General features: G+C 62.8%; 49 protein-coding genes and 1 tRNA gene. 37 read left to right on the top strand and 13 right to left on the bottom strand.

Annotated features, from left to right (window positions below; translation table 11 throughout):
* The 9 genes from VFB18_RS03010 to VFB18_RS02970 all read left to right on the top strand — a co-directional run.
* On the top strand, positions 1-1,069 hold a 1,069-nt coding region (locus VFB18_RS03010), incomplete at its 5' end, for an NAD(P)/FAD-dependent oxidoreductase (protein WP_324970901.1).
* Positions 1,070-1,213: 144 nt separating this feature from the next.
* Positions 1,214-2,026, top strand: a complete 813-nt coding sequence (fabI, locus tag VFB18_RS03005; RefSeq protein WP_324970900.1) for an enoyl-ACP reductase FabI — start codon at positions 1,214-1,216, stop codon at positions 2,024-2,026.
* A 17-nt stretch (positions 2,027-2,043) separates the two neighbouring features.
* The gene (locus VFB18_RS03000) at positions 2,044-2,256 is read left to right on the top strand and encodes a YHS domain-containing protein (RefSeq protein WP_324970899.1); all 213 of its coding nucleotides are present in this window, start codon (positions 2,044-2,046) and stop codon (positions 2,254-2,256) included.
* A gap of 392 nt (positions 2,257-2,648) precedes the next feature.
* On the top strand, positions 2,649-2,894 hold the full coding sequence (locus VFB18_RS02995) for a hypothetical protein (RefSeq protein WP_324970898.1): 246 nt from the start codon (positions 2,649-2,651) through the stop codon (positions 2,892-2,894).
* Positions 2,895-3,119: 225 nt separating this feature from the next.
* The gene (locus VFB18_RS02990; protein ID WP_324970897.1) at positions 3,120-3,746 is read left to right on the top strand and encodes a phospholipase D-like domain-containing protein; all 627 of its coding nucleotides are present in this window, start codon (positions 3,120-3,122) and stop codon (positions 3,744-3,746) included.
* Positions 3,747-3,762: 16 nt separating this feature from the next.
* Positions 3,763-4,215 (top strand): phospholipase D-like domain-containing protein, encoded by a 453-nt coding sequence (locus tag VFB18_RS02985; RefSeq protein ID WP_324970896.1) that lies wholly within the window; start codon positions 3,763-3,765, stop codon positions 4,213-4,215.
* A 472-nt stretch (positions 4,216-4,687) separates the two neighbouring features.
* On the top strand, positions 4,688-5,941 hold the full coding sequence (locus VFB18_RS02980; RefSeq protein WP_324970894.1) for a cyclopropane-fatty-acyl-phospholipid synthase family protein: 1,254 nt from the start codon (positions 4,688-4,690) through the stop codon (positions 5,939-5,941).
* A gap of 287 nt (positions 5,942-6,228) precedes the next feature.
* Complete coding sequence (locus VFB18_RS02975) at positions 6,229-6,495, top strand: hypothetical protein (protein WP_324970893.1); 267 nt, start codon at positions 6,229-6,231, stop codon at positions 6,493-6,495.
* A gap of 496 nt (positions 6,496-6,991) precedes the next feature.
* Positions 6,992-7,636 (top strand): isoprenylcysteine carboxylmethyltransferase family protein, encoded by a 645-nt coding sequence (locus VFB18_RS02970; RefSeq protein ID WP_324970892.1) that lies wholly within the window; start codon positions 6,992-6,994, stop codon positions 7,634-7,636.
* A gap of 1,099 nt (positions 7,637-8,735) precedes the next feature.
* Here the strand turns inward: VFB18_RS02970 and VFB18_RS02960 are convergent.
* Together VFB18_RS02960 and VFB18_RS02955 are read right to left on the bottom strand one after the other, a co-directional pair.
* Positions 8,736-9,428 (bottom strand): DsbA family oxidoreductase, encoded by a 693-nt coding sequence (locus tag VFB18_RS02960; RefSeq protein ID WP_324970891.1) that lies wholly within the window; start codon positions 9,426-9,428, stop codon positions 8,736-8,738.
* 209 nt (positions 9,429-9,637) lie between these two features.
* Positions 9,638-10,039: a hypothetical protein gene (locus VFB18_RS02955; RefSeq protein WP_324970889.1), complete on the bottom strand. Its 402-nt coding sequence runs from the start codon at positions 10,037-10,039 to the stop codon at positions 9,638-9,640.
* A 72-nt stretch (positions 10,040-10,111) separates the two neighbouring features.
* On the opposite strand from VFB18_RS02955, the gene VFB18_RS02950 reads away from it, so the two are divergent.
* Complete coding sequence (locus tag VFB18_RS02950; protein ID WP_324970887.1) at positions 10,112-10,528, top strand: hypothetical protein; 417 nt, start codon at positions 10,112-10,114, stop codon at positions 10,526-10,528.
* Positions 10,529-10,596: 68 nt separating this feature from the next.
* On the top strand, positions 10,597-11,025 hold the full coding sequence (locus tag VFB18_RS02945; RefSeq protein WP_324970885.1) for a ParB/Srx family N-terminal domain-containing protein: 429 nt from the start codon (positions 10,597-10,599) through the stop codon (positions 11,023-11,025).
* A 44-nt stretch (positions 11,026-11,069) separates the two neighbouring features.
* Here the strand turns inward: VFB18_RS02945 and gltA are convergent, their stop codons facing one another.
* Positions 11,070-12,359, bottom strand: a complete 1,290-nt coding sequence (gene gltA, locus VFB18_RS02940) for a citrate synthase (RefSeq protein ID WP_414675634.1) — start codon at positions 12,357-12,359, stop codon at positions 11,070-11,072.
* Positions 12,360-12,915: 556 nt separating this feature from the next.
* Between gltA and VFB18_RS02935 the strand changes: the two genes are divergently transcribed.
* The 5 genes from VFB18_RS02935 to VFB18_RS02915 all read left to right on the top strand — a co-directional run bounded on the left by VFB18_RS02935 (position 12,916) and on the right by VFB18_RS02915 (position 17,574).
* Positions 12,916-13,353 carry a hypothetical protein gene (locus VFB18_RS02935; RefSeq protein WP_324970883.1) on the top strand — a complete coding sequence of 146 codons (438 nt, stop codon included), beginning with the start codon at positions 12,916-12,918 and terminating at the stop codon, positions 13,351-13,353.
* 162 nt (positions 13,354-13,515) lie between these two features.
* Positions 13,516-14,568 carry an IS110 family transposase gene (locus VFB18_RS02930; protein WP_324970882.1) on the top strand — a complete coding sequence of 351 codons (1,053 nt, stop codon included), beginning with the start codon at positions 13,516-13,518 and terminating at the stop codon, positions 14,566-14,568.
* A gap of 392 nt (positions 14,569-14,960) precedes the next feature.
* Positions 14,961-15,341, top strand: coding sequence for a DUF3489 domain-containing protein (locus VFB18_RS02925; protein ID WP_324970881.1), 381 nt, complete (start codon positions 14,961-14,963; stop codon positions 15,339-15,341).
* A gap of 66 nt (positions 15,342-15,407) precedes the next feature.
* Entirely contained in the window at positions 15,408-15,842 is a 435-nt protein-coding gene (locus VFB18_RS02920; protein WP_324970880.1) for a DUF2924 domain-containing protein, read from the top strand.
* A complete protein-coding gene (locus VFB18_RS02915; RefSeq protein ID WP_324970879.1) occupies positions 15,835-17,574 on the top strand; it encodes a recombinase family protein in 1,740 nt (579 codons plus the stop codon). The genes VFB18_RS02920 and VFB18_RS02915 overlap by 8 nt, the downstream gene beginning before the upstream one ends.
* A gap of 260 nt (positions 17,575-17,834) precedes the next feature.
* Here VFB18_RS02915 and VFB18_RS02910 read toward each other — a convergent pair.
* Positions 17,835-17,924: transfer RNA gene (locus VFB18_RS02910), tRNA-Ser, on the bottom strand.
* Between the two features lie 241 nt (positions 17,925-18,165).
* On the opposite strand from VFB18_RS02910, the gene VFB18_RS02905 reads away from it, so the two are divergent.
* Positions 18,166-19,203 (top strand): DUF4424 family protein, encoded by a 1,038-nt coding sequence (locus VFB18_RS02905; RefSeq protein ID WP_324970878.1) that lies wholly within the window; start codon positions 18,166-18,168, stop codon positions 19,201-19,203.
* A gap of 18 nt (positions 19,204-19,221) precedes the next feature.
* Here the strand turns inward: VFB18_RS02905 and VFB18_RS02900 are convergent, their stop codons facing one another.
* Complete coding sequence (locus VFB18_RS02900) at positions 19,222-20,256, bottom strand: fatty acid desaturase family protein (RefSeq protein ID WP_324970877.1); 1,035 nt, start codon at positions 20,254-20,256, stop codon at positions 19,222-19,224.
* Positions 20,257-20,476: 220 nt separating this feature from the next.
* Here VFB18_RS02900 and rplU point away from each other — a divergent pair, with 220 nt between their 5' ends.
* From rplU to VFB18_RS02870, 6 genes are all read left to right on the top strand, one after another.
* Positions 20,477-20,968 (top strand): 50S ribosomal protein L21, encoded by a 492-nt coding sequence (rplU, locus tag VFB18_RS02895; RefSeq protein WP_324970876.1) that lies wholly within the window; start codon positions 20,477-20,479, stop codon positions 20,966-20,968.
* Positions 20,969-20,979: 11 nt separating this feature from the next.
* Positions 20,980-21,234 carry a 50S ribosomal protein L27 gene (rpmA, locus tag VFB18_RS02890; RefSeq protein WP_324970875.1) on the top strand — a complete coding sequence of 85 codons (255 nt, stop codon included), beginning with the start codon at positions 20,980-20,982 and terminating at the stop codon, positions 21,232-21,234.
* A gap of 139 nt (positions 21,235-21,373) precedes the next feature.
* Positions 21,374-21,904: a GNAT family N-acetyltransferase gene (locus VFB18_RS02885; protein WP_324970874.1), complete on the top strand. Its 531-nt coding sequence runs from the start codon at positions 21,374-21,376 to the stop codon at positions 21,902-21,904.
* Between the two features lie 56 nt (positions 21,905-21,960).
* Positions 21,961-23,013: a GTPase ObgE gene (obgE, locus tag VFB18_RS02880; protein WP_324970873.1), complete on the top strand. Its 1,053-nt coding sequence runs from the start codon at positions 21,961-21,963 to the stop codon at positions 23,011-23,013.
* Complete coding sequence (gene proB, locus VFB18_RS02875) at positions 23,010-24,134, top strand: glutamate 5-kinase (RefSeq protein WP_324970872.1); 1,125 nt, start codon at positions 23,010-23,012, stop codon at positions 24,132-24,134. Before obgE ends, proB begins: the two co-directional genes overlap by 4 nt.
* Before the next feature lie 11 nt (positions 24,135-24,145).
* Positions 24,146-25,426 (top strand): glutamate-5-semialdehyde dehydrogenase, encoded by a 1,281-nt coding sequence (locus VFB18_RS02870; RefSeq protein WP_324970871.1) that lies wholly within the window; start codon positions 24,146-24,148, stop codon positions 25,424-25,426.
* A gap of 31 nt (positions 25,427-25,457) precedes the next feature.
* Here the strand turns inward: VFB18_RS02870 and VFB18_RS02865 are convergent, their stop codons facing one another.
* Positions 25,458-25,964 (bottom strand): hypothetical protein, encoded by a 507-nt coding sequence (locus VFB18_RS02865; protein ID WP_324970870.1) that lies wholly within the window; start codon positions 25,962-25,964, stop codon positions 25,458-25,460.
* Between VFB18_RS02865 and VFB18_RS02860 the strand changes: the two genes are divergently transcribed.
* The 7 genes from VFB18_RS02860 to VFB18_RS02830 all read left to right on the top strand — a co-directional run bounded on the left by VFB18_RS02860 (position 25,963) and on the right by VFB18_RS02830 (position 32,441).
* Positions 25,963-26,565 (top strand): nicotinate-nucleotide adenylyltransferase, encoded by a 603-nt coding sequence (locus VFB18_RS02860; RefSeq protein WP_324970869.1) that lies wholly within the window; start codon positions 25,963-25,965, stop codon positions 26,563-26,565. The genes VFB18_RS02865 and VFB18_RS02860 overlap by 2 nt on opposite strands.
* Positions 26,566-26,714: 149 nt before the next feature.
* A complete protein-coding gene (gene rsfS, locus VFB18_RS02855; protein WP_324970867.1) occupies positions 26,715-27,125 on the top strand; it encodes a ribosome silencing factor in 411 nt (136 codons plus the stop codon).
* A gap of 48 nt (positions 27,126-27,173) precedes the next feature.
* On the top strand, positions 27,174-27,656 hold the full coding sequence (gene rlmH / locus VFB18_RS02850; RefSeq protein ID WP_324970866.1) for a 23S rRNA (pseudouridine(1915)-N(3))-methyltransferase RlmH: 483 nt from the start codon (positions 27,174-27,176) through the stop codon (positions 27,654-27,656).
* A gap of 178 nt (positions 27,657-27,834) precedes the next feature.
* Positions 27,835-29,124 carry a murein hydrolase activator EnvC family protein gene (locus VFB18_RS02845; protein WP_324970865.1) on the top strand — a complete coding sequence of 430 codons (1,290 nt, stop codon included), beginning with the start codon at positions 27,835-27,837 and terminating at the stop codon, positions 29,122-29,124.
* Positions 29,124-30,473, top strand: a complete 1,350-nt coding sequence (locus VFB18_RS02840; protein WP_324970863.1) for a S41 family peptidase — start codon at positions 29,124-29,126, stop codon at positions 30,471-30,473. Before VFB18_RS02845 ends, VFB18_RS02840 begins: the two co-directional genes overlap by 1 nt.
* Before the next feature lie 69 nt (positions 30,474-30,542).
* Positions 30,543-31,931, top strand: a complete 1,389-nt coding sequence (locus tag VFB18_RS02835) for a divergent polysaccharide deacetylase family protein (RefSeq protein ID WP_324970861.1) — start codon at positions 30,543-30,545, stop codon at positions 31,929-31,931.
* A 6-nt stretch (positions 31,932-31,937) separates the two neighbouring features.
* A complete protein-coding gene (locus VFB18_RS02830) occupies positions 31,938-32,441 on the top strand; it encodes an RNA pyrophosphohydrolase (RefSeq protein WP_324970859.1) in 504 nt (167 codons plus the stop codon).
* 5 nt (positions 32,442-32,446) lie between these two features.
* Here the strand turns inward: VFB18_RS02830 and VFB18_RS02825 are convergent, their stop codons facing one another.
* From VFB18_RS02825 to VFB18_RS02800, 6 genes are all read right to left on the bottom strand, one after another.
* Positions 32,447-34,804 (bottom strand): efflux RND transporter permease subunit, encoded by a 2,358-nt coding sequence (locus VFB18_RS02825; RefSeq protein ID WP_324970857.1) that lies wholly within the window; start codon positions 34,802-34,804, stop codon positions 32,447-32,449.
* A gap of 156 nt (positions 34,805-34,960) precedes the next feature.
* Positions 34,961-35,368 carry a F0F1 ATP synthase subunit epsilon gene (locus tag VFB18_RS02820; protein ID WP_324970855.1) on the bottom strand — a complete coding sequence of 136 codons (408 nt, stop codon included), beginning with the start codon at positions 35,366-35,368 and terminating at the stop codon, positions 34,961-34,963.
* On the bottom strand, positions 35,368-36,858 hold the full coding sequence (gene atpD / locus VFB18_RS02815; RefSeq protein ID WP_324970853.1) for a F0F1 ATP synthase subunit beta: 1,491 nt from the start codon (positions 36,856-36,858) through the stop codon (positions 35,368-35,370). Before atpD ends, VFB18_RS02820 begins: the two co-directional genes overlap by 1 nt.
* 30 nt (positions 36,859-36,888) lie before the next feature.
* The gene (locus tag VFB18_RS02810) at positions 36,889-37,776 is read right to left on the bottom strand and encodes a F0F1 ATP synthase subunit gamma (protein ID WP_324970851.1); all 888 of its coding nucleotides are present in this window, start codon (positions 37,774-37,776) and stop codon (positions 36,889-36,891) included.
* Between the two features lie 10 nt (positions 37,777-37,786).
* Complete coding sequence (gene atpA, locus VFB18_RS02805) at positions 37,787-39,316, bottom strand: F0F1 ATP synthase subunit alpha (protein ID WP_324970849.1); 1,530 nt, start codon at positions 39,314-39,316, stop codon at positions 37,787-37,789.
* A complete protein-coding gene (locus VFB18_RS02800) occupies positions 39,316-39,879 on the bottom strand; it encodes a F0F1 ATP synthase subunit delta (RefSeq protein WP_324970847.1) in 564 nt (187 codons plus the stop codon). The genes atpA and VFB18_RS02800 overlap by 1 nt, the downstream gene beginning before the upstream one ends.
* Before the next feature lie 263 nt (positions 39,880-40,142).
* Between VFB18_RS02800 and VFB18_RS02795 the strand changes: the two genes are divergently transcribed.
* The 3 genes from VFB18_RS02795 to VFB18_RS02785 all read left to right on the top strand — a co-directional run bounded on the left by VFB18_RS02795 (position 40,143) and on the right by VFB18_RS02785 (position 42,273).
* Entirely contained in the window at positions 40,143-40,601 is a 459-nt protein-coding gene (locus VFB18_RS02795; protein WP_324970846.1) for a DUF4231 domain-containing protein, read from the top strand.
* Between the two features lie 227 nt (positions 40,602-40,828).
* A complete protein-coding gene (locus tag VFB18_RS02790; RefSeq protein WP_324970845.1) occupies positions 40,829-41,452 on the top strand; it encodes a PadR family transcriptional regulator in 624 nt (207 codons plus the stop codon).
* Positions 41,453-42,111: 659 nt separating this feature from the next.
* The gene (locus tag VFB18_RS02785; RefSeq protein WP_324970844.1) at positions 42,112-42,273 is read left to right on the top strand and encodes a hypothetical protein; all 162 of its coding nucleotides are present in this window, start codon (positions 42,112-42,114) and stop codon (positions 42,271-42,273) included.
* 197 nt (positions 42,274-42,470) lie between these two features.
* Here VFB18_RS02785 and VFB18_RS02780 read toward each other — a convergent pair whose 3' ends face one another.
* Complete coding sequence (locus tag VFB18_RS02780) at positions 42,471-44,690, bottom strand: primosomal protein N' (RefSeq protein ID WP_324970842.1); 2,220 nt, start codon at positions 44,688-44,690, stop codon at positions 42,471-42,473.
* Positions 44,691-44,773: 83 nt separating this feature from the next.
* Here VFB18_RS02780 and VFB18_RS02775 point away from each other — a divergent pair, with 83 nt between their 5' ends.
* The 4 genes from VFB18_RS02775 to VFB18_RS02760 form a co-directional block, all read left to right on the top strand.
* A complete protein-coding gene (locus VFB18_RS02775; protein WP_324970840.1) occupies positions 44,774-45,730 on the top strand; it encodes a tyrosine recombinase XerC in 957 nt (318 codons plus the stop codon).
* Between the two features lie 204 nt (positions 45,731-45,934).
* Positions 45,935-46,624 carry a TetR/AcrR family transcriptional regulator gene (locus VFB18_RS02770; RefSeq protein ID WP_324970839.1) on the top strand — a complete coding sequence of 230 codons (690 nt, stop codon included), beginning with the start codon at positions 45,935-45,937 and terminating at the stop codon, positions 46,622-46,624.
* Positions 46,621-47,613, top strand: coding sequence for an HlyD family secretion protein (locus VFB18_RS02765; protein ID WP_324970837.1), 993 nt, complete (start codon positions 46,621-46,623; stop codon positions 47,611-47,613). Before VFB18_RS02770 ends, VFB18_RS02765 begins: the two co-directional genes overlap by 4 nt.
* Positions 47,610-48,119, top strand: a 510-nt coding sequence (locus VFB18_RS02760) for an ABC transporter ATP-binding protein (RefSeq protein WP_324970835.1), incomplete at its 3' end; no start/stop codon positions are given. The genes VFB18_RS02765 and VFB18_RS02760, both read left to right, overlap by 4 nt.

Below are 48,119 nucleotides of genomic sequence, written 5' to 3'. Positions count from 1 at the left end.
TGTTGGAACGATGAAGGCCGGCATGAGCACGCTTGAGAGCCGAATCGGCGTCTTACGCAGAAAGGACGAGCCTGTCACTGTCGTCGGTGCGGGACCCGCCGGCCTCGCCTGTGCCATCGCACTTGCCCGTGCCGGCTGGCGTGTCGTCGTTCGCGAGTGGCACCGATATGTCGGCATGCGCTTCCATGGCGACTTCCAAGGGATCGAGAACTGGAGTGACGAACGGGACGTGCTCGATGAGCTGCGTGCCGGGGGCATTGAAATCAACTTCGCGTATCGTCCCGTCTCGGAGGTCACCGCCTTTGATAACCACCGCGCCCGTTACCGCATACAAGGTAGCCGTCCGCTTTACTATCTGGTGCGTCGTGGACGAGGCGAAGATACCGCAGACGAAGCGCTTCTCCGGCAGGCAATCGCCGCCGGTGCTGAAGTCCGATTCGATGATCGAGTCGATGCGATTGGCGACGATGCGGTGCTTGCGACGGGACCGCGCCGGGCCGATGCCATAGCCGTTGGATACCTCTTCAACACGGACCTGCCGGATGGCAATTGGGTCGTGTTCGATAATCGGCTGGCACCGCTCGGCTATGGCTATCTGCTCATTCATGGCGGTCGGGGAACTATTGCCAGCTGCATGTTCACTGGGTTCAAGAAACAGGCGGAACATATCGCCCGGACGGTTGCCTTTTTCCGTGACCGCGTTGGCCTGGAGATGCGGAACCCCCAGTCCTTCGGTGGCTTTGCGAACTTCCGGCTTCCCCGCACCGCCTTGCAAGGCGGCCATCCGGTTGTCGGCGAGCAGGCCGGATTTCAAGACGCGTTGGCTGGGTTTGGCATGCGCTACGCCCTGCGTTCCGGCCGGCTCGCGGCAGAAAGCATTATCCACGGCATCGACTATACGAGTTTATGGCGACGAGACCTGCTGCCGCTCCTGCGGACTGGCACCGTGAACCGGTTCGTCTTAAACCTCATGGGGGAGCGCGGCCGGAGGTACGTGATTGGAAAGCTAAGCCAAGGCGATGCAAGTTCGATGTTGCGCAGGCTCTACCAACCTTCAATGCTCGGTTGACTTATCTTTCCGCTCGCGTGCTTTAACTACCGCGCATCGCTGCGCGACCGTAGCTGCGACCACGCCGACTGTCACTGCATCTGGTGCCAATGCCAGCAAGAGATCAAGGCCGGTACCCGGGCCTGACCGGAAGAGGATCTTAAGATGAACGAACTCGCACCAATGACCGCGCTGAAGGAGCTGCTCGATCTGACTGGTCGCAAAGGCTTGGTCATAGGGATCGCCAACGAGCATAGCCTCGCCTGGGCGGCAGCAGAGCACTTCCATAATGCCGGCGCCGAGCTTGCGATCACTTATCTCAATGACAAGGCTAGGCCCTATGTCGAGCCGCTCGCGCAACAAGTTGCAGCGCCCATTTTTATGCCATGCAACGTGTCTGTGCCGGGCCAGCTCGATGCCGTTTTCGAGACCATCAAGAAGCAATGGGGACGCCTCGACTTCCTGTTCCACGCCATCGCCTGGGCGCGCAAGGAAGACCTGCACGGGCGACTGACCGACTGTTCAGCCGAGGGCTTTGCCGAATCGATGCTGATTTCCTGCCATTCTTTTGTTCGCATGGCGAAGCTCGCCGAGCCGCTCATGGACAAAGGGGGAAGCTTGATGACGCTCACCTATTACGGGGCAGAGAAGGTTGTCGACCATTACAATGTCATGGGACCAGTGAAGGCAGCGCTCGAGGCGACGGTGCGCTACCTCGCCCATGAACTGGGACCCAAGGACATTCGCGTGAACGCGATTTCGGCCGGCGCCGTCAAGACCCGCGCCGCATCGGGAATTGAGCACTTCGACGAGCTCTTGAATGAGACTATGCGCTCGGCACCGCTCCGGCGGACCATAGACGCCTGCGAGGTGGGTCGCGCCGCGCTCCTCCTCGCTAGCGACTACACGACCGCGATCACCGGGGAAGTTCTTTACGTCGACGCTGGTTTCCACATCGAAGGCATGGTGTTTCACTGAGGCGCCAGGAGAGAGCCATGAAAGTAATTGACCCCGTATGTGGGGCGCAGGTCGATGCCGAGAAGGCTGCGGCCCGGGAGGATAATGGCGACCAAACGTACTTCTTCTGTTCAGCCCAGTGTCAACGGCTCTTCAAGGCAAGCCCGGAACGCTATATCGGGCGGGGGCAGCAGTCGGGAGTCGCCTTCGGATCTGCATCTGAATCTGATCAGGGCAACCGTGATGCCTAGAGGCGTCGGCTTGAGCCTTAAGGATTTTGAGCTGATGGCAGCAGTATTGCCGTAACTTTTTCAAAGCTAGCGACAATGCGAGACAGCGAACTTCCCTAAGTAGGCCTCTTGTCGGAACCACTCGGAGCCTGGCCTTCCGAGTGTAAAGTACATGCCCGAAGCGCGAGCACATACGGTACGAGCGGCCGAGCGCGGTTTCCATCCGGCCTTCGTCCTCGCCTGGTTTTTCTGTCTGGTCTTCTTTTCATTGACCTATGTGCTGCGCTCAGCGCCAGGCGTCATGATCCCTGAGCTGTCTGCTGCATTCGGACTCACGGCACTTGGTGTCAGCTCGCTGGTGGGACTCTACTACTACACACTTGCCGGCTTCTCCGTCGTCGCTGGCGCTTCGCTTGATCGCTATGGGGCGACTCGGCGTTTTCACTGTAGCCATTGGCAGCGCCTTCCTGGCTCCGGTGTTCGGCCTCGCCCTAAAGCGGTTTTCCGGCGTAGAACCGCTCACGCTACAGACGTTTCATCAGGCCGACCTCATCTGGGGCGGCGCCATCGTGCTGTCGCTTATCTTAACGTTCTTTTTGCGCGAGACCGGTGCAGCGGCACGGCGAGCGCCGCTCGCAGCGCCGGCGCACTGGTCTTAGCCAAATGCGGGTGTTCCGACATGACATACGCGCCCAGGCCTAGGCACGCTTCCCTGATGCGCGCTCGTCCAATCGGGATGGGATCCGAGACAGCCTCGCTGGAAGCGTAGCGGAACCGTGATGAACCGACATAGTCGGCCGAGCCCTTCTGACGGCAAGTGCAATGCCGGACCGGGCACTGCATGGTCGCAGCCGGACATGGTAGGTGGACTTGCATGGTTTTGCGTGCCATCGCTCCGCGAAGGGCGCGGCGCGTTCAAGCTTTTTACCGAGGGGGACGAGATTTACGACGCCATGATTGGCGCCATCGAGAGTGCCGAGCATGACATCGGAATGGAATCGTATATCTTCCCAGCCGACGAGGTGGGGCAGCGCTTTGCCGCCGCGCTTGCAGCCAAGGCCCGAACCGGCGTCCATGTCCGCTTGCACCTGGACGCGTTCGGCTCCGATTTTCCAGCGTTTGGCGACATTCGCCACGACTTGGAACTCGCCGGCGTTAAGTTCAAGTGGTTCCGCCCCTTTCGCTGGCTTCACCCACTGGAATACATTCAGCGAAACCACCGTAAGTTGCTCGTTGTGGATGGCCGGGAGGCCTTTCTCGGCGGCTTCAACATACGCCGATTGAACTCGCGTAAGCTTTCAGGGGAGGGGCGCCAGCGCGACACTCATGTCCGAGTTCCTGGAGAACTCGCGCGCGTGGCCGCTATTCTATTTGACCGGCTTTGGAACGATGCGACACCCGTTCGGCCCGAAACCATCCCGGACACGCCATCTGGACTCGAAGCGCTTCGTGCCGAGCCACTCGCGCCGCTGTCAGCAGCGCCTCGCGTGCCTGCATGCCGGCTTGATTGAAAGGGCGCAACGCTACTTGTTTTTTACATCGCCCTATTTCGCACCTGGAACGCTCATCGAAATGGCGCTTTGCAATGCGGCAACGCGCGGCGTCGAGGTGCGTCTGCTGGTTCCCCACATAGGTGATCCGCGAGTCGCAGGCTGGGCGACTCGAGCCGCCTATGAACCCCTCTTGGTGGCGGGCGCGCGGGTCTACGAATACCGGTCGCGCAAGCTGCACGCCAAGGCAGCCGTGATCGATGGCGAATGGGCCATGATTGGGTCGGCGAACGTTGACCACTTAAGCCTATTCGTCAACCAGGAGCTGGTCCTGATCGCGCGCGACCGGAGCCTGGCGGAGGCGCTGCGCATCCAACATGAACAGGATCTTCAGAATGCGGAGCTGGTGACCCTGTCGCAATGGCGGCTTCGTGGTTGGGGTGAGCGCAGCCTTGAAATGCTTGGTAAGGGGGCGCGCTGGCTGCTTTGAAGAAGCTGGACATTGCATTCGCACAGCGGGGTTTGTGGTGTCACGTCCGGCCGAGTCGCACGCTCTCGCTCGTGCGCACGTGACGGGCACCCTGCTAGGTAGGCATGCTATGGCGTGTCCGGACATGAAACAGACATACCAGGCGCCTGCTTCGAGCGGGACCGGCGATCCATAATCATCCGCGCTAAAGCTCGATCATCTTCAGCTCGCGTCCGCCCGCCGCCAAGGTGCTGTTCATGAGCTTCCATCGCACCTTGCGTCGCCGAGGCCTACATCGTAGCCCGACAGGTCTGACAGTAAGCGTCGCGCAGATATTGACCTATGTTAAGTTTCGAATCGTAGAATAGTGGTATTTGCGTGTCGATTGTAAGCCGCATCCGGATACTTCAGTCTTCCAGCAATGCTCCCAAAAACGTTGGCGACCTCGACGACAGGAGCTCGACTGCGGGGACGACTTATGAAGCGAGTCAATATGCTGCCGGTGCTCCACGCATTTCTCGAAAGGATCGTGCGCAAGGGCATGCTGGAGGTCGAGACAGGCTCAGCGTCGCGTTTTACGGTTGGCGATGGCTCGGGAAAGCGGATCGCCGTGTGGTTGGCGGACTCGGCGGCCGCGCGGCAGTTGGTACTTTGTCCGCAACTCGCATTGGGCGAGCTATACATGGACGGTCGGCTAGTGGTCACCCAAGGTTCGATCTATGACTTGATCGTTCTTTTTGCTTGTAATCTTTGGTCCCGGTCGACATCAGAAATCGTGCGAGCGTACAACGGTCTTCGTATCGCGCTGCGCCCACTGCATCAGCGCAACACAGCGCGACGGGCAAAATGCAATGTGGCCCACCACTATGACCTCGACGGTCGGCTCTACCGGCTGTTTCTCGACTCAGACATGCAGTACTCCTGTGCCTATTTCGAGCATCTGGGCCAGCGCCTCGAAGAGGCACAGCTCGCTAAGAAGCGCCATATTGCCGCGAAGCTGCTGATCGAGCCAGGCGATCGCATTCTTGATATCGGCAGCGGTTGGGGTGGGCTTGCGCTCTATCTGGCCGAGTGTTGCGGCGCTCGGGTTACCGGCATCACCCTATCAAAGGCGCAGCTCGAATACGCGCGCAGCAGGGCGAAAGAAAGCGGGTTGGCGCCCGCTGTAGATTTCCGAGCTCTTGATTATCGCGCGATCGGGGGCACCTTTGATCGGATCGTGTCGGTTGGGATGTTCGAGCATGTAGGCGTTGGTTATTTTGACGCGTTTTTTACAAAGATTGCCGAGCTGCTCGCCGATGACGGCATCATGCTCCTCCATTCCATTGGCCGCTCCGATGGGCCGAGCGCAACCAATTCCTGGATCGCGAAATACATCTTTCCCGGCGGTTTCGTTCCGGCACTTTCCGAGGTCTTGCCGGCCGTCGAGCGCGCAGGGCTCATTGTCACCGACATCGAAATCCTTCGCCTGCATTATGCCGAGACGCTCAAGGCTTGGCGCGAACGGTTCCTTGTCAGACGCCATGAGGCCAAGGCGGTTTACGACGAGCGCTTCTGCCGCATGTGGGAGTTCTATCTCGCGATTGCGGAGTGCGGATTCCGGCACGGCGGGCTGATGGTCTTCCAGATGCAGCTCGCCAAGCGTCTGGAGACGGTGCCTCTCACGCGCGACTACATCACAGCTCGCGAAGCGCAACTGAGAACGATGGACATGCGCCAAGTGGGGGCGAGTATCGCTGCTGAATGACCGCGTCCCCTCTGTGTTGATCCTTGTCAAAGACTGAGTCCTCGAAATGTCGGACTTGTTCGTTCAACTAGACGTCACTCGACGCGGGAGGTGGGTGATTTGTTCGGCCATGGCGGCCACGGTGACCATGGCGGACATGGGGCCAGGGTGGGTGCGGCGGCGGTAGTGAAGACGAGGATAGGTCCAGCCGCTGACCTTCCGAAGCGCGCGAAGGCGGAACTTTGGCGGGGCACCGGCATTAGCGGCCATGACCAAGGGCGTCAGAAGTAAACCTAGGGAGAAGCGAGGTGTTCAAATCATTAGTGTTGGCAGTCGCAAGCATAGTAGTATTCATGCTTGCTCCGGCCTTTGCCGAGCAGCAACACCACGAGCAGATGGTATGCTCCAGCGTCGGCATGCAGGAAGCAATGGCCGATGTGGAGGCCATGCAAGAAGGCGAGAAAAAGACGCAAGCAATGAGTCATCTGAAGATGGCCGAGGAGGCAATGGCTAAGCACGACATGGAAGGCTGCATGAATCACATGCAAGCTGCCAAGGACGCAATGAAGCAATAGCTCCAAGGACCGCGCGCGAAGCTGAGCTACCTTGAACTGGCTAGCTTGCAAGGTTTTACGTCAGGTTGGACATACCGCGACTGTGACGGGCCATACCGATCGCCCTGATCCGTTAGAATAAGTCTGGTCAACTCAGCGGGGTCGTCTTGAGTTCATCGTAGTGGCGATGGTCGCTGGCGGCCGACTGCCCCGGCTGCTTGTCTTTGCCTTGAGCCATTCGAAGCAATCCTCCCCGAAGGACCCTCCTGCGGCGAGTATCGCTGCTCAGGGACCGCGTCCCGCCAATGCAGTCGGCCCGAAAGAGCTTCGACTCGTCCTTCCCGCTCTCCGCCAATTCCAAAATGCTCAGGAGTAGTACACGATGACGAGGACGACCGGACGCGACGGTATCGGTCTCATGCTTCGTGTGCGAAGGAGGGTATAAAACGACGGCTTTAGGGGAAGCAGCTGAACCGTCTTTCGTCAGCCACCAAGCCACCCTCAAGGAGACGAGGTTATGCATACGGGATTTTTTTGGGGAGCGACACTCATCTCGATCGTCATAGTTTCATGGTTTTTCTATCGCTATGTGGTTCCCGAGAGCTGGCGAGACTGGACGCGGGCGGGAATCGTGCAGGCGTTCATCATCTCCTTTTACGCCGAGATGTATGGATTTCCCGTCACGATCTATTTGCTGGCACGCCTATTCGGCCTTGATGTCACGGGCGGCTTTTGGGACAGCAACCTTTGGATCTACCTGACGGGTACACCTGCGGCGATGCTGGTCTCGATGGCCATCGGCTACACAGTCGCCTTCTTCGGGGTGATCCTGCTTATGGCCGGTTGGCGTGAAGTCTATCGGGCGCACAAACAAGGACGGCTTGCTACGGGGGGTCCATATGCCTTGTGCCGCCATCCGCAATATTTCGGCATCTTCTTGGCGCTGATTGGCGAGGGGGTGATACATTGGCCAACTCTGTTGTCATTGACGTCTGTTCCGATAATCATCCTCGCCTACGTCTTCCTGGCGAAATCGGAGGAGCGACAGATGTTGAAGGAATTTGGCGACCAGTATCGCGAGTACCAGGCTCGAACACCCATGTTCGTGCCACGCTGGCGTGATTTTAAACGGTTTTTTGCCGAGTATCGTTTGGCGGCGTAACACAGCAGACGCTGTTGAAAGGAGGCGAACATGGATCAACGTTCGTGGCTTTGGATCGCCCTAATCGCCTTTCTCATTTTTTGCTGTATTGTGATGCTGTTTAGGGGCCGGGGCCAGGACCGTTCGTCTGCCGCGCCAAAGGAGCAAGACAGGAAGTCCCGCAAGTCGCAAAGGACTTAAGTTAAGCATGCGCCAAGTTGTCGTTCGGCGCTAAGTATTCTCGATCGTATCCCCTGAGCGATGTAAACAAGTAAACAAGGGCGAGGCCGGCGTGATCTCCGGCAGGGACCGGGTCGATTAAGCTGCTGGCACGGCCGGCAGCTTGACGATGTGATCATCGCTCAAGGGCGCGATGGTTTCCAGGCTCATGTACCTGCCGCGCTAAACCGCCCATTCGTAGTTCTATTCGAGGCGCGCAAAAGCGCGCCTATCTTCTCGCCGACAACAAGCTTGCCGAGAAAGCCTGTCCACTCCGAACGTTCCATCCCACCTGGATTCGCATCGTAAGGCAGAATCATCGCATCATTGGGAGCGATGTTTGCGATCCTGTCCGCGCTCGGCACGTTCGTCGCCGACCTTCTTAAGTCGCGGTGCCGTCTTGAGGCCGAGAGTTTGCTTCTCCGCCATCAGCTAACCATCGTTTTGCGGCGGGCACCGCCGCGTCCTCGACTGTTTGGCAGTGATCGCGCGCTGCTCATAATGGATGACGCGGATTTGGCCGAGCCTGCTTGGTGCGGTGCAGGTGGTTCAGCCGGAGACCGTTCTGCGATGGCATCGCGCTGGGTTCAAAATGTTTTGGCGGTGGAGATCGCGTCATAGGGCAGGGCGGCCGAGGATTGATCGTGGCCTGCGAGATCTGATCCGGCGGATGAGTTAAGGGAAAACCCACTTTGGGGCGCATCCCGGATTGATGGCGAGCTGCTGATGCTTGGTTTTGAAGTGGCCCAGTCAACGGTCTCGAAATATATGGCGCGACCGTCGAAGCCGCCATCGCAAACTTGGAAGACGTTTCTGCGGAACCACGCTGAGGCGATCGCCGCCATAGCCGTTGGCGAAATTCTCAAAATTTCTCAAATCCCATATTGCAAACGGACCGTGCTCAGCACCAGCTGGCTTGGTCACCACCGGGCGCCCGCAATAATTCTTGAATGTTTGCTTCGATGATCCGGAAGCCAACATCCCCGTAGAGCTTCTGGCGTCCCTCGTTCAATACGAAGCTTGGGCTGCCTTCGATGCGCATCTTGTCGGCATCTTGGTAGTCCGCAGCCAGTCTGGCGAATGCGGTTCCGTCGTGAATACTTTTTTCAATCGCGTTTATATCAACGCCGAGAGCTTCAGCCAGTTCGCATTGAACATCCCAACGGGCGATGTCGCGGCAATCTCGGAAAAACCCGCAACGGAATGCCCACATCACCCTATCGAAGACTGATGTCGCTGATCCGCTTTGGCCTTCTCTCCCGCGTTCTTGCTGCCAGCGCTGGACCGCCCTCATAAACAAATGCGCGCTTGCCGACGTTGGCGGGCGCGTTTTCAGCCAGATTTCCGGATGGACTTCGATATGCGGAAACTGTCGCGCGACTGTTCGCAAATGTGAATTGAACCCGGCATATTCACCCTTGTCTCGCCAGGTCGAAGCGATCTTGCGGGTCGTATCGCCAAAGACAGAGCAGAACCGATAGTCCAATCGAACCGTATCGCCGAATTTCTCTTTGACCGCATCGACACGAGCCTGCGCGGCATATGCCCAAATGCACAATACGTCCGAGAAATAGGAAACCTGGACGACGGCCATCTGATCGGCTCCCTCTAGCCGACATCCCTCCAATGGCCTGGGTCCCCAAAGTAGCCAATAGCCATATTCGGCAATCTTTGATGCACACCACTACCACTCGCCGGCCGTGTTTTCCGGGTTTGAGACTTACGTGTTCCCGGGCACCTATACTACGTCACAGTTTTAAGACATCCACCACAAAATGGTGGATGTCTCTATCTTTCCTCAGCTTACTTCATCATGCCCATGGCTTTTTCCATTTGCATCATGCACCCCTTCTCATCCTTCTTCGCCATCATGTCCTTGGCTATGTCCATCTCCTTCATGACCTCTGCCTTCTTGGTGGGGTCTGTCATCTTCATCATAGAATCATGCATTGCCTTCATGCTTGCCTCGGAGCAGTTCATGCCCGTCATGGCATCCGGGGTTTGCGCAAGGGCGGGGACAGCACCGAGCAACGTGGCGGAGAGAGCTGCACAAGCGAACGATTGGATCATTTTCAATGGTAGTTCCTCCTGAGGGGTTATTCCTGATCGATCGATCAGAACCAAATGAAACGCCACAGTCACAATTGAGTTCCACAGGGAGACGTCGTAATTTAAATCCTCGCCAGCAGCAAAGAATGACGACAAGACTTCGCGTGTTGGGGAGGCAACATGGACCGCTTTGGGTCCATTAGTTGACCTAGTGGAGGCATCGTCGAGGTGTCCGGTTGGTGCCGCACATGCGACATTTGGATCGGTCGCTACGGTTTAGTCGGGCTGAGCGAGTCCGAGGGCACGCGTCTTCAGGCCGTCGATATCATTCCGGCTGCCTTACCTTGGAAACTGACTGAACTTCAAAAAAGATTCGTCTATTGGGCGATCAAATTCATTGGCGCTGAAGCGGACTGCTACCGATACGGTCCGCCGGGACCCGATCTAGACTGGCTCGATTATGGTGCTCTGCGCGCCTTGAGAGTTCCAAAGCTCGAGGCAATTGCTCACTATGTCGCCTCCAACGAACCCGACTTGAAGGTCTCCCGTCAAACCCTGGCCAATGCGCTCGCGGTGTGTGGCATGAGGCTTCCATCCAGAAGGCCGCGGGTTAACCAAACCATCTTTGCGCCGCAATTGCCTTAGCCAACGATCTTTTCACATTCAGAATTTTCGAGCGTACTTGGTGTGGGTGTGGCTCCGAGGAGCTACCCATGCCGACGTATCGACTTGAGGACGCTTCGGTCGACCGACTGAAAGAGAATCCTCAAAACCCTAAAATTCATTCGACGAAGCAAATTCGGCGACTCGCAAAAAGCATGAGCCGAGTCGCGCTCAATCCCATCGCTGTCGACGAGACCTATATGGTGCTCGCCGGCCATGCCCGCCTTAAGGCTGCAAAGCTGAACGGCATGAGCGTCGTGCCAGTGGTCATCATCTCGGGGCTCAGCGAAGCCCAAAAGCGAGCCTTCCTGATCGCAGACAACAAGGTCGCTGAGGGTTCAGGATGGGACCGCAAGATGCTCGCGGCCCAAATCGAGGAACTGACGCCCTCTCCTAACGGAAATCGGCCTCGACTTCGTCGACATCGGCTTCGAGGCCGTCGAGATCGATGGCCTCTTGTTCGAACTCGTCGATGCTGAGTCTGACCCGACGGATCAGCCTCCTGCAGTTGCATCAAAGCCGGTCAGCCAACCGGGCGATCGTCGAGCATCGCGCGAGGAGCCAAGCCGGTTATCGAGCTTCCATCGGCAGGTAGGGTGCGCTGGATCGGACCGATGTAAAGCTGGCGCGGCCTACCGATGCGCTGGGAGGTATCGTCGATCATCTCCTTCCAGTGCGCGATCCAACCCGCCGTGCGGGCGATCGCGTACAGCACGGTTATCATCTCGGTCGGGAAGCCGAGCGCCCTCAGTGTGATGGCCGAATAGAAATCAACATGGGGAGAGAGTTTCTTCTCGACAAAGTAGTTATCGGAGAGTGCGATACGCTCGAGCTCAAGCGCCACCTTAAATAGCGCGTCGTCGCGGTGGTGATGACCCACAGTTTCCAGCACCTCGTGGCAGACCTTCTGCATAATCCTCGCTCTTGGGTCAAAGTCCTTGTAAACGCGATAGCCAAAACCCACGAGCCGGAATGGATCATCCTCATCCTTGGCGCGCCTGATGTATTCCGGGATGCGATCGACCGAGCCGATCTCCTTCAACATCAGCAGCACGGCTTCATTGGCGCCGCCGTGCACAGGTCCCCACAAACAGGCGATGCCGGCTGAGATGCAAGCATAGGGGTTGGCTCCCGACGATCCTGCAAGGCGGACGGTGGCGGTCGATGCACTCTGCTCGTGATCCGCATGAAGGATAAAGAACTTCCTCATGGCACTGGCGAAGGCGGGGTCAACCTCATATTCGATGCCCGGCACGGCAAAGCACATCTGCAGAAAATTTGCCGCGTATTTCAGCTCGTTCCTGGGGTACATGAATGGCTGGCCGATGGAATATTTGTAAGCCATCGCGGCAAGCGTCGGCATTTTGGTGATGAGGTGGATACTCGCCCTCTCGCGCTGCGCCGGATCTTTGATATCGATCGCGTCGTGATAGAAGGCCGAGAGGGCACCCACCACCCCGACCATGACCGCCATAGGATGCGCGTCGCGGCGAAATCCGGAATAGAACCGGATCATTTGCTCATGCACCATAGAGTGCTTGACGATGCCGTTTTCAAACGCCTCGTATTGTTGGGGAGTCGGCAGCTCGCCGTAGAGCAAGAGATAACAGGTCTCGAGAAAGGTGCTGTGCTCGGCGATTTGTTCGATCGGATAACCTCGATAGAGTACGATCCCCTTGTCGAAGTCGATGAATGTGATTTTCGACTCGCAACTTGCCGTAGAGGTGAAGCCGGGGTCGTAGGTGAAGTGACCTGTGTCCTGATAAAGGGTGGTGATGTCCACCACGTCCGGTCCTAACGTGCCCTTTCGCATGGGCAAGTCGTACCTAATGCCTGCAATCGAAACACATGCTTCCCCCGCACCCTTGTCGGTAAGGCCTTTAGTAGGGGCATGCTTGGCTATGGTCATTTACCAGGACCTTTGGAAGGAGAATATCCACTCGGCCGCGGGTAGGCGAGTAGGCGACAAGTCGCGCCAGAGACCCTGGGTTCGCCTCTGATGCCGACGAAGAGCAGCTATCGGCATCCCTTTCTCGGAGCCTGTTCCCCCCGACGAGTTTCTCCAATCTTAGCCGACAATCTACTCGCGATTCGGCTCTCCCCACGCATCGCCGGTTATCGGCTGCATCTTGACCTTGTGAATGACGATATCTGACCGGGCATCCGCGGCGCTCTGCAATGCAGCGGCCGCCGGTGCATGGTCCTACGCCGTGCCCGCCGGGCGTAATTGCGCTGAGACTGCGCTCGGGTCACTGGCGTAAAATGGGGGTCAGAATTGGGTACTACTGACGAAAGAGCTTTAGAGTGTAGGTGACGTGGTCGCACAAAATCATCCTGTAACGGACGGCTAGAAGAGGGAGACTGAAGCCATGCAGATTCCGATCTCGCTTCGAGGCGCTTTGATCGTATTAGTCGCCCTGTTTGGTGTTGGTCTCCATAGCGCGAAAGCCGATACCGGCAGCATTACGCTTACGATCTACAAGGGCGGCTGGATCATCGGCGGCTCGGCCGGCGGAGGGACGCTCTTCTTCCGCGGCCGCAGCTATCGGCTGGGGGTCGGCGGAATAGATTACGGTTTGGTATTCGGCGGATCGAAGACGGTGCTGCACGGTCGGGTGAGTAATATCCAACGCGCATCAGACGTTGCCGGCGTCTACGCCGCGGCTGGCGCAGGGCTCGCGCTCGGGCGTGGCGTCCGCGCGATAGTTCTCACCAACCAGAACGGCGCTATTCTGGAGCTCTCGGGCCAGCAGATCGGGCTGATGGCTAACGCCGACCTCAGCGGGCTGGCAATCACGATGCGATGATGGTGGCGCGCCACCTTACCGGACCGCCAAATTGGCGAGCGGGCGTCTCAAAGGCTTGACCGAGCTCGCAGAAACAACATGGCGTTATTGCGGGAGGTGACGAATCGCCTGAGGCGGTGAGACCATCGACCGTTTCCGAACGACATACCATGGAGGGGGGTCATGAAGCTTTATGCCGGGCTGGACGTGTCGCAGGCGACGACTGCAATTTGTATCATCCGCGAGAACGGAGAACGTGTATGGGAGGGCTCAGCGATGACCGAGCCTCCGTCGATTGCAGAAGTTTTGAGGCAGTATGCACCGCAGCTCGAACGCGCTGTCCTGGAGAGTGGTCAGCTGTCCACCTGGCTCACTCGAGAACTACGTGGTCTTGGTCTTCCGGTCATTTGCGTCGATGCGCGCCAAGCGCACAAAGCGTTGTCGGCACGCCTGAACAAGTCCGACAGTGCGGATGCCGAGAGCCTCGCACAATTGGCACGGACTGGCTGGTTCCGAGAGGTCCACGTCAAGAGCCCGGAAGCGGATCGGCTCCGCATGCTGCTGGCAGCACGTAGACGGCTGATCAGCTGCCGCAAGGACATCGAGGCGCAACTTCGCGGCACGCTCAAGACATTCGGCATAAAGCTCGGCAGCGTCACTGCTGGGGGTAATCGCGTGTCATTCAGGGAGAAGGTGCGTGCTGCTCTCTCTACAGACGAGATGCTTTGGGTCATCGTGAAGCCCCTGCTTGCCGTCCATGAAGGACTCTGTCGGCAGAGCTCAAAACTTGACCGCACGGTCGGTGCGTTGGCCCGACGAAGCCCGATCGCCAAACGTTTCATGACGGTTTCGGGCGTCGGCATTGTAACCGCGCTGACCTTCATGGCTGTCATTGACACGCCGGCGAGGTTTCGACGATCGAGCAATGCTGCCGCCTATATCGGACTGACGCCTAGGCGCTATCAATCTGGGCAGGTGGACTACTCCGGTCGCATCTCGCGATCGGGTAATTCCGAGTTGCGCGCTTGTCTCTACGAGGCTGGTTGTGCGGTCTTGAACCGCACACATAAGTTCTCGTCGCTCAAGAGCTGGGGGCTCAGACTTGCGGCGCGGAAGGGATTCCGAAAGGCTGCCGTTGCGGTGGCCAGGAAGATCGCCGTGATCATGCATCGCATTTGGTCTGACGGCACTGTGTTCCAATGGACATCGCTGAAGGGAGACGTCGCCGTCGCCTAACAGGGTGGTGCTCAAGAGAAACTCCGCCACGTAAACGGCGGAGCGGTTGTCCCGCCGGGACGGTGGCCGGGTGATCTCGCGAAGTCCAGCGAGACTTTCATGATCTCGAATTTCGACTGTCAGACACCCTGCCTCCAACGCCATGATGAGGTGGCCTAGCGCCAACCTCGGAAAGAACTGTGACCCCGGCGGCGGCTGCAAAAAGAAAACTCTTGCGCATGGGCCCGCAATAAAAGAACTGGACTTCTCTTACGAAGAGAGCGTCCATGCTGACGTCGTTGGTGGCCTAGAAGGCATAGTGCCAACGGCCAGAGCACCTCGCCTCAATGGCGGGGCTTTGGGTGGTGGGAGCACAGCGCATGAGGCGCCGTTGCTCAGATGGAGGACCACCCATGGCCAAATCGTATCCTGTTGATGAGACGAGACGTGCAGATGCGGTCGAGCGCACCACGCACCAGCGCCGATCAAATGCGAAGAAGAGAGGCAAAAGACCGAAGGCGCCGAAACGGCAAACGCGCCGGAAGGGTGGCGTGGGCCCTCGCAGCAGAACCAAACCGACGGCCGGTAAACAGACGAAACAACAGACCTGCCTCGACCTGCTCAACCGACAAGAAGGTGCGACGATAGAAGAGCTGCAAGTGGCGACCGGCTGGCAGCAGCACAGTGTGCGCGGGTTTCTGGCCGGTGCCGTCAAAAAGAAGCTCGGACTCAGGCTCCTATCGGAGAAGCCCGACGCGGGACCCCGCCGTTATCGCGTTTCCGACACGGTCTAGCGGCCAATGGCGGAAGCTCATTTGCCGGAAGGCAAAGCGACGGCCGGCACAGGTGGCGACTTAGAGGTGTCGCGAAGGCTTGAGGCTCTTCGGGACCTCGGTCCTGACGAACTGCGCCAAGAGTGGCGGCGGCTCTATCGGAGCCAGCCGCCACGGCTCAGCCGAGACTTGCTCGTTCGCGCCATCGCCTACCGTATTCAGGAGCTTCGCTATGGAGGGCTCAGCAAAGCGACCAGCCGCAAACTCGCCGCGCTCGTGCAGGCGCGGCGGTCCGACGGCGAGATAACGCCAGAGGTCGCCCAGAGGATCAGAGCGGGTGCGCGCTTGGTGCGTGAATGGAACGGCCGCACGCATAGCATCACGGTGGAGGAGGACGGCTTCACCTACGCTGGACGGACCTACCGGTCGCTGAGTGCGATCGCACGTGACATCACTGGTGCCCGCTGGTCCGGCCCGCGCTTCTTCGGACTAGTCTCGAAAGGGGGCGCTTCGGATGCCTAGGCAACCTGCGGTCGGCGCAAAGAAGAGCCGCCGGAGGCTGCGTTGTGCCATCTATACGCGCAAGTCAACTGAGGAGGGCCTCGAGCAAGATTTCAACTCACTCGATGCGCAGCGCGAAGCCTGCGAGGCCTTTATCTCAAGTCAAAAGCACGAAGGCTGGGTGGCCGTGCCGGCCCTCTATGACGATGGCGGCTATTCCGGTGGAACGCTGGAGCGGCCGGCTCTGCGGTGCCTATTGGCTGATATCCGCGGGTCAAAAGTCGACGTTGTGGTCGTCTACAAAATCGATCGCCTCACTCGCTCACTGCTCGATTTTGCCAAGATCGTCGAGGTGTTCGATGCCCATGGCGTCTCTTTCGTCTCGGTGACGCAGGCGTTCAACACTGCCACCTCGATGGGCCGCCTGACCTTGAACGTGTTGCTGTCGTTTGCCCAGTTCGAGCGGGAGGTCACGGGCGAGCGGATTCGTGACAAGATCGCCGCCTCGAAGAAGAAGGGGATGTGGATGGGCGGCTATCCCCCGCTCGGCTATGACATCAAGGACCGGAAGCTGATCGTCAACGAGGCCGAAGCCGAGACCGTCCGCTACATCTTCCGCCGCTACCAGGACTTGAGCTCGGTGCGACTGCTCAAGGAGCACCTCGATCAAGCAGGCATCGTCAGCAAGCGCCGCACAGCGCGTGACGGCCGGCCTTATGGAGCCAAACCGATCACGCGGGGAGCCCTCTACCACATGCTGCAGAACCGCATCTATCGCGGCGACATCGTGCATAAGACCCAGGCCTACCCAGGCGGGCACGCGCCGATCATCGATGAAGATCTTTGGCAGACGGTGCAGACGACCTTAGCGGCAAATCGAGTCGAGCGCGGTGCGGGCAAGGGCAAAAACCACGTAAGCCTGCTCGCCGGTCTTATTTACGATGCTCACGGTGAACTGATGACGCCAAGTCATGCGGTGAAGAAAGGCATCCGCTATCGCTACTACGTCTCCAAATCGTTGCTGACTGGAGGCGTTAAGGCGGAGAGGACGGGTCAGCGCCTTCCGGCCTCTCATATCGAGGCTCTGGTCACGGGCCGAATCCATGCGTGGCTTGCAGATCCGGTCGCTGTGCTGAGCGCAGTCCAGTGCCATGGGCCCTATGCCGTCGTCCAGAGGAGACTTCTGGACGAGGCAGCGGGGCTCGCCACCACCTGGCAGGAGCTCGATGCGGAGCGGCTGCGTGCGATCATCCGTGCCGTGGTCACACGAGTTCAAGTTCACCCCGACCGGGTCGACGTGACACTCGATCAAATGGGCGTTGCCTTCTGGCTGAATGCCAAGGATCAGCAGCAATCTACTCACGCCGGCGGCGATGATCGCGAACGGTATTTGATAGTCTTGACAATCCCTGCGCGTCTGAAGCGTGCCGGGATTGAGATGAAACTGGTGGTCGAGGATGGATCGGAGCCGGCTAGCGTCGATCCCGTCCTGGTCCGTCTTCTGCTCCGGGCCCACGCCATCCGCGCCCGTCTGCTTGAGGAGCCCAGCCTACCCTTGAAAGAGATCGCCGCAGGGGAGGGGATCAGCAGTTCATACGTGACGCGGCTTTTAAGGCTCGCCTTCCTCGCTCCAGACATCGTCACGGCGATCTTAAACGGACGGCATCCTCCACAGCTCACCGCAAACCGGCTGATGGACGATACCCGCCTGCCTCTCGATTGGTCCGCGCAGCGCGAGTTATTCCGCGCTTAAGCGTATTGAAAGCCCTTCGTGATCACGTGTCTCCGTTTAGCGTCTCGCTCGCTTGCCAAGAATTGCGGCCTCGCCCGAGAGACAGTGGTACTGCCGACGCGCGCCATAAGAGACGCAGCCGTCAGAGACGCTCGATTGGCGCACCAAAAGTGTCTCTGGCTACCGCGCCTGACGAGAGCCGCGCGCAAGCCTCGGAAAACCCCAGACAATTTGCGCCGAGCCAAGAGAAAAAACACATGCTATATCAATGGCTTAAGTGCTGGCGGAGAGGGTGGGATTCGAACCCACGGTACGGTTACCCGTACAACGGTTTTCGAGACCGTCCCGTTCGACCACTCCGGCACCTCTCCGTGTCCGCAAGGGCGTGGTCTGGCCCGCGTTTCTAAATGGGTTTCGGTCCAAGCGAAATGGGAAATGGGCCATGGCGCGGTGGAATTTCAAGTGCGCTCCCGCCATTGAGGCTCGAGGAATCCGCGAGTTGGAGCCCTTGACCCGCGTCAAGGCCATCTTGCCGCTCTTGCGGCTAGATCGGAGCGCTCTTGAGAGGGCTTGCCGTTCACCCCGCATCGGGCCGGGACATGGAGAATTGGTATGTGGCACCCACGACGCACATTGTGCGCGGCAGGCTGCGCTGGGCTTCTCGGCGTCCTCGTGACGGCTTCGGCAAGCGCCAACGACTCGAGCGCGAGCCTCGACGCGGACGGGCTCCACTTCACCTACAATCCCAATATCGAGATCGATTCGGAGGCCCTCTGGCTCAGTCTCGATTGGGTCGGCGTCGGCTATCGCTTTCATAACACGAGCGAACACGACATCTCGACGCTCGTCGCCTTCCCGCTTCCCATCATGTATATCGGCGAGGACGGCAACTATATCCTTCCGGACAATCGCGATCCGATCAATTTCATCGATTTCCAGGTGACCGCCGACGGCAAGCGCGTGGAGCCGCAGGTGGAGGTCAGAGCAACTCGCTTCGGCATCGACGTCAGCGAGATCCTGAAGAAGCATGGCATTCCGCTCACCATGCTCGGCGCGAACGACGACGCCAGCGCCGCGCTCTACGACAAGCTGAACGATCTTCCCGACGATGCAAAGCAAGAGCTCGAGCGTTATGGGGTCATTGACTGGACGACGAGCTCCGGCGCCGGCGACAAGCCGCTCGCGACCACGCATTGGCAGACATCGATCGCCTTCTATTGGTTTCAGACCTTCCCAGCGCAAGGCACGATCGAGGTCAGACACCGCTACCATCCGGTGCCGCGCCACTTCTTCTTCAGCGAGGAGGATCTCGACTCGGCCGAGATGCAGAAGACATATTGCTTCGACCGTGCCTTCGCCGACGCCGCCCGGGCCATGCTCAAGCGCGCCGAAAAAGGGCACGAGGAGGACTATTCGCCGATCCTCAAGGGCAAAGAGCTCAGATACGTGCTCACCACGGCGGAGAACTGGCTCGGTCCGATCAAGAAATTCAGTCTGAGAGTCGAGAAGCCGTCGGCCGATGCGCTGGTATCGCTGTGTGCCGAGGGGATCAAACGCACCAGCCCGACCTCTTTCGAGCTGACCGCCGAGGATTACAGTCCCTCGGAAGACCTCAATGTCCTCTTTCTGGAGCCGATGGAGGGGAACTGACGGCCCCGGTAGACCCTCCTACGGACTGACGCATTCGCGCAATGAGGTGAGCACCGAGTACCTGACGACCGCCCCCCTGCGAAAGCCTTCGCGCGCCATCAAGTGCCGGTGAAGCTCGGGCAGGCGATAGAAGGGCACGCTCGGATACCAATGGTGCTCGAGGTGGTAGCCGACATTCCGTGGCAGAATGAAAAGCGATTCGACAAAGGTCGGGACGGTCGTGCGGGTAATGGCATACTCGGCCTCCTCGCTCTCCACGGCGCTGTGCTCGCAGATGATGCGGATGTATTGGACCGCGATGTGCCAGGTGCAGAACGGCACGAGCCAAAAGAGCAAGAAGCTGGTCCAAGCCTCGAACAAAGTCAGAGCGCCGAGGATCAAGGAATAGAAGGCAATTCTCGCAGCGACCATCCAGTGCGGTGAGGGAATGAGCGAGCTGCCCAAGAGCCCTCTCACGATCCAGAACATTCCCGTCAAAAAGAACGCCCGCCGCAACAGCAGGAACGCGAGCCCCGCCCACGTTTTGGGAAAGCGCCAGCCAGAATCGAGCTCGCCCATGGCGTCGTGCGTGTACCAGATGTGGCGGTTCCCGTCGCCGGGAAGGTTCGTATACTGATGATGGGTCGAGTGGAACTTGCGGAACCCTTCGACCGAGGCGAAGGTCGGCCACATCAGGAAGACGTTGGCAAAGAGCTCGTTTTGCCAGCGGGTCGGCAGGTAGCGATAGTGCGAGGCGTCATGCCCGAGGATCAGCAGGGCATGCTGGCGCGAGCCGATCACCACGACGGCGAGCAGATAGAGGACTGGGTGCCAGAACAAGGAGCAAAGAACGATTGCCGCGATGATGGTGGCCCATTCTTCTGCGGTCGCCGCGACCGCTCTCCCAGGCTCAAGCGCCGACAATTCCTTGATGGTTGCGGCCGGCAGCCGCTCGGGAATATCCCTCGTGGTGTTATGGGGGTGCTGAACGATCGGGTTCTTCGAGATGTCCGCCGTCGGGATCTCCGAGCGGAGATAGGCGACAGCCTTGGCGATCTGTCCGAAGGGAGGCAAGGGGGGTCGTCCTCTGGTCGTCCGGGGAAGCTGCCCTAACCGATTTTTCTGTTCTTTATGGGGCAATTAACGGGATCGGCACGTGAGGCCGGAAAAGCGCGACGGCAATTGACTTATCGGCCTTGGTCTCTATATTGCGCCGCTCATTAGCCCTTTTTACAGGCTTGGCCGCGCATTCGTGTGCGGGCCTTTCAGCCCATAGAGTTGGACGGATACTCCCATGTTCGCGGTCATTCGCACGGGCGGCAAGCAATATCGCGTGGCGCCGAACGACATCATCGAGATCGAGAAGATCGCCGGCAAACCGGGCGACATCGTCGAGCTCGCCGAGGTGATCCTGCTCGGCGGCGAGGGCAGCCACAAGACAGGCAGCCCGACCATCGCCGGAGCCCTCGTCGCCGCCGAGGTGCTGGAGCAGAAGCGGGCCGACAAGATCACCGTGTTCAAGAAGAAGCGGCGCGCCAACTACCGCCGCAAGAAGGGCCATCGCCAGGAGCTGACCGCGCTCAGGATCACCGAGATCCTGACCGACGGCAAGAAGCCGTCGAAGCAGGCGGCTGCCCCTGCGCCCAAGAAGGCCGAGAAGAAGGCTGCTGCTGACGTCGAAGCGAAACCGGCAGAGAAGAAAGCCGCGGCCAAGCCTGCGCGGAAGCCCGCGGCTAAGGCCGAGAAGAAGGGCACCAAGAGGCCGGCTGCCAAGCCGAAGAAGTAAGGACGTAAGACATGGCACATAAGAAAGCAGGCGGCTCATCGCGCAACGGCCGCGATTCGGCGGGCCGGCGACTGGGCGTCAAGAAAGCGGGCGGCCAGAGCGTTCTCGCCGGGAACATCCTCGTTCGCCAGCGGGGTACCAAGTGGCACCCAGGCGACGGCGTCGGCATGGGCAAGGACCATACGCTGTTCGCCCTCCGCGAGGGCGAGGTGAGCTACGCGACCAAGCAGAAGGGCCGCGTCTACGTCTCGGTGAAGCCGCACTAACGGCGCCAGCACTCTGGTCATGCCCCGGCCGAAGTGCCGGGCCTCCACGATTTGCCACATGCACGGGCTTCACATCGTGGATGGTGCCGGGCCACGCCCGGCCATGACGGCGTTCGTATTAATCGTGTAGCTTCACGCCATGACGATCAGGACGCCGAGGCTCCTCTTGCGGGCGGTCGAACATGGAGATGCCGAGCGGATCGCCCTCCTTGCCGGCGACTACGATGTCGCCAGCATGACGGGGACCATTCCTCACCCCTATAGCGAACAGCAGGCCGCCGAATGGATCGCGAGCGCTCTCGCCGGCGAAGAAGGCGTGGTGTTCGCCATCACGACTGCCGGGGCCTTGATCGGCTGCACCGGCTATCGCGCCTTCGGGGGCGATCACGCCGAGCTCGGCTACTGGATCGGCAAGCCCTATTGGGGCAGGGGCTATGCGAGCGAGGCGGTGCGCGCGCTCATTATCCATGCCTTCGAGAAGGACGGCTTCGATTATCTCACCGTCGGTCACTTCACCGACAATCTGGCCTCGGCGCGGGTCATCGCCAAGTTCGGCTTCGTTCCGGAGGGGAGGGAGGCCCGCGACTGCGCGGCGCGCGGGGCCAGGGCCTATTGTCTCACCTACCGGCTAGATCGCGCGGCGGCTCTGGCCGGCTTCCTCAGGAGCTAGGCTTAGCCGCCATCTCTCCTAGTGTCTTGGAAAGACACTGGTGCTAATCCCTCGCCATGCAGTTTCTCGATCAGGCCAAGGTCTATGTCCGCTCAGGCGACGGCGGCAACGGATGCGTCAGCTTCCGGCGGGAGAAGTTCGTCGAGTTCGGCGGCCCCGACGGCGGCGACGGCGGCAAGGGCGGCGACGTGATCGTCGAGTGCGTGGCGAACCTCAACACGCTGCTCGATTATCGTTATCAGCAGCATTTCAAGGCGAAGAAGGGCGGTCACGGCAAGGGGCAGAACCGGTCGGGCGCCAGGGGCGACGACGTGGTTCTGAAAGTGCCGCCGGGCACCCAGATCCTCGATGAAGACAACGAGACCTTGATCGCCGATCTGACCAAGCCCGGGGAGCGCATCGTTCTTGCCCGCGGCGGCAATGGCGGCTTCGGCAACACGCACTTCAAATCCTCGACCAATCAGGCGCCGCGGCGCGCCAATCCCGGCCAACAGGGCGAGGAGATGACCGTCTGGCTGAGGCTCAAGCTGATCGCCGATGCCGGCATCATCGGCCTGCCCAATGCCGGCAAGTCGACCTTCCTCGCCGCGGTGAGCGCAGCCAAGCCCAAGATCGCCGACTATCCCTTCACCACGCTCCATCCCAATCTCGGTGTCGTGCGCATCGATGGCTTCGACTTCGTGCTTGCAGACATTCCGGGGCTGATCGAAGGCGCGCACGAGGGCGCGGGCATCGGCGACAGGTTCCTCGGCCATGTCGAGCGCTGCGCCGTTCTGCTCCACCTCGTCGACGCAACGCTGGACGATCCAGCCGCGGCTTACAAGGTCATCCGTGGAGAGATCGAAGCCTATGGCGCGGGCCTCGAGGACAAGCCGGAAATCGTCGCCTTGTCCAAGGCCGATGCCGTGCCGGCAGACGAGATCAAGAAGAAGGCGCGGGCGCTCAAAAAGGCCGCGGGCGCCGCTCCTCTCGTCGTCTCGGCCGCGAGCGGAGCGGGCGTGACCGAGGTGCTGCGTGCCCTCGTGCCGGAGATCAGGGCGATGCGCGCCGAGGAAACCGAGAGAAAGACAGGCAAGGCGGTGGCGGCGCCGCAACGGTGGCGGCCATGAGGACCGAGTGGATTGGCGCCAATCGTCTCGTGATCAAGATCGGCTCCTCGCTTCTCGTCGATTCGGGCTCCGGCACCTTGCGCCACGCCTGGCTTGAGGCGCTCGCCGACGACATCGCGGGGCTGAAAGCGCAAGGCAAGGAGGTGGTCGTGGTGTCCTCGGGCGCCATCGCGCTCGGCCGCAACGCGTTGAAACTTCCAAAGGGCCCGCTCAAGCTCGAGGACAGCCAGGCTGCGGCGGCGGTCGGTCAGATCGACCTCGCGCATGCCTATGAGGATGTGTTCCGCGAGCGGAACCTAGTCGCCGCCCAAGTGCTTTTGACCCTCGGCGACACCGAGGAGCGCAGGCGCTACCTCAATGCGCGCAACACCATGACGACGCTGCTCAAGCTCGGCGCCGTGCCGGTGGTGAACGAGAACGACACGGTGGCGACGAGCGAGATCCGTTACGGCGACAACGACCGGCTTGCCGCGCGCGTCGCTTCCATGATGAGCGCCGATTGTCTCGTGTTGCTCTCGGACGTCGACGGCTTCTACACCGCGCCGCCGGGCTCCAGCGCCGACGCGCGGAGGCTGGATGAGGTGCGCGAGATCACCCCCGAGATCGAGGCCATGGCGGGCGATGTGGGCTCCGACTTGTCCAAGGGCGGCATGGTTACCAAGATCGAGGCGGCCAGGATCGCGGTCGCGGCCGGAACGCATATGGTGATCGCGAGCGGCAAGGTCCTGCATCCGCTCGAGGTGCTCGCCCACAAGGGCACCGCGACCTGGTTCCTCGCCCGCTCCGACCCCGTGACCGCGCGCAAACGCTGGATCGCCGGCACGCTCGAGCCGAAAGGTGCCGTCATTCTCGACGATGGCGCGGTGCAGGCGCTCGCCTCGGGCAAGAGTTTGCTTCCCGCCGGAGTGATGCGCGTCGAGGGGAGCTTCGAGCGGGGCGATGCGGTCGTGATCCGGACGAGTCAGGGCGTCGAGATCGGGCGCGGACTTGCCGCCTACGGCTACGAAGAGGCCAAGGCAATCATTGGTCGCAAGAGCAGTGAAATTGCTGAAATTCTCGGCTACCTTGGCCGCCCCGAGCTCATCCATCGGGACGACATGACGCTCTACCGCAGAGGTTGAATTCGATGTCGATGCCTGCCGAGCGACCGGAAGCCTCGATCGAGCCGATGATGCTGTATATGGGACGCCTTGCGCGCGAAGCGGCGCGGGCGCTCGCGCTTGCATCGGCCGAGGCCAAGAACCGCGCGCTAGAGGCGATGGCGACCAAGATCGAGCAAAACGCGGAGAAGGTTCTCGATGCCAACGTCCAGGACCTCGATGCGGCGCGGGCCAAAGGCCGCGATCAGGCCTTCCTCGACCGGTTGATGCTCGATCCGTCGCGCATCGCCGCAATGGCCAAGGGCATCCGCGAAGTGGCGGCGCTTGCCGATCCCGTTGGGCAGGTGATGGCGTCGTGGACGCGCCCGAACGGGCTTGAGATTTCCCGCGTGCGGGTGCCGCTCGGGGTGATCGGCATCATCTACGAGTCGCGGCCCAACGTCACGGCGGACGCCGCGGCGCTCTGCCTCAAGTCGGGCAACGCCGTGATTCTGCGCAGCGGCTCGGAGAGCTTCCTCACCTCGCTCGTTATCGCCAATCTTTTGACCGAAGGCGTGGCGGAGGCGGGATTGCCGCGCGAAGCGATCCAGCTCGTGCCGACGGTCGACCGCTCGGCGGTCGGCTTCATGCTGCAAGGGTTGGGTGGGGCGATCGACGTGATCGTGCCGCGCGGAGGCCGGGACCTCGTGGCGCGCGTGCAGAACGAGGCGCGCGTGCCGGTGTTCGCGCATCTCGAAGGCGTGTGCCATGTCTACGTGCATGCGCCGGCCGATCTCGACATGGCGAAGAGGATCGTGCTCAACGCCAAGATGCGGCGCACCGGCGTGTGCGGCGCGGCTGAGACGCTGCTCGTCGACCGCAGGGCTGCGCCGACGCATCTTGCGCCTCTCGTCGAGATGTTGATCGAGGCCGGGTGCGAGGTAAGGGGCGACCCGGACGCGCAGCGGGCCGACAGCCGGGTAAAGCCCGCGACCGAAGAGGATTGGCCCAAGGAATTCCTCGACGCGATCATCGCGGTCAAGGTGGTCGACGGCCTCGACGAGGCGATCGATCACATCGCCCGCTACGGCTCGCAGCACACCGAGGCCATCGTCACGAGCGACAAGCAAGCGGCTGAAACGTTCCTCGCCCGCGTCGATAGCGCGATCGTGCTGCACAACGCCTCGACCCAATTCGCCGACGGCGGCGAGTTCGGCATGGGTACCGAGATCGGCATCGCCACGGGGAGATTTCACGCGCGCGGGCCGGTGGGCGTCGAGCAGCTCACGACGTTCAAATATGTTGTGCACGGGAACGGACAGATCAGGCCCTGAGATCCGAGGCCGGGGCGAGGATCGAGTCCTCCTATTGCTGGCATCTCTCTTCACCGATATGAGGGGCAGTGACCCACCGATTGCGGGAGCTGAACGTGCCCAAGCAGAAGCCGAAGCAGAAAAGAAGCGCCAGGAAGGCAAGACCGACAAAGACCAAACCCACAAAAACCAAGACGGCGAAGGCACTGAAGCCATCAAAGAGAAAGTCCAAGGCGACGAATCGGATCGCAGCGAAGGCTTCAACGGCGAGAAAACCAGCGAAGGTCGCGAAGTCCGCCAAGACGAAGAAACCGGCCAAGCTTTCCAAGTCTGCGAAGCCGGCCAAGGTCGCAAAGCAAGCCAAGACACTAAAGGCCAAGGCGGCGCCTCCGAGCGCCAAGCGCAAAATCAAGGGCAGGAAAGCGGAGAAGAGGGCTGCTATCGGTCGAGGCCGCGCGGCTCCCAAGCTCGCGCTACGCGAATCGATCGAGGGCCGGCCGTCGAAAACCCTCACGGAAGCGGAGAAGGCCGCGCGATTGCCGGTCGCTTCGCCGCGCATGCAGATCGGCCTCCTCGGCGGCTCGTTTAATCCGGCGCACGCAGCCCACGTCGAGATCAGCCTGACGGCGCTCAAACGGCTCGGCCTCGATCAAGTTTGGTGGATCGTGGCGCCAAGCAATCCCCTGAAGCATCCGGCGAAATTACCGAGCCTCTCGGAGCGAGTGGCGTCGGCGAGGCGGGTTACTGACCACCCACGGATCGCCGTGACTGGATTCCCAGGCGAGAGGGGCTCGCCCTACACCGTCGATCTCATCGCCGAGCTCAAGCGGCGCTATCCCGGAGTCAAGTTCGTCTGGCTGATGGGGGCCGACAATCTCGCAGCTTTCAACCGCTGGCGCTCCTGGCAGAAAATCTTCGAGACTGTGCCCGTCGCCGTGCTCGACCGGCCCGGCTCGCGCATGAAGGCGCATGCGAGCCAAGCGGCAACAAGGTTCCACGGGGACTATGTCGACGAATCAGACGCGCCTGGACTTGCACGCATGAAGCCGCCCGCCTGGACCATCATCACGCATAGGTTGTCCCCGCTCTCCTCCACAGCGCTCCGGGGGGAGGCGAAGACGAGGAAGACGGGGGACAAGACGATTAAGAAAAACGAGTAAAAAATACTAGCTGTTGAAACGGTGCTGCCGGCCATACTATCTTTATGTCGTGAAGCGGCAACCGAGTGTCACCGTTCTGCGTTCCGCAGAGCGTAGATTCGCGGCACCGCTTCGGCGAGGAGCAATGGCAGAAGGACACTCACCAAAACATGCGCTCAGCTAGAGAGGCTGCCTTACGCGGCACGCCTGCTCACGGGTTTGCGTCATACCGCGCAGATCCGAAACGCCTGCTCGATACCGTGCTCGACACGCTCGACGCCGCCAAGGCAGAAGACGTCGTCTGCATCGATCTGACAGGCAAGACCTCGATCGGCGACCACATGGTGCTCGCTTCGGGGAGATCGCAACGGCATGTCGGAGCCGTCGCCGACCAACTCATCAAGAAGCTCAAAGAGGAAGGTTATGGCCGCGCCCGGGTCGAGGGCCAGCCCCAGTGCGATTGGGTGCTGATCGACACAGGCGACGTCATCGTCCATATCTTCCGTCCCGAGGTTCGTGAGTTCTACAATCTCGAGAAGATGTGGTCGGCCGACCGTCCCATGGAGCGGCTGGTGATCTGACCGGTTCCGGCGAGCGGTTCGCCGCTCCGCACTCGAGGCCGATGGGCCATGCGGCTCCTGATTGCTGCCGTCGGCCGATTGAAGCAGGGGCCCGAGCGCGACCTCTTCGCGCACTATGTCGGCCGCGCGCTGGCGGCGGGGCGGAAAGTCGCCCTTTCGCCGCTCGAGGTCGTCGAAATCGCCGAGGCGAAGGGCGCCAGTCCTCAGGCGCGTATGGAAGCCGAGGCCGAGATGCTTCTCGCCAAGCGCCCATCCTCATACAAGCTGATTTGCCTCGATCGCGGCGGCACCGAGATGGGGAGCGAAGCCTTCGCGCGAGACCTCGCCAAACTTCGCGACAGCGGTGCGCCGGGTCTTGCCTTTTTCGTGGGCGGGGCTGACGGCCTCGGGCTAAGGGCGCTCGACGAAGCCGATCTCGTCATTTCGTTCGGCAAGTTGACGTTGCCGCACGGGCTCGCGCGCATCGTTCTCGCTGAGCAGATCTATCGCGCCATCACCATCCTTTCCGGTCACCCGTATCACCGCGCCTAGGCTTCCGCGGCGAAGGCGCAAGGTTAAGTATTCGTAAGAGTTTTGCCTTGATTCTGCCGTATCGCTCCGTTGTCGTTGCGACCGGCTGAAACGGCCAAGGCGCATGGCGCAATCCGATCGATTGACTCCCGCAAGACCGAGATTCCGATCTGCTCTGCTCTTAGCCGGGCTCGTCTGCATGTTGCCGTGGCTTGCCGTCGCGCAGGAGGACATTTCCCGGGAGGAGGCGAAGAAGCGCCTCGACGAAACCGAGCAGCAGCTTCAGTCGAGCCGCGCCAAGGAGCAGGGGCTCGCCCAAGACATCGCGACGCTTGGGGAAGAACGGGCGAGGCTCAACAGCGAGCTGATCGAGGCGGGCAACAGAGTGCAGGCGAGCGAGGCGACGCTGTCGGACACGGAAGCCAAGCTCGCGCAGCTGACCGATCAGGTCAACGTGATCAAGAGCTCGATCACCGAGCGGAAGGAAACGATCTATAAGATGCTTCTGGCGATGCAGAGGATGGGCCGAACCCCGCCGCCCGCGCTCGTGACGCGGAGGGACGACGCGCTCGCCGTGGTCAGAAGCGCGATGCTGCTCGCCGATGTCTTTCCCGAGCTCAAATACGAGGCCGACAATCTGTCGCATGAGCTCGAAGGGCTGGTCAGTCTCGAGGCCAAAATTCGCGAGCAGCGCGATGCCGAGAAGGAGGAGCGGGATAGGCTCGCCGCCGAGCGGCAGCGGCTCGACGGGCTCCTCGCCGAGAAGAAGGCGAAGCTCGCCCAAGGCGAAGCCGAGCTTGCCCAGGTCAAGCAGCTGGCGACCGAGCAGGCTCAGACCGTGACCGACCTCAACGAATTGATCGAGCGGTTCGACGCACAGATCGCCAAGGTCGAGGTGGCCCAATACGATGCCGAAGTGGCCGCCGAGCGGGCTTTTCGCGAGCGCGAACAGAACCAGATTTTGGCCACCCCGGCCAATGAGAGCGTGGTCGAGATCAAGCCGAGCACGACCAGGGTCGCCTTCGCGAGCCCCGACCGGCTCAAGCCGGCCATGCCGTTCGAGGCCGCCAAGGGCACCTTGAGGCTGCCGGCCAAGGGCCGAGAAATCCGGCGCTTTGGAGACAGCGAAAGCGCCGGCGGGACGGCCAAGGGCATCTCGCTCCAGACCCGTCCGGAGGCGCGCATTACCGCGCCGTCAGACGGGTGGGTGGTTTACGCCGGAGAATTCCGCTCCTACGGCCAACTCTTGATCCTAAATGCTGGCGGAGGCTATCATGTTTTGCTTGCGGGGATGAGCCGCATAGACGTAAGCCTCGGCCAGTTTGTCCTAGCCGGCGAGCCCATCGCAGTGATGGGAAGTTCGGGGGCTCCGAGCCAGAGCGGCGATGACAGTTCACGCCCCGTCCTCTATGTCGAATTCAGAAAGGACGGTAGGCCAATAGACCCTGACCCATGGTGGGCCGAGGCTTCCGAAAAGGTGCAAGGATGATGCGGAAATCCGAATACGCGCTGTGGGCGCTCCTGGTGTTGGCCGTGCTCGCTGCCGGATCGACGATGGTGAGCTTGGCGAAGAGCCAGTCCGCATCGGCGGCCAACTCGGAGATCTACCGCCAGCTCGATCTGTTCGGCGAGGTGCTCGAGCGCGTGCGTTCCGATTATGTCGAGAAGCCCGACGATTCGAAGCTGATCGAGGCCGCGATCAACGGCATGCTGAGTGCGCTCGACCCGCACTCGGCCTATCTCAATCCGAAACATTTCCGCGACATGCAGGTACAGACGCGCGGCGAGTTTGGCGGGCTCGGCATCGAGGTGACGATGGAGAACGGCGTGGTCAAGGTCGTTGCCCCGATTGAGGATACGCCGGCGGCCAAGGCCGGCATCCAGAGCGGCGATCTCATCACCGCGCTCGACAAGGAGCAGATCCAGGGTCTTACGCTTCAGGAAGCGGTCGAGAAGATGCGCGGGCCGGTCAACTCGCCGATCACGCTCACCATAGTGCGCAAGGGCGTCGACGATCCTTTTGACGTCAAGGTCACGCGCGACATCATCCACATCAATCCGGTCAAGTACAACGCCGAAGGCGACGATGTCGGCTACATCCGCGTCACCACCTTCAACGAGCAGACCACGGCCAACCTGCAGAAGGCCATCGACGATCTGAAGAAGCAGCTCGGACCGAAACTCAAGGGCTACGTCATCGATCTCCGCAACAACCCGGGCGGCCTGCTTGACCAGGCGATTTCGGTGTCCGATGCCTTCCTCGATCAAGGGGCGATCGTGCTCACGCGCGGGCGCAATCTCGAGGAGACGCAGCGTTCGAATGCACGGCCCGGCGACCTGACCGATGGCAAGGAAGTCATCGTGCTGATCAACGGCGGCTCGGCCTCGGCCTCGGAGATCGTGGCGGGCGCACTCCAGGATCATCACCGGGCGATCATCCTCGGCACGCGGTCCTTCGGTAAAGGCTCGGTGCAGACGATCATTCCGTTGGGGTCGAACGGCGCCCTCCGCCTGACCACGGCGCGCTACTACACGCCGTCCGGCCGCTCGATCCAGGCCAAGGGCATCGATCCCGACGTGACCGTCGAAGAGGAGTTGCCCGACGATCTCAAGAAGAAGGCAGACGAGTTGAGCACGCGCGGCGAAGCCAATCTGCGCGGTCACCTCAAGATCGAAGGCGTAAACGACGACGACGAGGCCTCGCAGGAGGAGGCCGGAAGCTCGTCCTACGTCGCGCCCGAGAAGGAGAAGGACACTCAGCTCAATTATGCGCTCGATCTCTTGCGCGGCATCAAGTCGGTCGATACCGAGACCAAGAAGAAGGCCGAGGCCAATTAGGCCAAGTTGTCGCTTGGCGACCGTTCCAGTGCTGACGGGAGGTAGCGAAGCCCCACCAAGAGGGCCGGCGTGCGGGGAGGTAAGGTCGAGATGAAAGCGCTGGTCGTCGCCGCGGGAATCGTGTTCTGGACGCTGGTGCTCGGCGTCGCGTGGCTTGCCTTGTTCCCGGGAGGCGATACCGGCGAGCCGGTCGCCATTCTGCAGATCGAGCCGGGACCCGGCGCCGGCGAAGGGGCGCCGTCATCGGAAGGCGCGGCAGAGGCTCCCGAATCGGGGGCCGGTGCCTTGCCGAGTGAGGCACCCTCCAACACCGCGGCCCCCGAAGCCCCGGCAGCGGCCGAGTCCGGCGACAACGTGGCCATGCCGCCCGGATTTGCCGTGGCGCCCGGCGCAGCGCCGCAGGCGCCGGTAATGCAGCCGCCGGCTCCCGGCCAAGTCATGCCGCAAGGCGAGGTGGGTACGCCGGGAACGCCCGAGACGCCCAACACCGGCGCGTCGGATGGGCGGCAGGGCGCGGCAGACACCGGCGAGCGGACTGCCTCGACCGCGTCGGCCGAGTCTGCCGACACGCAGCAGGTTGCCGCCGTCGCTCCACCGCCACCGCCGCTTGAAACACCCACAGTCGAACCCGGCGCGGGTCCGCTTCCAGCGGTTCCCGTGGATGAGCTCGTCGAAGAATCGCAATACGGACCGCTGCCGAAGATCGCATCGGATGGGCGGCGGCCGATCGACGTCTATGCGCGGCCCTCGAAATACGCCGCCAAGAACCCAGGCGATCCCGCGCGCGTGGCAATTCTCGTAAGCGGGCTCGGCCTTCCTGACAGCCCTCCCGGTGACGTGCTGAAGGGCTTGCCGCCATCGGTCAGCGTGGCTTACGGCGCCTATGGCCGTTCGTTGCAGGATTGGGTGAACCGGGCACGCGCCGACGGGCATGAGGTTCTGCTGCAGATTCCGCTCGAGCCAGATGACTATCCCAAGATCGATCCCGGACCGCACACGCTTCTGACCACGCTTCCGCCCGAGGAGAACTTGAAGCGGCTGCAATGGCTGATGTCGCGCTATACCGGCTATGTCGGTATCACCAATCAGATGGGCTCCAAGTTCGAGGCAACGCAGGAGGCAATGACGCCGGTGCTCGAGGAGGTCAAGGCGCGCGGTCTGCTCTATATCGACGACGGCAGTGTGCACGGTTCGACCGCCGGCCAGATCGCGAGCACGATCGGCCTCGACTATTCGGTGGCGACCGTCGAGATCGACGCCAACGCGTCGGCGGCGGACATGGCCAAGCAGCTCGCCAAGCTCGAAGAGGTGGCCAAGGAGAAGGGTGCGGCGATCGGCGTAGTCAAGGCCAAGCCTGCCATCGCCAAGCAGCTCGCGGAATGGGCCGCCAAGCTCCAGAGCAAGGGCCTCGTGCTGGTGCCGGTTAGCGCAGCGGTTCGCTCACAAAGCCAAAGCTGATCTTCCGTGACGGATAAAGACGGGCTGCCATACCGCCCTTGCGTCGGCATCATGCTGCTCAACCGCGAGGGCCGCGCCTTCGTGGGACGGCGCGCCGAGGGCGCCGACGCGCCGGAGGGCGAGGGTCAATGGTGGCAGATGCCGCAAGGGGGCCTCGACGAAGGCGAGGACCCTGAGGCCGCCGCGCGGCGCGAGCTGTTCGAGGAGACCGGGGTGCGCAGCGTCAGCATTCTTGCGCGCAGCAAGGAATGGCTCCTCTACGACCTGCCCGAAGAGCTGATCGGCGTTGCCTGGGAGGGGCGCTATCGCGGCCAGAAGCAGCTCTGGTTCGCTGCACGCTTCGAGGGGCCGGAGAGCGAGATCAACCTTTCGCCGGCTGAGGGCCACGAGCAGGAGTTCGATGCTTGGCGATGGGTGCGGGTCGAGGACCTGCCCTCCCTCATCGTTCCCTTCAAACGCGCGGTTTATGAGCGTGTGGTGGAGGAGTTCCGGCCGCTGATCAAACCGTGACGCGATCAGCCACGCGCCCGGACATGGGGCTGCTTGGCCTGAGGGGCGGGGCGGAGCCGCCGCATGAAGCGGCGATAGAGCAGCACGCTCGCCGGCAAGAGCACGAGGTCGCCGATCAAGGCCGCCGTCAGCGTCAACGCCGAAAGCTTGCCGAACAGGCGAAGCGACGGCAGGTCTGACAGGACCGTGACGCCCAGGCCGAAGGCGAGAATCAGCGAGGTCAAGACGAGCGCGGGCCCGATCAGGATGGTGGCGCGCTCGACTCCGATAGCGGGGTCCTCGCCGGGGCGGTCCTCGAGCCGCAGACGGTTGAGATAGTGAACCGCGGCGTTGAGCGAGAGGCCGAAGGCCACGATCAGCGCGACGATGCTGGCGAATTGCAGGCCTTCGCCGGAGGCGGCGAGCACCACGCCCGCGGTGAAAACCGGGAACAGGGTCGGCAGCACGGTGACGAATGCCACCATCACCGAGCGGAAGGCAAGCCCCAAGAAGATGCAGATAAACACGATCTCGGTAGTCAGCCCGGCATTCAGCTTGCCGATCATGGTTGCGCTGTTGCGCGCGGCGATCGCCGAAAGCCCGGTCACGACGATGCGATAGTCGGGATGGGCGTCGCGCACGACGTTGAGCTTGCCGTCGAGCTTCTCGATCACGGGCAGCAAGTTGCTGACGTCGATATCGGGGATGCGGCCGGTGACGACGACCGAATTGTCGGCCTCGTCGATGAAGCGCTTGGTCAGATAGTCGGGCAGGATCGAGACGTATTCCTTGAGCCGCTCGGGCGTGTCTTCTTGCGTCTTGGCGAGCCAGCGGCGCAGCGTCTCGATCGACCACACGTTGCCGACGCCCGATTGCGTCTCGACGATCGCATGAACGTCGCCGATCACCTTGAGCACGTCCGGATCGTAAAGCGTCTTGCCCTTGGGATAATCGATCATGACGTGCAGCGGATTGGCGCCGGTGAGCTTGGCGTCGAGCTGCTCGCTCGCGGCGACCGCCTGCTCGCGGTCGGGGACCTGATCGGCGAGGCGATAGCGCGGCGGGAGCTCCATGTAGATCACGCCGAAGCCCACCACGACGAGAAGCCCGAGCGCGACGACCGTGCGCGGGTAGCGCACGCTCCATTCGGCCACCCAGCCGCAGAAGCGTTTCAGCGCATTCATCGCTTTGTCGTGCTTCTTGAGATTTGCGGCATAGGCTTTCGCGTTGCGTGGGATCAGCGTGCGCGTGAGCAGCGGCACGAGCGTGATGCCGACGACGAAGGCGATCGCGGTCGAGAGCGCGCCGGCGATGCCGAAGGTGCGGATCAGCGCCGAATCCGAGAACAGCAGGGCAATGAACGATGCCGCCGCGGTGGCCGTGGCAAGCACGCAAGCCGGGCCTACGACGAGCACCGCGTAGCGCGCAGATTTGATGCGGCGGTCGCCGTCGACCAGCCGGTTGCGCATGGCAACGGTGAGCTGCATCGAGTCGGAAAAGCCGAGCACCATGATCAGCGGGATCATGACGTTCAAGAACAGGTTGAGCTTGAAGCCGAGCCAGCCGAACAGCCCGAGGGACCAGACGATGGCGATGACGGGAGGCAGCGCCGCGATCACCATGAGCGAGACGCGGCGGAAGAAGGCGTAGGCGATGATCGCGCCGAACACGAAGCCGAGCACATTGTACTTGAAGCGGTCGCGCTCGACCGCGTTCCTGATCTCGAGCTGCATGACGGGCGCGCCCGAGAGCTGCATCTTAAGCCCGGTATCCTTGAGCTCCTCCGCGGCCGTGTCGTGGATCTGCTGGACCACCGACCCCAATCCCTTCTCCTCGACCACCTTCCGGTCGAGGGCGAGCAAGACGAGGGTCAGCGTGCCGTCATCGGAAAGGAGCTTGCCCTTGATGATCTCGTTGTTGCGGACCTTGTCGATGAGCGCCTTGTAGGCGTCGCCCCTGGGCAGCTCGGCGGGGAACACCGGGCCGGGAATCTTGCCCGGCTCAGGCGCCTCGCGGGCGGAAAAGAGCGACACCTCGCCCGCCATGCCGTCGACGAACTGGAGGTTGATGATAAGGTTGCGGAGCGCATCGATCGATTTGCGCTCGAGCAGATTGTCGCCGCTGACCACGATCAAGACGTCGTATTCACTCGAGGGAAAGCGTTCGGAGATGGTCTCGTAGTCGCGGAATTCCGGCGTGTCGGTGCGGAACAGCTCCGACAGTGAATCGTCCACCTTGAGCCGCGAGTAGCCGAAGCCGGCGGCGATGGTGACGGCGATGACGAGCACGGCGGCGATCAGGGGATAGCGGAGCGCGGTCAGGCCAAGCCGCTCGATGCCGAAGCTCAGCGAACGCACCCGTTTCGGTTCGGTCCTTTGTTGCATCGCCCTCTGCCCGCCCCCTCCCCCGAGGACGAAGCGAACCCCCAAAAGGGGCCCTTATCGTTGGGCTTCCTTATAGCGCGACTCGTGCCGCGGCCCTAACGGGATGTGGCAGAGTGCTGCATCCGTTACTCTAAGGAGAGGCGTTCCGCGGGGCTTCTAGAGGTTGAGGGCGGCCTGGACTTGGCGGAGGTGGTCGAGCTTGGTCTGGGCGCGGTCGCGCGCGGCATCCTCGGTCGCATCGGCCACGTCCTCCTCGGCATCCTTGACCGCCTGGGCCAGCTGAGCGGCATCGAGCTCGAGCAGATTGACTGCCGTCTCCGCGAGAACGGTGAGGCCCGCGGGCGAGATTTCGGCAAACCCGCCGCGCACGAAATAGCGTTGATGCTCCCCGCCGCCGGGGAAGCCGATGTCGAGCAGCCCGGGCCTGAGCGTCGTCAGCACCGGCGCATGATGGGCAAGCACGGTCATCTCGCCCTCGGAGCCCGGGACGACGACCTGCTCGACCTCGGCCGAGACGAGAAGCCGCTCGGGCGACACCAGCTCGAATTTGAATGCGTCAGGCATCACGCGGCCTCGGCGGCAAGCTTCTCGGCTTTGGCAACAGCTTCCTCGATGGTGCCCACCATGTAGAAGCTGGCCTCAGGCAGATGGTCGTACTCGCCGTCGCACAGGCCCTTGAAGCCCTTGATCGTGTCGGCCAATTCGACGAACACGCCGGGCGAGCCAGTGAACACCTCGGCCACGTGGAAGGGCTGGGAGAGGAAGCGCTCGATCTTGCGCGCGCGCGCGACCGTCACCTTGTCCTCTTCCGACAGCTCGTCCATGCCGAGAATGGCGATGATGTCCTGGAGCGCCTTGTAGCGTTGGAGGATCTGCTGCACGCGGCGGGCCACCTGGTAATGCTCCTCGCCGACGACGAGCGGCGAGAGCATGCGCGAGGTGGAATCGAGCGGGTCCACGGCGGGGTAGATGCCCTTCTCGGCGATTGAGCGCGACAGCACGGTGGTGGCGTCGAGATGGGCGAAGGAGGTGGCGGGCGCCGGGTCGGTCAAATCGTCGGCCGGCACGTAGATCGCCTGCACCGAAGTGATCGAGCCCTTCTGCGTGGTGGTGATCCGCTCTTGCAGCGCGCCCATGTCGGTAGCAAGCGTCGGCTGGTAGCCGACGGCAGAGGGAATGCGGCCGAGAAGCGCCGAAACCTCGGAGCCCGCCTGGGTGAAGCGGAAGATGTTGTCGACGAAGAACAGCACATCCTGGCCCTGGTCGCGGAAATATTCGGCGACGGTGAGGCCCGATAGGCCGACGCGGGCGCGGGCCCCCGGCGGTTCGTTCATCTGGCCGTACACGAGCGCGCATTTCGAGCCCTGCACCGAACCCTTGCGCGGGTCCTTGTTCACGCCGGACTCGATCATCTCGTGATAGAGGTCGTTGCCCTCGCGGGTGCGCTCGCCGACGCCGGCGAACACCGAATAGCCGCCATGCGCCTTGGCGACGTTGTTGATCAGCTCCATGATCAGCACGGTTTTGCCCACGCCCGCGCCGCCGAACAGGCCGATCTTGCCGCCCTTGGCGTAAGGCGCGAGCAGATCGACAACCTTGATGCCGGTGACGAGAATTTCCGCCTCGGTCGACTGATCGACATAGGAGGGAGCGGGCGCGTGGATCGGCCGCTTCTCGGCGGTCTTGATCGGACCCGCCTCGTCGACCGCCTCGCCCACCACGTTCATGATGCGGCCGAGCGTCTCGTCGCCGACGGGAACGGCAATCGGCTTGCCGGTGTCCACCACCTCCTGGCCGCGCACCAGGCCCTCGGTCGAGTCCATGGCCACGGTGCGCACGGTGTTCTCACCGAGATGCTGAGCGACTTCGAGCACAAGCCGGTTGCCCTGGTTGTCGGTCTCGAGCGCGTTAAGGATCTCGGGCAGGTTCTCGTCGAACTGCACGTCGACGACGGCCCCCATCACCTGGCGAACATGGCCCCTGGGACCTTCATAGGCCGCGACCTTCTCCTGCTGCTTCCTGGTCTCGGCGATCACGGGCGACTTCTTTGCCATTTTTCGTTCCTCGGTGTCTCTTTCAAGTGACTAGACCGCCTCGGCGCCGGAGATGATCTCGATCAGCTCCTTGGTAATCATGGCTTGGCGGGTGCGGTTATAACGAAGCGTCAGCCGGCCGATCATGTCGCCGGCGTTGCGGGTGGCGTTGTCCATCGCCGTCATCTGCGCGCCGTAGAACGAGGCGACGTTCTCGAGTAGCGCCTTGAACACCTGCACGGCGATGTGGAGCGGAAGGAGATCGCGCAGGATCTCGGCTTCGTCTGGCTCGTATTCGTACACCGCGCCGCCGAGCGCCGCTTCGGCGGCGGGCGCCTCCTCGGAGATCGATGCCGGGATGATCTGCTGCGCCGTCGGCACCTGGCTGATCACCGAGCGGAACCGGGAATAGAACAGCGTGGCGACGTCGAAGGCGCCCTCGGCGAACAACGCGAGCACCTTCGCGGCGACTTTCTCGGCATGCTCGAACGTAATCTGGCGCACGCCGCGGAACTCGATCGTGTCGATGATGAGCGGGGCGAAGCTGCGTTTCAGCTGATCGAAGCCCTTTCGGCCGACGCACAGGATCTTGACCTGTTTGCCCTCGGCGAGCAGCCGGTTCACATGATCGCGCGCGAGCCGAACGATGGCCGAGTTGAAGGCGCCCGCAAGCCCGCGCTCTCCTGTGCAGACCACAAGGAGATGGACTTGGTCCTTGCCGGTGCCAACCATCAAAGGCGAGCCGCCTTCGCGCCCCTTCAGGGCCATGGCGAGATTGGCGAGCACCGACTCCATGCGCGAGGCATAGGGCCGGGCGGCCTCGGCCGCGCTCTGCGCGCGCCTAAGCTTCGCCGCGGCCACCATCTGCATGGCCTTGGTGATCTTCTGCGTCGCCTTGACCGAGGCGATGCGGTTGCGCAGGTCCTTTAGCGACGGCATGGCTCTTGTACTACGCGAAGGCCTTGGCGAATTTGTCGACCGCGGCCTTGAGCTTGTCTCCGGTCTCCTTGGAGATTTCCTTCTGGTCGCGGATCGCGGTCAGAATATCGGCGTGCTCTGCGCGCATATTGCGGAGTAGCTCGGCCTCGAAGCGCTGCACGGACGAGACAGGAAGCGGATCGAGATAACCGTTCACGCCGGCATAGATGACGACCACCTGCTCCTCGACCTTGAGCGGCGAGAATTGCGGCTGCTTCAGAAGCTCGGTGAGCCGCGCGCCGCGGTTCAGGAGACGCTGGGTGGTGGCGTCGAGGTCGGAGCCGAACTGAGCGAAGGCCGCCATCTCGCGATATTGGGCAAGCTCGCCCTTGATCTTGCCCGCGACCTGTTTCATCGCCTTGACCTGCGCGGCGGAGCCCACGCGCGACACGGAGAGGCCGACGTTCACCGCCGGGCGAATGCCCTGATAGAACAGGTCGGTCTCGAGGAAGATCTGTCCGTCGGTGATGGAGATAACGTTGGTGGGGATATAGGCCGACACGTCGTTCGCCTGTGTCTCGATCACGGGAAGGGCGGTGAGCGAGCCAGAGCCGTTGTCCTTGTTGAGTTTCGCCGCGCGCTCGAGGAGCCGCGAATGGAGATAGAACACGTCGCCCGGATAGGCCTCGCGTCCCGGCGGGCGGCGAAGCAGGAGCGACATCTGGCGATAGGCAACCGCCTGCTTGGAAAGATCGTCGTAGGTGACGAGCGCGTGCATGCCGTTGTCGCGGAAGAACTCGCCCATGGCGCAGCCGGCGAACGGCGCGAGATATTGCATCGGCGCTGGGTCGGAGGCAGTGGCGGCGACCACGATCGAATAGGGCAGCGCGCCGTTGTCCTCGAGCACCTTCACGAACTGGGCGACGGTCGAGCGCTTCTGGCCAACGGCGACATAGATGCAGTAGAGGCTCTTCTTGTCGTCGCCGAGCGCGTTGACCGACTTCTGATTGAGAATGGTGTCGAGGATGATGGCGGTCTTGCCGGTCTGGCGGTCGCCGATGATGAGCTCGCGCTGGCCGCGGCCGATGGGGATGAGGGCATCAATGGCCTTGAGGCCCGTCTGCATCGGCTCGTGCACCGACTGGCGGGGAATGATGCCCGGGGCCTTGACGTCGACGCGCCGCTTCTCGGTCGCCTCGATCGGCCCCTTGCCGTCGATCGGATTGCCGAGGGCGTCGACCACGCGGCCGAGCAGCGCCCTGCCCACCGGCACCTCGACGATGGCGCCGGTGCGCTTCACCGTATCGCCTTCCTTGATGTGGCGGTCTTCGCCAAAGATCACGACGCCCACATTGTCGACCTCGAGGTTGAGCCCCATGCCGCGCGTGCCGTCGGCGAACTCGACCATCTCGCCGGCCTGCACCTTGTCGAGGCCATAAACGCGGGCGATGCCGTCGCCGACCGAAAGCACTTGGCCGATCTCGGCGACCTCGGCTTCCTGCCCGAAATTCTTGATCTGCTCCTTGAGGATCGCGGAGATTTCTGCGGCCCTGATATCCATCAGCCAACCTCTTTCATGGCAACTTTGAGCGAATTGAGCCTGGTGCGCAGCGAGGTGTCGACCATGCGGCTGCCCACCTTGACGACAAGCCCGCCGATGAGCGCGGGATCGACCTTTTCGTCGAGCATGACCTCTTTGTGAAGCGCGGCCTTAAGCGCCTGTTTCAGCGCGGTAATCTGGGTCTCTGTCAGTTTGGCGGCGGACGTAATGGTGGCTGTCGTCTCGCCGTGCTCGCGGGCGAGCATGGTGCGGAAGGCGCGGATCATGTCGGGGGTGGCGAACAAGCGCCGGTTCTTGGCGGCGAGCAGCAGGAAGTTGCGCGTCAGCCCCTCGATCTTGATCTTCTCGAGGATGGCCTCGAGCGCACGGCCCTGCTCCTCGGCGGAGAAAACAGGGCTCCGCACCAGCCGGCGCAGGTCCTCGAAGGCATCGAGCGTCTCGCTGAAGCGGGCAAGATCGGCGGCCACCTGGTCGAGCGCCTTCTCCTCCTTGGCAAGCTCGAACAAGGCGGTGGCATAACGCCCCGCGACCCCAGAACTCGTATCGACTTCGCTACTTGCCACCTGAACGCCTTTCCTCCCGAACGGGCGCTATTTTGAGCAGCCGTCCCCGGAGCCGAGAAATTCTGGGAGTGGTGCTCCCACGTCAACAGGTTGAAGCCCCTGCCAAACGGTCCCCTGGAAGCCCGGGCAGGCTGTAACATAGAGGGTGAGGGGGTGCAACCTCGACAAGGGCGAAGTTCGCTCAAGAATTGGGCTTTGCGGCGCGCTTTTGGCCGATGTAAGCCAGCAGCGCCGGGGGCTTTGTGAAAGGAGCCGGAGGGGAGATGGCGACCAAGAAGACCGAGCAGGCTCCGGCCGGGAAGCTTCCGCCGCTCTGGGACCGGCTGCAGAGCCAGATCGACTGGTACGACGCCAAGGCCAAGGCGAACCAGCGCTACTACAAGGCCTCCAAGATCGCGATTGTGCTGTGCGCCGTGGTCATCCCGATCGTCGCCGAGTTCTCGGCCATGTCGGTGATCATCGCGGCCGGGCTGATCCTCCTGCTCGAGAGCATGCAACAGCTCAACAAATGGCAGGAAAACTGGATTCTCTACCGCTCGACCTGCGAGGGCTTGCGCAACGAGCAGCATCTCTACAACGAGAGGGCGGGCCCCTACGCCAAGCTTCCGGCCGATGAGGCGCACCGCGTCCTGGCCGAGCGGGTCGGCGCGCTCGCCTCAGCCGAGCACTCGAAATGGGTGTCGGTCGCACGCGAGAAGGTCCACGACCACGCGGGCGAATAGCCCCCGCCTTATCCCCGGTCAAAAACGCCGGCGATTGCCCGGCAATCATCCGGCAATTGCCACGCATTGCCGCGCAATCGCCACTCGACGAGCGGCCGGCACGTCCCGCGTTTCGCCGGGGCATCGGCTAGACCTCCGGACGGCCGCCGCTACTTAAGATATATCTTGCGATATCCTCGCTCACGTATTATCGTTCGATATATCTTACTATGAGAGGAGATCATCACATGCATGGAATGAGACATCACGGCGAGGGCTGCCGCGAGCGGTGGGCGGCGCGGCGGTTCGGCCGCTTCGGCGGCGGCAGGGGCCCCGGTTGGGGTCCGGGGCCGGAGGGCGGCGGCAGCGACTGGTTCCGCGTCGGCCGCATGCTGGCGCAGGGCGACCTCAAGCTGCTCGCGCTCGCGCTCATCGCCGAGCGCCCGCGCCACGGGTATGAGCTGATCAAGCTGGTCGAGGAGAAGACGGGCGGCTGGTACAGCCCCTCGCCCGGCGTGGTGTACCCCACGCTCACCTTCCTCGAGGAGGCGGGCTACGTCACCGCCGAAGCCGAAGGCGCCAAGAAGCGCTACACCATCACCGACGAGGGCCGCACGCATCTCGACGACAATCGCGACATCGCCGACATGGTGATCGCGCGGCTCGAGGCGATCGGCCGGAAGCTCGCGCGACGGCGCCGTGCCTTCGAGGAGCGAGAGCGCGAAGAGGAGACCGCGCTGCCGAAGCTCGTCATGGCCGCGCTTGAGAACGTGCGCGACGTCGCCGCGAAGCGGCTCGCGACGGAAGAGGATGCGGACGCGCGCATCGTCGAGATCCTGATCCGCGCCGCGGGCGACATCCGCGGCAGTTAGGCGGAACGACGGTCAACCCAAATTCCATCATGCGCGGCTCTCGTGCCGGGGCATCCACGATTTCCCAGACTCGCCCAGGAGAAATCGTGGATGGCCGGGCCAAGCCCGGCCATGACGGCCGCGAGGCGACGTGACGGGCTCAGAAAGAGTCCGGAGCGATGCTCCGGCTCTCAGGCACAGAATGTCGTCACCACCGCCATCTGCAGTGTCTGTGACCGTGACGCCACCAGCAGTGATGGTGACGGTGGTCGCCATCGCGCCGAGGCACAAAGCGAGCGCGGCGGCGGCAGTGATCAAGAGCCGCGGCATGGGATTCCTCCTTGTTGTCGGTGATTCGTCCGTCTAGGCCGGCGGACCCCCGTGCCACGGCGACGAGTAGGCGCAGGTCCTCGGAGCACCTGATGGCGAGGGTTGGAACGAACGCGCCGAGCGCACCGCGTCCCGCCTTTATGGCGCGGTCCTCGTCCGTTTATGAGATTCTTATGGCGCGATCGGCGGCGAGGCGCGTTGTTATGCAGGAGTCGTAACTTCGGCGAGCGCCGCATGTCTTGGTGGAACGAAATGCCGGGATGGTGGTGTTGCGCGATCGGACTGGTGATCGGCGCGACGCTCGGCATGCTGGTGGCGAGCGTCGCCATGTAGCCTCTTGCGAGGCGTTCATGAGCCCAATGCAGGATCATTTCCTTCGCCGCGAGAGTCTCGCACTCCTAAGCGTCGCGCTCGTCCTTCTCGCGGGCGCCGCCGCTCTCGCCGTCGCGCTCGCGCTCGCGGGATACACGCTCGCCGACGTCGCGGCGTGGTTCGTCAAGGTCGCGGGGTAGGCGGGCACGCTCGGCTTGCAGCAAACTAAGTCTCATCGCTGTCGCGACGACATGGGTGGAGGTTGCGGAACAAGCGTGACCCGGAACTCCGTCATGCCCGGCCCTCGTGCCGGGCATCCACGATTTAGCGACTCGCCGATGGGAAATCGTGGATGACCGGGCCAAGCCCGGCCAATGACGGGGTTCAATCTGAATGCCTATAGGAAACTGTACGGATCGACATCGACCGTGAGGCGGATGTCGCCCTTGGCCTTGGGGACGGCTGACAGCCAAAGCCGCAAATAGGCTTGCAGGTCGGCTTCGCGCGCGGCCTTGACCAGGAGGCGGAAGCGGTGGCGGCCGCGGATCACCGATAGCGGCGCCTCGGCCGGCCCCAGCACTTCGATCTTCGCCGCCGCCGGCGCGTTGCGGGCGACCTCACGGGCGTAGCCTTCGGCCGCCTCGCGCGAACTCGCCGAGACAAGGAGCGCGGCAAGCCTTCCGAAGGGCGGCATGCGCGCCTCGCGCCTCGCTTCGATCTCGCGGGCGAGGAAGGTGTCGCGGTCGCCAGAAACGAGCGCCGCGATCACCGGGTGCTCAGGCATATAGGTCTGGATCAGGCCGCGGCCTTTGATCGCCTCGCGGCCCGCGCGCCCCGTGACCTGGCTCAAGAGCTGGAAGGTGCGCTCGGCCGCGCGCGGATCGGCCTGGGCGAGACCGAGATCGCCGTCCACCACGCCGACGAGGGCAAGCCCAGGAAAGTGGTGGCTCTTGGCCACGAGCTGGGTGCCGATGACGATGTCGACCTCGCGCTCCTCGATCTCGCGCAAGGTGTGGCGAAGCTCGGCGATGTTGGGGGTGAGATCGCTCGACAGGAGCACGCGGCGCGCCTCCGGGAAACGCTCGGCCACCTCCTCGGCGATGCGCTCGACGCCTGGGCCGCACGGAACGAGCGCGTTCTCCGCCTCGCAATGCGGGCACTTGTCGGGGATCGGAATGAACGTGCCGCAGTGGTGACATTCGAGGCGGCGGCGGAACCTGTGCTCGACGAGCCAAGCCGAGCAGTTCGGACATTCGAACTTGAAGCCGCATTTCCGGCACAGCGTGACCGGCGCATAGCCGCGGCGATTGAGGAAGAGGAGCGCCTGCTCGCCGCGCGCCAAGGTTTCGGCGATGGCCTCGACGAGCACTGGCGAGAGCCATTTGCCCCGCTCGGGCGGGTTTGCGCGCATGTCGATTGCCGTGAGGGCCGGCAGTCCATCGGCCTTGTAGCGGGTGGCCAGCTGGACATGCCGGTAGCGGCCTTGGCTTGCATTGACGAGACTCTCGATCGAGGGCGTGGCCGAGCTGAGCACCACCGGGCAGCCGCCGAGTCGCCCGCGCACCACCGCCATGTCGCGCGCCTGATAGGCAACGCGTTCCTCCTGCTTGTAGCCCGCGTCGTGCTCCTCATCGACGACGATGAGGCCGAGATCGGGGAAGGGAAGGAACAGCGCCGAGCGCGCGCCGACCACGAGCTTCGCCTTGTTCTCGATGACCGCGCGCCAGACGCGGCCGCGCTGCGGGGCGGGAACGCCCGAATGCCACTCGGCGGGCCTCGCGCCGAAGCGCTCCTCGCAGCGGGCGATGAACTGAGCGGTCAGCGCGATCTCGGGCATCAGCACGAGCGCCTGCTTGCCCTTAGCGAGCGCCTGGGCGATCGCCTCGAAATAGACCTCGGTCTTGCCGGAGCCGGTGACGCCGTCGAGCAGAGTGACGGCGAAGCCGCCGCTCGTATTGGCGAGGACCTCGCCCGCGGCGTCCTTCTGCTCGGGCGTGAGCGTCGCGCGCTCGCGGGCAAGGTCGAGAGGAAGCGCATGCCAATCGGGCAGAGGCTCGGCGATCAGCGTGCCCGCGTCGATCAGGCCGTCGATCACGCCAGAGCTTACGCCGGCGGCCTCGGCGAGGCTCGCCTTCACCCAGATCATGCCATTCGACGCCGCCTCGATCACCCGCGCGCGGGCAGGGGTGACGCGTTGTGGGGGGGAGCCGACGAGGCGGACGCCGTAGCGGGGCGCGGGCGGATCGAAGGCGCGGGAGGCGCTCATCATCATGCGCAGCACCATGCCGGGCGAGGACAGAGTGTAATTGGCGACCCAATCGGCGAAGGCGAGATTGACGCGCGGAAGTCTAGGCACGTCGTCGATCACCTCGACGATCTCGCGGAGTTTCTTGCGCTCGATGTCGCGCGGGGCCTCGCCTTCTCCCAGCGTCCACACCACGGCGAGATATTCGACGGGCCCGAGCGGCGCGACGACGAACTGGCCGGGCTCGAGGCGCCTCCCGTCGGGCGGGAGGTAGTCGTAAGCGCCGGGCAGCGCGAGCGGCAGCATGACGGGAACCGTCGCAGGCGCCGCGGCGCGGGGCTTCGATTTGGTCTCGGCTCGGGTCAGAGGCACGTCCTTGCTTAGGGGCGGGTTAACGACTCAGATACCCATAGTAGGCGCTTCGCGCCGCTTCAGGCGCTTTCGAGGGGCCGGGTTTGGAGAAGAAGGCTTCGCCGCCAGGTTATATGGGGTCGCCTTATGTGCGCGAGGCGGTCGAGGCTTGGCTCGCCTATATCCGCACCGAGCGCCAGCTCGCGGCCAAGACGGCCGAGGCCTACGAGCGCGACATCCGCCAGTTCCTCGCCTTCCTCGCCACGCATTTCAACCGCCTGCCCGACATGAAGCAGTTGCTTGCGCTGCAGGCGCGCGACGTGCGCGGCTTTCTCGCAGCGCGACGGAACGAGGGGGTGGGGAGCAGGAGCCTCTCGCGCACGCTGTCGGCGCTTCGCATGTTCTACAAGTTCCTCGAGCGGCGCGGCTACGGCAAGAACGACGCCATCCGCGCGGTTGCCCTGCCGAAGCTCCCGCATTCGGTGCCGAAGCCGCTCACGGCCGAGAAGGCGACGGCCCTGGTGGACGGCGCCGACATCGCCGCGCCCGATCAGCCGGAGTGGATCGTCGCGCGCGACACGGCGGTGCTTGCGCTCCTCTACGGCTCGGGGCTCCGCATCTCCGAGGCCCTATCGCTCAAGCGCAAGGATGCACCGCTCAAGGGCCGCGACATGCTGAGGGTCACTGGCAAGGGCAGCAAGACGCGGGTCGTGCCGGTGCTGCCGATCGCGCGCGAGGCGGTGGAAGCTTATCTTGCGCTCTGCCCGATGCGGCTCGGCTCCGACGACCCGCTGTTCGTTGGTGCGCACGGCAAGCAGCTCTCGCCGCGCATTATCCAGCTCAAGATCGCGCGCACGCGTGCGGCGCTCGGCCTGCCCGAGACGGCGACGCCGCATGCGCTCAGGCACTCCTTCGCCACGCACCTTCTAGGCGCTGGCGCCGACTTGCGCGCGATCCAGGAGCTGCTCGGCCACGCGAGCCTCTCGACCACGCAGGGCTATACCGAGGTCGACCGCGCCCATCTGCTCAAGACCTACGGACGCGCCCACCCGCGCGCCTGAGGCATTTGCGGCGCTTGGCTTCCTAGCCCTGCTTGATATCGCTCAAGGCGCGCCAAAAGGCTTTCCCGCATTGTTAGCTATTCTTTGACACTCCGAGCGTTTTTGCCGTCGCCGACTGTGGTACTGACCGGTCAGTCACTATATGGTGGGGTGAAGCGAAGGGCCGGCAGGAGGCCGGCTTGAGGCAGCGGGCGAGGCAGGGCGATGGCCGAGACGAAACGGGCGGCAGGCAAGCGGAACGGAGAGGCGGCGCCTCGGAAGCGCGAGCGCAAGGATACGCGGCCGCAGGAGATCGTGGCCGCCGCCTTCGAGGAATTCGTGAGCCACGGCTACGCCGCCACCAGGCTCGAGGACGTGGCCGCGCGCGCCCGCGTGTCGAAGGGGCTCCCCTATCTCTACTTCAAGACCAAGGAGGAGCTGTTCAAGGCGGTCGTGCGCTCGGTCATCTCACCCATCTTCGATGCCATGCGCGAGCGCATGCTCACGACGGAGATGTCGTGCGAAGCCTTCCTCAAGGGGCCGTTCCTCGCCTTCATGCAGGAGCTGGTGGCTTCCCGCCGCGTGCTGATCGCGCGCCTCCTGATCGCCGAAGGCCCCAAGCACCCCGAGCTCACCAAGTTCTATTACGAGCAGGTCATCGCCAAGGGGCGCGAGACGATCCAGGCGTTCATCGACCGCGGCATCGCGCGCGGCGAATTCAAGCCGACGCCGCTCCGCGACTTCCCCCAACTCGTCATCGCCCCGGCGCTGATGGCCGTGATCTGGCGCACGCTGTTCGAGCGGCACCATCATCTCGACACCGACGCGTTGCTTGCGACCCATATCGATCTCCTCCTCGATGCGATCAGGGCGCCAGGGGCCGCGGCGCAAACCGATGGCGGGGGCGCGCCATGACGCAGAGAGGCTGGCTTCTTGTCGCAGGCCTCGGCGCGGTCGCCATCGCGCTCGCGCTGTTCACCCTTCCCGCCAACAAGGAGCAGGAGTTCGCGGGCTACATGGAGGCCGACCTCGTGCTGGTGGGCTCCGAGCAGGGCGGGCGCGTCGAGACGCTTTCGGTCGAGGAAGGCGACCGCGTCAGCCGCGGCGATCCCGTCTTCACGCTGGAAAGCTCTGAGCAGGAGGCCGCCGTCGAGGCGGCCAAGGCCAGGGTGACCCAGGCCGACGCGCAGCTCGCCGACGCCAAGGCCGAAGTGCAGAGACCCGAAGAGATCAGGGTGCTCGAAGCGGCGCTCGACGAGGCCAAGGCCATGCTCGTGGTCTCGACCAACAATCTCGAACGCGCCAAGGCGCTCTACGACAAGGGCTGGACCACCAAGGCCGCGCTCGACGACGCTATCGCCCAGCACGACCGCAACGAGGCGGCGGTGGCCGAGGCCGAAAAACGCATCGCGGCGGCGCGGCTCACCGGACGCTCGGATCTGATCGCCGCCGCGGCCGCCAACGCCGACGCCGCGCGGCACGCGCTCGCCGAGGCCGAGAAGAACCTCGCCAAGCGCAAGGTGTTCGCGCCCGCGGAGGGCACGGTCGAGGAGGTCTATTTCCGGCCCGGAGAGGTGGTGAACGCGGGCCAGGCGGTGATCGCGCTCCTGCCGCCGCGCAATCTCAAGGTGCGCTTCTTCGTGCCGGAGCCGGTGCGCGCCAAGCTCCAGACCGGTCAGACGGTCGAGGTCACCTGCGACGGCTGCCCGCCGGGGCTTAAGGCCAAGATCAGCTTCATCGCCCGCGACGCCGAGTTCACCCCGCCCGTGATCTTCTCGCGCGAGCAGCGCGAGAAACTCGTGTTTCTCGTCGAGGCGCGGCCCGAAGGCGAGGCCGGCTCGCTCACCGCCGGCCAGCCGGTGACGGTCGCGCTCGCGCCCGGCCAGCAGATGGTGCGGCGATGAACGGCAAGGACATCGCCATCGACGTCTCGGGCCTTACCAAGAGCTTCGACGGCAAGGTGGTGGTGCACAATCTCAGCCTCAAAGTGCCGAAGGGGGAGATCTACGGCTTCCTCGGGCCGAACGGCAGCGGCAAGACCACGACGCTGCGCATGCTGTGCGGGCTGCTCACGCCGGATTCCGGCTCGGGCACCTGCCTCGGCTACGACATTCTCACGCAAGCGGCGGAGATCAAGCGCAATGTCTGTTACATGACGCAGCGCTTCAGCCTCTACGCCGACCTCTCGATCCGCGAGAACCTCGAATTCGTGGCGCGCGTCTACGGCGTGCCCAACCCGCGCCGCGCCGCGGCCGAAGCGATCGGCAGGCTCGGGCTCACCACCCGCGCCGATCAGCTCGCGGGCGAACTGTCCGGCGGCTGGAAGCAGAGGCTGGCGCTCGGCGCCTGCATTCTGCCGAAGCCCAGGCTCCTTCTGCTCGACGAGCCCACCGCCGGCGTGGATCCCAAG

The sequence above is a fragment of the Methyloceanibacter sp. genome, assembly GCF_035650995.1.
Lineage (GTDB): Bacteria > Pseudomonadota > Alphaproteobacteria > Rhizobiales > Methyloligellaceae > Methyloceanibacter.
Note: the sequence above shows the minus strand (reverse complement) of the source record. Positions and strands in the feature narration are given on the sequence as shown.

Bases quoted from the DNA above. Each gene is read 5' to 3' on its own strand.
- fabI (WP_324970900.1), top strand. From the start codon at position 1,214: ATGAACGAACTCGCACCAATGACCGCGCTGAAGGAGCTGCTCGATCTG.
- VFB18_RS02825 (WP_324970857.1), bottom strand. From the start codon at position 34,804: ATGCAACAAAGGACCGAACCGAAACGGGTGCGTTCGCTGAGCTTCGGC.
- VFB18_RS02970 (WP_324970892.1), top strand. From the start codon at position 6,992: ATGCATACGGGATTTTTTTGGGGAGCGACACTCATCTCGATCGTCATA.
- atpA (WP_324970849.1), bottom strand. From the start codon at position 39,316: ATGGATATCAGGGCCGCAGAAATCTCCGCGATCCTCAAGGAGCAGATC.
- rsfS (WP_324970867.1), top strand. From the start codon at position 26,715: ATGCGCTCAGCTAGAGAGGCTGCCTTACGCGGCACGCCTGCTCACGGG.
- VFB18_RS02925 (WP_324970881.1), top strand. From the start codon at position 14,961: ATGGCCAAATCGTATCCTGTTGATGAGACGAGACGTGCAGATGCGGTC.
- VFB18_RS02865 (WP_324970870.1), bottom strand. From the start codon at position 25,964: ATGCGCGGCGAAGCGACCGGCAATCGCGCGGCCTTCTCCGCTTCCGTG.
- rplU (WP_324970876.1), top strand. From the start codon at position 20,477: ATGTTCGCGGTCATTCGCACGGGCGGCAAGCAATATCGCGTGGCGCCG.
- VFB18_RS02785 (WP_324970844.1), top strand. From the start codon at position 42,112: ATGAGCCCAATGCAGGATCATTTCCTTCGCCGCGAGAGTCTCGCACTC.
- VFB18_RS02915 (WP_324970879.1), top strand. From the start codon at position 15,835: ATGCCTAGGCAACCTGCGGTCGGCGCAAAGAAGAGCCGCCGGAGGCTG.
- VFB18_RS02765 (WP_324970837.1), top strand. From the start codon at position 46,621: ATGACGCAGAGAGGCTGGCTTCTTGTCGCAGGCCTCGGCGCGGTCGCC.
- atpD (WP_324970853.1), bottom strand. From the start codon at position 36,858: ATGGCAAAGAAGTCGCCCGTGATCGCCGAGACCAGGAAGCAGCAGGAG.
- VFB18_RS02790 (WP_324970845.1), top strand. From the start codon at position 40,829: ATGCATGGAATGAGACATCACGGCGAGGGCTGCCGCGAGCGGTGGGCG.
- VFB18_RS02795 (WP_324970846.1), top strand. From the start codon at position 40,143: ATGGCGACCAAGAAGACCGAGCAGGCTCCGGCCGGGAAGCTTCCGCCG.
- VFB18_RS02845 (WP_324970865.1), top strand. From the start codon at position 27,835: ATGTTGCCGTGGCTTGCCGTCGCGCAGGAGGACATTTCCCGGGAGGAG.
- gltA (WP_414675634.1), bottom strand. From the start codon at position 12,359: ATGCGAAAGGGCACGTTAGGACCGGACGTGGTGGACATCACCACCCTT.
- rpmA (WP_324970875.1), top strand. From the start codon at position 20,980: ATGGCACATAAGAAAGCAGGCGGCTCATCGCGCAACGGCCGCGATTCG.
- VFB18_RS02860 (WP_324970869.1), top strand. From the start codon at position 25,963: ATGCAGATCGGCCTCCTCGGCGGCTCGTTTAATCCGGCGCACGCAGCC.
- VFB18_RS03000 (WP_324970899.1), top strand. From the start codon at position 2,044: ATGAAAGTAATTGACCCCGTATGTGGGGCGCAGGTCGATGCCGAGAAG.
- VFB18_RS02945 (WP_324970885.1), top strand. From the start codon at position 10,597: ATGCCGACGTATCGACTTGAGGACGCTTCGGTCGACCGACTGAAAGAG.
- VFB18_RS02870 (WP_324970871.1), top strand. From the start codon at position 24,146: ATGCCTGCCGAGCGACCGGAAGCCTCGATCGAGCCGATGATGCTGTAT.
- obgE (WP_324970873.1), top strand. From the start codon at position 21,961: ATGCAGTTTCTCGATCAGGCCAAGGTCTATGTCCGCTCAGGCGACGGC.
- VFB18_RS02905 (WP_324970878.1), top strand. From the start codon at position 18,166: ATGTGGCACCCACGACGCACATTGTGCGCGGCAGGCTGCGCTGGGCTT.
- VFB18_RS02810 (WP_324970851.1), bottom strand. From the start codon at position 37,776: ATGCCGTCGCTAAAGGACCTGCGCAACCGCATCGCCTCGGTCAAGGCG.
- VFB18_RS02935 (WP_324970883.1), top strand. From the start codon at position 12,916: ATGCAGATTCCGATCTCGCTTCGAGGCGCTTTGATCGTATTAGTCGCC.
- VFB18_RS02885 (WP_324970874.1), top strand. From the start codon at position 21,374: ATGACGATCAGGACGCCGAGGCTCCTCTTGCGGGCGGTCGAACATGGA.
- VFB18_RS02840 (WP_324970863.1), top strand. From the start codon at position 29,124: ATGCGGAAATCCGAATACGCGCTGTGGGCGCTCCTGGTGTTGGCCGTG.
- VFB18_RS02770 (WP_324970839.1), top strand. From the start codon at position 45,935: ATGGCCGAGACGAAACGGGCGGCAGGCAAGCGGAACGGAGAGGCGGCG.
- VFB18_RS02960 (WP_324970891.1), bottom strand. From the start codon at position 9,428: ATGGCCGTCGTCCAGGTTTCCTATTTCTCGGACGTATTGTGCATTTGG.
- VFB18_RS02820 (WP_324970855.1), bottom strand. From the start codon at position 35,368: ATGCCTGACGCATTCAAATTCGAGCTGGTGTCGCCCGAGCGGCTTCTC.
- proB (WP_324970872.1), top strand. From the start codon at position 23,010: ATGAGGACCGAGTGGATTGGCGCCAATCGTCTCGTGATCAAGATCGGC.
- rlmH (WP_324970866.1), top strand. From the start codon at position 27,174: ATGCGGCTCCTGATTGCTGCCGTCGGCCGATTGAAGCAGGGGCCCGAG.
- VFB18_RS02930 (WP_324970882.1), top strand. From the start codon at position 13,516: ATGAAGCTTTATGCCGGGCTGGACGTGTCGCAGGCGACGACTGCAATT.
- VFB18_RS02980 (WP_324970894.1), top strand. From the start codon at position 4,688: ATGCTGCCGGTGCTCCACGCATTTCTCGAAAGGATCGTGCGCAAGGGC.